Annotated in this window: 48 protein-coding genes, 1 tRNA gene and 1 pseudogene (1 of these 50 running past the window's edge); 37 read left to right on the forward strand and 13 right to left on the reverse strand. The window is 72.2% G+C overall.

Going from position 1 to position 57,671, the window contains the following annotated elements:
- Positions 1–129, reverse strand: a 129-nt coding sequence (locus ACFI33_RS05520; RefSeq protein WP_036316572.1) for a transposase, incomplete at its 3' end; no start/stop codon positions are given.
- Between the two features lie 47 nt (positions 130–176).
- Positions 177–308: pseudogene (locus ACFI33_RS05525) on the reverse strand (ArsR family transcriptional regulator); the annotation flags it as partial.
- A gap of 78 nt (positions 309–386) precedes the next feature.
- Here ACFI33_RS05525 and ACFI33_RS05530 point away from each other — a divergent pair.
- From ACFI33_RS05530 to ACFI33_RS05540, 3 genes are all read left to right on the forward strand, one after another.
- Positions 387–761, forward strand: a complete 375-nt coding sequence (locus ACFI33_RS05530; protein ID WP_044659923.1) for an ArsR/SmtB family transcription factor — start codon at positions 387–389, stop codon at positions 759–761.
- Positions 761–1,672: a cation diffusion facilitator family transporter gene (locus tag ACFI33_RS05535; protein WP_134416934.1), complete on the forward strand. Its 912-nt coding sequence runs from the start codon at positions 761–763 to the stop codon at positions 1,670–1,672. The genes ACFI33_RS05530 and ACFI33_RS05535 overlap by 1 nt, the downstream gene beginning before the upstream one ends.
- A gap of 64 nt (positions 1,673–1,736) precedes the next feature.
- Complete coding sequence (locus ACFI33_RS05540) at positions 1,737–1,877, forward strand: hypothetical protein (protein WP_165381393.1); 141 nt, start codon at positions 1,737–1,739, stop codon at positions 1,875–1,877.
- A 271-nt stretch (positions 1,878–2,148) separates the two neighbouring features.
- On the opposite strand, the gene merA is transcribed toward ACFI33_RS05540, so the two are convergent.
- Positions 2,149–3,612 carry a mercury(II) reductase gene (gene merA / locus ACFI33_RS05545; protein ID WP_049146770.1) on the reverse strand — a complete coding sequence of 488 codons (1,464 nt, stop codon included), beginning with the start codon at positions 3,610–3,612 and terminating at the stop codon, positions 2,149–2,151.
- 56 nt (positions 3,613–3,668) lie between these two features.
- Between merA and ACFI33_RS05550 the strand changes: the two genes are divergently transcribed.
- A complete protein-coding gene (locus tag ACFI33_RS05550) occupies positions 3,669–4,058 on the forward strand; it encodes a heavy metal-responsive transcriptional regulator (protein WP_036382791.1) in 390 nt (129 codons plus the stop codon).
- 453 nt (positions 4,059–4,511) lie between these two features.
- On the opposite strand, the gene ACFI33_RS05555 is transcribed toward ACFI33_RS05550, so the two are convergent.
- From ACFI33_RS05555 to ACFI33_RS05565, 3 genes are all read right to left on the reverse strand, one after another.
- Positions 4,512–5,528, reverse strand: coding sequence for a CNNM domain-containing protein (locus ACFI33_RS05555; RefSeq protein WP_036337237.1), 1,017 nt, complete (start codon positions 5,526–5,528; stop codon positions 4,512–4,514).
- Positions 5,528–6,949 (reverse strand): hemolysin family protein, encoded by a 1,422-nt coding sequence (locus tag ACFI33_RS05560; protein WP_462623814.1) that lies wholly within the window; start codon positions 6,947–6,949, stop codon positions 5,528–5,530. The genes ACFI33_RS05555 and ACFI33_RS05560 overlap by 1 nt, the downstream gene beginning before the upstream one ends.
- An 861-nt stretch (positions 6,950–7,810) precedes the next feature.
- Entirely contained in the window at positions 7,811–8,818 is a 1,008-nt protein-coding gene (locus ACFI33_RS05565; RefSeq protein ID WP_203552523.1) for an IS481 family transposase, read from the reverse strand.
- A 126-nt stretch (positions 8,819–8,944) separates the two neighbouring features.
- On the opposite strand from ACFI33_RS05565, the gene ACFI33_RS05570 reads away from it, so the two are divergent.
- From ACFI33_RS05570 to pyk, 14 genes are all read left to right on the forward strand, one after another.
- Complete coding sequence (locus ACFI33_RS05570; protein ID WP_010078767.1) at positions 8,945–9,208, forward strand: phosphoribosyl-ATP diphosphatase; 264 nt, start codon at positions 8,945–8,947, stop codon at positions 9,206–9,208.
- A gap of 53 nt (positions 9,209–9,261) precedes the next feature.
- A complete protein-coding gene (hisG, locus tag ACFI33_RS05575) occupies positions 9,262–10,110 on the forward strand; it encodes an ATP phosphoribosyltransferase (protein ID WP_020627974.1) in 849 nt (282 codons plus the stop codon).
- Positions 10,111–10,156: 46 nt separating this feature from the next.
- Positions 10,157–10,927, forward strand: a complete 771-nt coding sequence (gene hisF, locus ACFI33_RS05580) for an imidazole glycerol phosphate synthase subunit HisF (protein ID WP_010078765.1) — start codon at positions 10,157–10,159, stop codon at positions 10,925–10,927.
- A gap of 44 nt (positions 10,928–10,971) precedes the next feature.
- Entirely contained in the window at positions 10,972–11,352 is a 381-nt protein-coding gene (gene hisI / locus ACFI33_RS05585) for a phosphoribosyl-AMP cyclohydrolase (protein ID WP_095346679.1), read from the forward strand.
- Positions 11,349–12,899, forward strand: a complete 1,551-nt coding sequence (locus ACFI33_RS05590) for an anthranilate synthase component I (RefSeq protein WP_036338651.1) — start codon at positions 11,349–11,351, stop codon at positions 12,897–12,899. The genes hisI and ACFI33_RS05590 overlap by 4 nt, the downstream gene beginning before the upstream one ends.
- Positions 12,899–13,504 carry a Trp biosynthesis-associated membrane protein gene (locus ACFI33_RS05595; protein ID WP_036338648.1) on the forward strand — a complete coding sequence of 202 codons (606 nt, stop codon included), beginning with the start codon at positions 12,899–12,901 and terminating at the stop codon, positions 13,502–13,504. Before ACFI33_RS05590 ends, ACFI33_RS05595 begins: the two co-directional genes overlap by 1 nt.
- A 125-nt stretch (positions 13,505–13,629) precedes the next feature.
- Positions 13,630–13,953 (forward strand): HGxxPAAW family protein, encoded by a 324-nt coding sequence (locus ACFI33_RS05600; protein ID WP_036338645.1) that lies wholly within the window; start codon positions 13,630–13,632, stop codon positions 13,951–13,953.
- Between the two features lie 5 nt (positions 13,954–13,958).
- Positions 13,959–14,765, forward strand: a complete 807-nt coding sequence (gene trpC / locus ACFI33_RS05605) for an indole-3-glycerol phosphate synthase TrpC (RefSeq protein WP_036338642.1) — start codon at positions 13,959–13,961, stop codon at positions 14,763–14,765.
- Positions 14,766–14,794: 29 nt separating this feature from the next.
- Positions 14,795–16,120 (forward strand): tryptophan synthase subunit beta, encoded by a 1,326-nt coding sequence (gene trpB, locus ACFI33_RS05610; RefSeq protein ID WP_036338639.1) that lies wholly within the window; start codon positions 14,795–14,797, stop codon positions 16,118–16,120.
- The gene (gene trpA / locus ACFI33_RS05615) at positions 16,117–16,923 is read left to right on the forward strand and encodes a tryptophan synthase subunit alpha (RefSeq protein ID WP_036338636.1); all 807 of its coding nucleotides are present in this window, start codon (positions 16,117–16,119) and stop codon (positions 16,921–16,923) included. The genes trpB and trpA overlap by 4 nt, the downstream gene beginning before the upstream one ends.
- A gap of 2 nt (positions 16,924–16,925) precedes the next feature.
- Positions 16,926–17,909 (forward strand): prolipoprotein diacylglyceryl transferase, encoded by a 984-nt coding sequence (gene lgt / locus ACFI33_RS05620; RefSeq protein ID WP_010078757.1) that lies wholly within the window; start codon positions 16,926–16,928, stop codon positions 17,907–17,909.
- Positions 17,910–18,111: 202 nt separating this feature from the next.
- Positions 18,112–22,764: a glutamate synthase large subunit gene (gltB, locus tag ACFI33_RS05625; protein WP_036338633.1), complete on the forward strand. Its 4,653-nt coding sequence runs from the start codon at positions 18,112–18,114 to the stop codon at positions 22,762–22,764.
- Positions 22,757–24,217: a glutamate synthase subunit beta gene (locus ACFI33_RS05630; protein ID WP_010078754.1), complete on the forward strand. Its 1,461-nt coding sequence runs from the start codon at positions 22,757–22,759 to the stop codon at positions 24,215–24,217. Before gltB ends, ACFI33_RS05630 begins: the two co-directional genes overlap by 8 nt.
- A gap of 76 nt (positions 24,218–24,293) precedes the next feature.
- A complete protein-coding gene (pyk, locus tag ACFI33_RS05635) occupies positions 24,294–25,781 on the forward strand; it encodes a pyruvate kinase (RefSeq protein WP_036338629.1) in 1,488 nt (495 codons plus the stop codon).
- 18 nt (positions 25,782–25,799) lie between these two features.
- Here the strand turns inward: pyk and ACFI33_RS05640 are convergent, their stop codons facing one another.
- Complete coding sequence (locus tag ACFI33_RS05640) at positions 25,800–26,396, reverse strand: ANTAR domain-containing response regulator (RefSeq protein WP_036338626.1); 597 nt, start codon at positions 26,394–26,396, stop codon at positions 25,800–25,802.
- Positions 26,397–26,572: 176 nt separating this feature from the next.
- Here ACFI33_RS05640 and ACFI33_RS05645 point away from each other — a divergent pair.
- From ACFI33_RS05645 to ACFI33_RS05675, 7 genes are all read left to right on the forward strand, one after another.
- Positions 26,573–26,654, forward strand: a tRNA-Leu gene (locus ACFI33_RS05645).
- Between the two features lie 70 nt (positions 26,655–26,724).
- On the forward strand, positions 26,725–29,598 hold the full coding sequence (locus ACFI33_RS05650) for a DUF4040 family protein (RefSeq protein ID WP_036338623.1): 2,874 nt from the start codon (positions 26,725–26,727) through the stop codon (positions 29,596–29,598).
- A complete protein-coding gene (locus ACFI33_RS05655; protein ID WP_010078750.1) occupies positions 29,595–30,026 on the forward strand; it encodes a cation:proton antiporter subunit C in 432 nt (143 codons plus the stop codon). The genes ACFI33_RS05650 and ACFI33_RS05655 overlap by 4 nt, the downstream gene beginning before the upstream one ends.
- Entirely contained in the window at positions 30,023–31,693 is a 1,671-nt protein-coding gene (locus ACFI33_RS05660; protein WP_010078749.1) for a monovalent cation/H+ antiporter subunit D family protein, read from the forward strand. The genes ACFI33_RS05655 and ACFI33_RS05660 overlap by 4 nt, the downstream gene beginning before the upstream one ends.
- A gap of 38 nt (positions 31,694–31,731) precedes the next feature.
- A complete protein-coding gene (locus ACFI33_RS05665; protein WP_010078748.1) occupies positions 31,732–32,166 on the forward strand; it encodes a Na+/H+ antiporter subunit E in 435 nt (144 codons plus the stop codon).
- Positions 32,163–32,447 carry a monovalent cation/H+ antiporter complex subunit F gene (locus tag ACFI33_RS05670; protein WP_010078747.1) on the forward strand — a complete coding sequence of 95 codons (285 nt, stop codon included), beginning with the start codon at positions 32,163–32,165 and terminating at the stop codon, positions 32,445–32,447. Before ACFI33_RS05665 ends, ACFI33_RS05670 begins: the two co-directional genes overlap by 4 nt.
- A gap of 13 nt (positions 32,448–32,460) precedes the next feature.
- A complete protein-coding gene (locus ACFI33_RS05675; protein WP_010078746.1) occupies positions 32,461–32,838 on the forward strand; it encodes a cation:proton antiporter in 378 nt (125 codons plus the stop codon).
- 31 nt (positions 32,839–32,869) lie between these two features.
- Here the strand turns inward: ACFI33_RS05675 and ACFI33_RS05680 are convergent, their stop codons facing one another.
- Positions 32,870–33,388: a PaaI family thioesterase gene (locus ACFI33_RS05680; protein WP_010078745.1), complete on the reverse strand. Its 519-nt coding sequence runs from the start codon at positions 33,386–33,388 to the stop codon at positions 32,870–32,872.
- 67 nt (positions 33,389–33,455) lie between these two features.
- On the opposite strand from ACFI33_RS05680, the gene polA reads away from it, so the two are divergent.
- From polA to rpsA, 3 genes are all read left to right on the forward strand, one after another.
- The gene (gene polA / locus ACFI33_RS05685) at positions 33,456–36,269 is read left to right on the forward strand and encodes a DNA polymerase I (RefSeq protein WP_095346668.1); all 2,814 of its coding nucleotides are present in this window, start codon (positions 33,456–33,458) and stop codon (positions 36,267–36,269) included.
- Positions 36,253–37,626, forward strand: coding sequence for a GNAT family N-acetyltransferase (locus tag ACFI33_RS05690; protein ID WP_036338617.1), 1,374 nt, complete (start codon positions 36,253–36,255; stop codon positions 37,624–37,626). The genes polA and ACFI33_RS05690 overlap by 17 nt, the downstream gene beginning before the upstream one ends.
- A gap of 142 nt (positions 37,627–37,768) precedes the next feature.
- Positions 37,769–39,226 carry a 30S ribosomal protein S1 gene (gene rpsA / locus ACFI33_RS05695; protein ID WP_036315338.1) on the forward strand — a complete coding sequence of 486 codons (1,458 nt, stop codon included), beginning with the start codon at positions 37,769–37,771 and terminating at the stop codon, positions 39,224–39,226.
- A 135-nt stretch (positions 39,227–39,361) separates the two neighbouring features.
- On the opposite strand, the gene ACFI33_RS05700 is transcribed toward rpsA, so the two are convergent.
- Positions 39,362–40,579: a class I SAM-dependent methyltransferase gene (locus ACFI33_RS05700; RefSeq protein ID WP_235188161.1), complete on the reverse strand. Its 1,218-nt coding sequence runs from the start codon at positions 40,577–40,579 to the stop codon at positions 39,362–39,364.
- Positions 40,572–41,273: an IMPACT family protein gene (locus ACFI33_RS05705; RefSeq protein WP_036338614.1), complete on the reverse strand. Its 702-nt coding sequence runs from the start codon at positions 41,271–41,273 to the stop codon at positions 40,572–40,574. The genes ACFI33_RS05700 and ACFI33_RS05705 overlap by 8 nt, the downstream gene beginning before the upstream one ends.
- 154 nt (positions 41,274–41,427) lie before the next feature.
- Here ACFI33_RS05705 and coaE (ACFI33_RS05710) point away from each other — a divergent pair, with 154 nt between their 5' ends.
- The 7 genes from coaE (ACFI33_RS05710) (at position 41,428) to ACFI33_RS05740 (ending at position 50,705) form a co-directional block, all read left to right on the forward strand.
- Positions 41,428–43,797, forward strand: a complete 2,370-nt coding sequence (coaE, locus tag ACFI33_RS05710; RefSeq protein WP_036338611.1) for a dephospho-CoA kinase — start codon at positions 41,428–41,430, stop codon at positions 43,795–43,797.
- A complete protein-coding gene (coaE, locus tag ACFI33_RS05715) occupies positions 43,794–44,441 on the forward strand; it encodes a dephospho-CoA kinase (RefSeq protein ID WP_036315330.1) in 648 nt (215 codons plus the stop codon). The genes coaE (ACFI33_RS05710) and coaE (ACFI33_RS05715) overlap by 4 nt, the downstream gene beginning before the upstream one ends.
- Before the next feature lie 37 nt (positions 44,442–44,478).
- Positions 44,479–46,608 (forward strand): excinuclease ABC subunit UvrB, encoded by a 2,130-nt coding sequence (gene uvrB / locus ACFI33_RS05720; RefSeq protein ID WP_036338608.1) that lies wholly within the window; start codon positions 44,479–44,481, stop codon positions 46,606–46,608.
- Positions 46,609–46,685: 77 nt separating this feature from the next.
- Entirely contained in the window at positions 46,686–47,324 is a 639-nt protein-coding gene (locus ACFI33_RS05725) for a SatD family protein (protein WP_036338605.1), read from the forward strand.
- Positions 47,321–48,085, forward strand: coding sequence for a hypothetical protein (locus ACFI33_RS05730; protein ID WP_036338602.1), 765 nt, complete (start codon positions 47,321–47,323; stop codon positions 48,083–48,085). Before ACFI33_RS05725 ends, ACFI33_RS05730 begins: the two co-directional genes overlap by 4 nt.
- Positions 48,086–48,161: 76 nt before the next feature.
- A complete protein-coding gene (locus ACFI33_RS05735; RefSeq protein ID WP_036338599.1) occupies positions 48,162–49,205 on the forward strand; it encodes a TerC family protein in 1,044 nt (347 codons plus the stop codon).
- A gap of 240 nt (positions 49,206–49,445) precedes the next feature.
- On the forward strand, positions 49,446–50,705 hold the full coding sequence (locus ACFI33_RS05740; protein WP_049147868.1) for a TerC family protein: 1,260 nt from the start codon (positions 49,446–49,448) through the stop codon (positions 50,703–50,705).
- A 52-nt stretch (positions 50,706–50,757) separates the two neighbouring features.
- Here ACFI33_RS05740 and ACFI33_RS05745 read toward each other — a convergent pair whose 3' ends face one another.
- Positions 50,758–52,224 (reverse strand): alpha/beta fold hydrolase, encoded by a 1,467-nt coding sequence (locus ACFI33_RS05745; RefSeq protein WP_063189259.1) that lies wholly within the window; start codon positions 52,222–52,224, stop codon positions 50,758–50,760.
- 32 nt (positions 52,225–52,256) lie between these two features.
- Positions 52,257–54,890: a DEAD/DEAH box helicase gene (locus ACFI33_RS05750; RefSeq protein WP_036338590.1), complete on the reverse strand. Its 2,634-nt coding sequence runs from the start codon at positions 54,888–54,890 to the stop codon at positions 52,257–52,259.
- A gap of 42 nt (positions 54,891–54,932) precedes the next feature.
- On the opposite strand from ACFI33_RS05750, the gene ACFI33_RS05755 reads away from it, so the two are divergent.
- Positions 54,933–55,856 carry a methyltransferase domain-containing protein gene (locus ACFI33_RS05755; protein ID WP_462623817.1) on the forward strand — a complete coding sequence of 308 codons (924 nt, stop codon included), beginning with the start codon at positions 54,933–54,935 and terminating at the stop codon, positions 55,854–55,856.
- A gap of 24 nt (positions 55,857–55,880) precedes the next feature.
- Here the strand turns inward: ACFI33_RS05755 and ACFI33_RS05760 are convergent, their stop codons facing one another.
- The gene (locus tag ACFI33_RS05760) at positions 55,881–56,561 is read right to left on the reverse strand and encodes an MBL fold metallo-hydrolase (RefSeq protein WP_036338584.1); all 681 of its coding nucleotides are present in this window, start codon (positions 56,559–56,561) and stop codon (positions 55,881–55,883) included.
- 114 nt (positions 56,562–56,675) lie between these two features.
- On the opposite strand from ACFI33_RS05760, the gene uvrA reads away from it, so the two are divergent.
- On the forward strand, positions 56,676–57,671 hold the start of the coding sequence (gene uvrA / locus ACFI33_RS05765; RefSeq protein WP_144820062.1) for an excinuclease ABC subunit UvrA. 1,989 nt of this gene lie beyond the right edge of the window; 996 of the gene's 2,985 nt are visible here — the first part of the coding sequence; it begins with the start codon at positions 56,676–56,678; its stop codon lies off the right edge, out of view.

Here is a 57,671-nt window from a genome sequence, read left to right on the forward strand (position 1 = left end):
TCGGTAGATGATGGCCTCCACCATGGTGCGGGCGTCGGCGAACGGCCTGCCGGCGCGGCCGGTCCGGGTCGGGAGCATCGGGGCGATCAACTCCCATTGGGCGTCGGAGAGCATCTGGAACCGGGACATGCCCCCAGGGTCTCAGCTGACTCGTGCATCTATTCTCAGACACGCCCTAGGTCGCGGGCGAGTACCGCCGGGTAGCTCGGGCCCTCGAGGAGTGTCATGAGGATGCGGGAGCGGGTCGGGTCGGCCATCGCCCGGCCCAGCCGGTTCATCACGTCCAGCCGCGAAGCAATAGTCAGCATGCGCTGACCATACAGAACCTGCTGACCTCTCGTGTGTGGCTCCCGCTGCTGATATCTGCATAGGTGTATGGTCGTGGCATGAGTGTGACGCCGTTGGATTCGTGTCAGGTCACCGCCGTCCATCCGGAGAAGGTGGCGCTGACCCGGGAGAGGATCCCCGACGAGCGCGAGGCCGGCAGGTTGGCCGGGCTGTTCAAGCTCCTGGGGGACCCGCGCCGTGCCCGGGCGCTGTATGCGTTGCTGGAGGCCGGCGAGCTGTGCGTGTGTGACCTGGCGGCGTCGGTCGATGTCGCGGAGGCGTCGGTGTCCCAGGTGCTGCGGGTGCTGCGTACCGCTGGGGTGGTCGAGAACCGCCGGGAGGGGCGGATGGTGTACTACCGCCTCGCTGACGGGCATGTGCGGATGCTGCTGGACGTCTCCCGTGAGCACGCCCGCCACGAGGGGCAGGGCTGATGGGGGCGGGACACAGCCATGCCCCGGCGACCGGGCGTGCCGGTGGCCGCTACCGTCGGCGGCTGGCGGGGGCGTTCGCCCTGACGGCGGGCTTCTTCCTGATCGAGCTGGTCGCGGGGCTGGTGTCGGGGTCGTTGGCGCTGCTGTCGGATGCCGGGCACATGGCTGCCGATGTGGTGGTGCTGGGTGCGGCGCTGCTGGCGACGCGCATCGCGAGCCGGCCGGACTCCACGGGGCGACGCACCTATGGCTCCTACCGGGCCGAGGTGTTCGCCTCGGCGTTGGCGGTGCTGGCGATGCTCGCGGTCGGGGTGTACGTGGTGGTCGAGGCCATCAGCCGGCTGGGCGACGCGCCGGAGGTGGCCTCCGGCGCCATGCTCGCGGTCGGCTTCGCCGGCCTGGTGATCAACATCATCTCCATGCTGCTGCTGCGCAGCGGGGCCAAGGACAGCCTGAACGTCAAGGGCGCCTACTACGAGGTGATCGCCGACGCCGCCGGGTCGGTGGGTGTCATGGTCGCCGGCGTGCTGATCATTCTCACCGGCCAGCCGATCTGGGACGTCGTGGTCGCGGCGCTCATCGCGGTCTTCGTCATCATCCGGGCGGTGGTTCTGGGCAGGCAGGTGATCGCGGTGCTGGGCCAGCACGCCCCGGAAGGGGTGGACCCGGAGGACGTCGCCGGTGACCTGGACGCGGTCGAGGGGGTGGAGGAGGTCCACGACCTGCACCTGTGGACCCTGACGTCGGGGATGAACGTGGCCACGGCCCACCTGGTCGCTGACCAGGGCGCGGACCACGGCGCCGTGCTTGCCGGCGCGCGCCGGGTGCTGCGCGACCGTTACGGTATCGCCCATGCCACCTTGCAGGTGGAGGGCGCCGGCAGCGACGGCTGTCACGACCTGAGCTGGTAGCACTCGGCACGGAAGCCCGCTCGCGAGAGCCGCACATGCTTGAGCAACGTCTTAGGAGCGCGCGATGGCCGCGAAGCACGGCAAGGGCCCCGGGCCGGACGAGGGCCAGCGGCCGGCCCGGCGCGGGGTGGTGCTCACCCTGCTGGGGATCGGTCTGGTCGCCGCGGCTTACGTGGTGACGATCGTGGTCATGGTGGTGCGGTGACGCGGCCCAAACGGACCGCGGCCTCATGGCGGCGCCGCAAGGCGGTCATCGCGTCGTCCAGTGCTGTCCTCGTCGGGTCGAGCACGTAGAGGTCGTGAAGACGTCCAGATATAGGCCTGGGACGGGAGTTCTTGCATCGACTGAACTCCCCGGTGGTTGCAGGTCCGATACGCAGGGGTGCCAGTAAGTAGGGCTGATCGGCGCCCATTTTCTTGTCTCGCGCCCCGGGGCGAGGCGGTCCCCTATCGGTGTCCCTGTGTGCGGGGCAGGTTCACGCCGCGCAGCAGGAGAGCTTGGCGATGTCGGTGGTGAAGGCCTGCGCGGTGAGCTTGAGGCCTTCGGCCATGGTCAGGTAGGGGCTCCAGAGGTTGGCGACCTGGCTGGTGGTCATGCCGGCCTCGAGCATGTAGACCCCGGCGGCGGCGAGGTCGCCGGCGTCCTGGGCCAGGGCGGTAATGCCGATGATGCGGCCGGTGTCGGCGTCGGTGACCATCTTGATGAACCCGCGGGTGTCGCGGTTGACGATCGCGCGTGGGACGTGCGCGAGTGACAGGACACGGCTGTCGTAGCGGATCCCGGCAGCGGAGGCCTGCCGTTCGGTCATCCCGACGGCGGCCAGGGCGGGGCTGGTGAACACGACCCGGGGCAGGTGGCGGTAGTCGACCTCGAGGCCGGCGCCGGTGAGGGCGTTGTCGGCGACGAGGGCGCCGTGGGCCGCGGCGACGTACACGAACTGACGGTGGGCGGTGACGTCACCGGCAGCCCAGACGCGCGGGTTGGTGCTGCGCAGATGGCTGTCGACAACCACCTCGCCGTGGTCGCCGGTGCGCACGTCGACGGTGTCGAGACCGAGCGTGGCGGTGACCGGGCGGCGCCCGGTGGCGACGAGTACCTCGGCCGCCCGGAGTTCCTGTGAGCCGTCAGTGGTGGTGGCAGTGACCGTGACCTCGCCGGTGGCCGGGTCGCGGCGGACCGCGCTGGGCACCGCGCCGCGGATGATCTGGATGCCTTCGTCCGTGAAGATCTCATCCAGGGCGGTGGACGCCTCGGGTTCTTCCTGGGACGCCAGCCGTGAGCGGACCAGCATGGTGACCCGGACGCCGAGCCGAGCGAAGAGCTGGGCCTGCTCCATCGCGACGTAGCCGCCGCCGATGACCAGCAGCGACTCCGGGACGTGGTCCAGTTCCATCGCGGTGGTCGAGGTCAGGTAACCGGCCTCCTGCAGGCCGGGGACCGGCGGCGCCCAGGGCCTGGAGCCGGTGGCGATGAGGTAGTGCGCGGCCCGGACCGTCTCCACCGTGCCGTCAGGGCCGGTGACGCGCAGTGCCGGCTCGCTGGGTGTGCCGACGAACGTGGCGTCCCCGGGGTGGAGATCCCATCCGTACTCGGTGGCCAGGTCCAGGTACTTCTCGCCACGCAGTGACCCGACGAGCCGATCCTTGCCGGCGATCAAGGCGGGCATGTCGACCGGCCGGACTTCGGGGAGCGGCAGGCCGGGGAACCGGGAGGCGTCGAGTGTGACGTGGCGGGCCTCGGCGGTCGCGAGCAAGGCCTTGGAGGGCACGCACCCGGTGTTCACGCAGGTACCGCCGACGGTGCCACGCTCGATCATCACCACCCGTCTGCCGAGGTTGGTGGCGCGGATCGCGGCCGCGAACGCCGCCCCACCGAACCCGATCATTGCCAGGTCATACGACCTGCTGTTAGCCGTTGCCGTCATGAACTCCTCCTTCATCGCCCTCAGGATCGACCTTCCAGTGCACTGGAAGGTCAAGGGGGAGAATGAGTGGCATGCGGATCGGTGAGGTGGCTCGGGCGTCGGGCACGACGAGCAAGACCCTGCGGTACTACGAGGAGGTCGGGCTGCTACCCGCCGCGGACCGCACCCCGGCGGGCTACCGGGACTACGGCGCCGAGGTGCTCGACCGGCTGGACTTCATCCGCCGGGGGCAAGCGGCCGGGCTGACCCTGGCCCAGATCGGTCAGGTGCTGGACATCCGCGACCGGGGGCAGGCCCCCTGCCGGCACGTCACCGACCTGCTCGACACCCGCCTTGATGTGATCGACCGGCAACTCGCCGAGCTCGCGCAGCTACGCACCACGATCGCCGACCTGCGCGAGGACGCCGCCGCCGGCGACCCGGCCACGTGCTCCCCCGAGGATGTCTGCCGCTACCTGTGACACCGAAGTTCACGGGCCCGTGGCAGCGCATGGCGGCCCACTCTGTTGCGTTGGGGTGTTAGACCTTTCGCAACGGTTCTGTTGCGCGGGGTGCACCCTATCGCGACGCCTATTCCTCCGGCCTGCCGTCGGCCGCTGTCCCGGTGAAGGATCGGCTTGCGGAACGTGAGCCTCACTCGCAGCGCCCTCTTGCCCGCGTGCTTGGAGGCCGCCACTGAGCTCCGACAGAACCCCGCCATATAGCGGCGCAAGCCACACATGACACCGGGCGGCACACCGAGCAGCCGCCACAAACGACCGATTTAGCCGTTACACGCCCGTGAGTCGGAGCATGACTGAGCCCATTGAGGCCGGAATGGGGGGCGAGGCCACTGTGCCGATTCTGATTCTTTGTCCACACCACCGCGGGGGCCGTTTCAGCGGCCCCCGCGGTGGTGTTGCCGAGGTGTGGACTCAAGCCGCGCGGGGCAACACTCCGCGCAAGACGTCGGTGAGGGTGACGACCCCAGTGAACCGGTTGTCCTGGGTTACTGCGGCCAGCTGGCGGCTGTTGCGGCGCATGGAGGCAAGTGCTTCGTGCAACGGTGTGGTGGAGGGCAGCGTCAGAGCCTGCTGGATAAGCGGCTGGATTGGCGCAGAAGGCTCCATCGTGAGGGTGTCCCGCACGTGGACGACGCCCGGAACGCTCTCAGGGGTATGGTCCGGCTGGACCAGGATACGCAAGTGCCCTGAGCACGCAGCGGCATTCTGGACCGCCTCGACGTCGGCGTCGGGGGCGACCTTGACCGGGTGCTGACCCTGGGGGAGGAGGTCCCCGAGAGTGAGGGTCTGAAGGTCCAGGGCACCGGCCAAGGCTTCATGGTTCTGCCGGTCCAGGGTGCCGGCGGCGGCGGAGTGCTCAACCAGCTGACGAATGGCCGCTGCGTCGTAGCCGCCCACGGCGGCTTGGTCCACGGGGGTGACGCCGCTGAGGGTCACCAGGCGGTTGGCCAGCCGGTTGGCCAGCAGCAGCAGGGGGCGAACGGTCCAGACGAAGGCGCGTGCGGGCACGGCCACGGCTTTGGCTGCGGTCTCGGGGTGGGCAATGGCCCAGGACTTGGGGGCCATCTCCCCGATGACCAGGTGAAGGAAGGTCACGGCCAGCAAGGACAGGACGAAGGAGGCGGTTCCGGCTGCCGCTGCGGGGATGCCCCAGTCCTCCAGGACGGGGCCGAGCCATGCGTCGACGGCCGGCTTGGTGATCGCCCCCAGGGCGAAGGTGCACAAGGTGATGCCCAACTGGGCTGCGGCGAGCATGAGGGTCAGCTCGTCGACTCCCTTGAGAGCGGCCCGCGCGGCGCGGCTGCGTCCTGCCTCGGCCTCTAGCCGGTGCCGGCGGGCGCCCAGCAGGGAGAACTCCATGATGACGAAGATCGCGCTGAGCACGATCAGCGCTGTGGTCACGAGCATGACGATCAGTGGACCGTGCATCATCGCTCCTCGTCCGTGGTGGCGTCGGGCTGGGCCTCGTGGGCGGCATGGCTGCCGGCGGTGTCAGAGCGGGCCACCTCGATGAGGTGGATCCGCAGTCGAGCCGGGACCCTGCGTTGGATGGAGAGGACCTCGACCTGCAGGTGGCGGTCGTAGACCTCCTCAGCCCCGAAGTCTCGTGGGTCCTCGGGCAGGTCGATCGTGATGACCTCGCCTTCCCGGGGCAGACGGCCCAGAGCGTCGATGGTCAGACCGGCGGCGGACTCGGCCTCGGTCACGGGCAGGGGGTGCCCGACGAGGCGCTCGAGCTCGTCCAGGTGGGCCTCTGCGCTCAGGACCCAGGAGTGCAGGCCTGTGGCGGTGATCTCCTCCTGGGGGTGCAGGTCGTGCTCGTCCGTGAGCTCGCCCACGAGCTCCTCCGCGAGGTCTTCCACTGTGAGCACGCCGACGAAGCCGCCGAACTCGTCCACGATGCACGCCATCTGCTGCCCTGAGCCGTCGAGCTCCCGGGCTGCGTCGGGCAGGGACATCATCGTGGGCAGCACCAGTGCAGGGCGCATCAGGGCGGACACGGGGGTGTCCGGGGCCATCCGGGTCTCACCGAGCAGGTCGGTGAGGTGGACTACCCCGAGCGGTTCGTGTTCGTTCGAGATCACCGGGTAGCGGGTGTGGCCGGTGGCCATCAGGTCGCGCACCTGAGCCAGGGAGGTCTGGGGCTGAACCTCGTCCACACGCGAGCGGGGCACCATCGCGTGCTGCACGTCCTGGTCTGGGAAGTCCAGCACCCGGTCGATCAGGACGGAGACCTCCGCGGGCAAGGATCCGGAAGCTCTGGAGTCCAGGGCAATGCGGTCCAGGTCCTCGGCGGAGGCGGTGCTGTCGACGTCGTGCACTGGCTCGATGCGCAGGAGCTTGAGCAGCACCTCGGCCGCCTTGTCGAAGACCCAGATGAGCCAGCCGAACAGGCCGAGGTAGATCTGTGTGGGCCGGGCCAGAGCGCGGGCCAGGGGCTCGGGGTTGGCGATGGCCAAATTCTTGGGGTACAGCTCGCCGATGATCATCTGCACCAGGGTGGCCACCACCAGTACGCCCAGCGTGGAGATGGCGATGACCACTTCAGAAGGCAGTGCGGTGCCGCCGAGCAACTCGGTCAGGGCCGCACCCACCATCGGCTCTGCCACGTAGCCCACCATGAGGCCTGTGACCGTGATCCCCAGCTGCGCGCCGGAGAGCATGAAGGAGGTGCGGCGAGTGACCTGCAGTGCGCGGGCGGCGGCGCGGTCGCCGGCCTTGGCGGCGGTCTGCAGGCGGACGCGGTCTACAGACATGTACGCGAATTCCTGGGCCACGAAGAAGCCGTTGGCGGCGATGATCGCCAGGATGATGAGGGATCCGAGGATCAGTGTCAGGACTGGATCCATGCCTGAGTCACCTCCCCACGAGGTGCAGGCGACCCCGCCAGCTGCGGGGTGGGGTGGGGGTGACGCTCGGACTGTCACCAGGGCAGGCGGCTGGGCCGTCGCTCATGTATTCAGGGGCTCCATAAGGGGTCGAATGAATAATGGCGGTACGCTACCACCGGTAATCGGTCTCAGGGCAAGATGGGGGTGTGGCCTCGCAGCCGGCATCCCGCCTCTGCCCGCCACGATGTCCCATCGGGTGTACCCGTGCGAGGCAATCGAAGGCGATTGCTGAGATGGGTATCTCAACGGCCGAGATGGCGCACAGGTTCGATGTCAGCCAGAAGATACCTTACCTGGCTTTTAATTAATCCTCGGGCGCATAGACTTAAAGTTGCATGAGAAATGTCCGCCAAATCTACTCGGCGTTTATCAAATGTTATTGACTCACATCGCCTGAATAGTTTGCCCGCTTGGTCAGGCCCATCGACCACTGGGGTATGCCGACGACCCGCGGTGGTGTGGATCTCCATCCGAGCGTTTCCATCCGTTGTTGATTCGGACGCTTTTCGAGGAAGCCGCGCGATCGGTCGTCAACCACTTGACCAGACCTTGGTTCATCCCATCATCCTCACTTGGGAAAATCGCAGAAATTGAAGAGAGGGTAATTTATTCTGCGTAAAAAGCGACATGGATTGTTGATGCAGCGGGGGGCTTTTCAGAACTCCGACAGTGATGTGGGCGTCTCGGCCTGCAAGACGGTTCCCCTGGAATCTGACTCTCGTGGAAGAAGGATGCATCCAGGTGCAGCGCGTGGCGAAGACCCCGCCGTCCCGTCCGTCACAATGACCGACTGCGGTCCGGGCTGGACTGGTCGGGTCGCTAGGTGTAGGAGGTCATGACGTTGTTGACTCGGGCCGGGGCCAACGAGGCCGGCGGGGCGTTCCCGCAGGAGGTATGAGGCCGATGGTAGTTGTAGTGGTTCACCCACACGGCCAGCGCCTCACGCCGAGCTGTCTCTGAGGTATACGGGCGGGCGTAGAGGACCTCATCGACCATCAGCCGGTTGTACCGTTCGACCTTCCCGTTATGGCGCGGGGTGTAGGGGCGGATCCGGTGGTGCCGGCCCCCGAGCGAGACCACCTTGGCGGTGAAGTCCGCAGCCCGATAGTTGTTCCCGTTGTCCGTGATCACCCGGTCCACGGTGATGCCGTGGGCGGCGAAGAACGCCCGCGCCCGGCAGTAGAAGCTCACGGTCGTGGCCGCCCGCTCGTCCTCCAACGCCTCGGTGTAGGCCAGGCGGGTGTACCCGTCGATCGCCGAGTGCAGGTAGGTGTAGCCGACCCGTCGGCCAGGCCCGCGTTTGGCTGCTCGCGCGTTCTCGGAGTCCCGTCCGTGAGCACGCCAGCCTCCCCCCTCGGGGATGCGTCCGATTTTCTTCACGTCCAGGTGCACCATGTGCCCCGGGCCGCGGGCGGTGATCTTCTGTGGTCGTTGGCGCAGGTCCTCACCCGTGGGCGCGAGGTCTCGCAACCGGGAGATGCCCAGCCGGTGCATCCACCTCCCCACGGTGCGCAAGCACAGCTGGTGGCCTTCGGAGACGAGGTGGTGATGGATGCGCCGGGCGGACCACTTCTCGGCCCGGCGCAGGGCCTCCAGCTCGGCCACGATCGCGGGGTCGAGCCGGGCAGGTGAGCGATGGGGCCGGCTCGACCGGTCTTGCAGTCCTGCCTCGCCTTCGGCGCGGTAGCGGGCGACCCAGGTGGCCACCGTGGGCCGACTGACGCGGAACTCGGCGGCCACGTGTGCCTGCGGGATCCCGTCGTGCAGGTGGCGGTGGACCATCCTGAGACGGCCGGTGGGGGTCAGGGGTGCGTTAGCGTGAGTCATGAGTGGGTCTTTTCGGGCAGGTGGGTGGTGTAGGAACTTCCATCCTGCGGCAGGGGCCCGCTCGTCTCATCTCAGCCCGTACCCCGTGGCAAGAACCTCATGACCCACAACAGCTAGGGTGGTCCCGTGAAGACCTTCGACGAGCTGTACGCGGAACTGACGCGCAAGGTGCAGGAGCGCCCCGAGGGCTCCGGCACCGTGGCCCAGATCGACGCCGGCGTCCATGCGATCGGCAAGAAGGTCGTCGAGGAGGCGGCCGAGGTCTGGATGGCCGCCGAGTACGAGTCGGATGAGGCCGCCGCCGAGGAGATCTCGCAGCTGCTGTACCACGTGCAGACCATGATGATCGCCCGCGGCATCAGCCTCGAGGACGTCTACCGCCACCTCTGAGGCCGCCGGCCCCGTTCCCCGCCCGCCCCACCGCACCCCGAGGAGACCGACGCGTGCTGCGCATCGCCGTGCCCAACAAGGGCGCCCTGTCCGAGTCCGCCCGTGAGATCCTGACCGAGGCCGGCTACCGGCAACGCCGGGACTCCCGCGAGCTCGTCCTCGTGGACCCCGAGAACAACGTCGAGTTCTTCTACCTGCGTCCCCGGGACATCGCCGTGTACGTCGGCCAGGGCACCCTCGACGTCGGCCTGACCGGCCGCGACCTGTTCTGCGACGCGCAGGTGGGGGACACCGCCGAGGAGATCATGGCGCTCGGCTTCGGCCGCTCCGTGTTCCGTCTCGCCGCCCCCGTCGGCTCCTTCACCTCCGCCGAGCAGCTCGCCGGCAAGCGCATCGCCACGAGCTACGACGGCCTGCTCTCCGACTACCTGGCCCGCACCGGCCTGGACGCCACGGTGGTGCACCTCGACGGCGCCGTGGAGTCCTCCGTCAAGCTCGGCGTGGCGGACGCGATCGCCGACGTCGTGGAGACCGGCAGCACCCTGCGCGCCGCCAGCATGGAGGTCTTCGGCGAGCCCATCCTCGACTCGGAGGCCGTGCTGATCGGCCGCGCGGGGGAGCGCCCCGAGGGCCTCGACGTGTTGCTGCGCCGCCTCAAGGGCGTGCTCGTGGCCCGCCGGTGGGTCATGATCGACTACGACATCCGTCGTGACCTGCTGGAGGCGGCCACCGCGGTCACCCCGGGGCTGGAGTCACCGACGGTCTCCCCGCTGCGGGACGAGACGATGGTCGCCGTGCGCTCCATGGTCCGCAAGCCGGACGCCAACCGCGTCATGGACGAGCTGTACGCCCTGGGCGCCCGCGGCATCCTGATCTCCGCGATCCACGCGATCCGCCTCTGACGGCCCGCGCCGTCCCGCCCGAGCCCCCCGAGACGAAGGAGCCGACGTGAGCCTCGCCGTGCGTGTCATCCCCTGCCTGGACGTGGACGCCGGGCGTGTGGTCAAGGGCGTGAACTTCGAGAACCTGCGCGACGCGGGCGACCCGGTCGAGCTCGCCCGCCGCTACAACGCCGCCGGCGCCGACGAGATCACGTTCCTCGACGTCACCGCCTCCACCTCGGACCGCGCCACGACCTACGACGTCGTGACCCGCACGGCCGAGGAGGTCTTCATCCCGCTGACCGTGGGCGGCGGCGTACGCACCGTCGAGGACGTGGACCGGCTGCTGCGCACGGGGGCGGACAAGGTCTCCGTCAACACCGCCGCCGTGGCCCGGCCCGAGCTGATCACGGAGATCACCCGCCGCTTCGGGTCCCAGGTCCTCGTGCTCTCCCTCGACGCCCGGCGCACGGAGGACCCGGGCTGCGCCTCCGGCTATGAGGTCACCACCCACGGCGGACGCCGCGGCACCGGCATCGACGCCGTCGCCTGGTGCCGTGAGGCCTCCGAGCGCGGCGTGGGGGAGATCCTGCTCAACTCGATCGACGCGGACGGCACCCGCGAGGGCTTCGACCTGGAGATGATCCGGGACGTGCGCGCCGTGACGCGCGTGCCGCTGATCGCCTCCGGCGGCGCCGGCGAGCCCGAGCACTTCCCGCCCGCCGTCGCGGCCGGTGCGGACGCGGTGCTCGCCGCCTCCCTGTTCCACTTCGGCCCGGACGACATGCTCGCCCGCGTCAAGGACGCCCTGCGGCAGGCGGGGCACACCGTCCGCTGACCCCGGCGGCCACGCCCCGCTCCGGCTCCCTAGACTGGACCTCCATGAGCATCTCCCCGCCCGACGACCTCGTGGCCACCGTGACCTTCGACGACCGGGGCCTGGTGCCCGCCATCGCCCAGCAGGAGGGCACCGGCGAGGTGCTCATGATGGCGTGGATGAACGCGGAGTCCCTGCGCGCGACGCTCGAGACCGGCTGGGCCACCTACTGGTCCCGCTCGCGCGGCGAGCTGTGGCGCAAGGGGGAGACCTCGGGCCACCTGCAGCGGGTGCGCGCGGTCCACGCGGACTGCGACGGCGACACCCTGCTGCTCACCGTGGACCAGACCGGCCCCGCCTGCCACACGGGCACCCGCACCTGCTTCACCGGCCGCGAGCTCGTCATGCCGCCGGCCGCCGTCGACCCCGAGGAGGCCGCCCGATGACCGCCGCCACCACTCCCTCCCGTGCGGAGTTCCTGCGTCTGGCGGACACCGCCCGCGTGATCCCCGTGGTCCGCACGGTGCTGGCGGACGGCCTCACGCCGCTGGCGATCCATCGGCGCCTGGCTGGCTCCCGCCCCGGCACCTTCCTGATGGAGTCCGCCACCCCGGGGGCGGCCTGGTCCCGGTACAGCTTCATCGGGGCCGGCTCCGCCGTCACCCTGACCTCGCGGGACGGCGAGGCGCATTGGCAGGGCACCCCGCCCGAGGGGCTGCCCACGCAGGGCCGAGCCCTGGACGTGCTCGCGGCGTGCCTGCGCCTGCTGCGCACGGACGTGCGCGCCGAGGTCGGAGGCGTTCTGCCGCACCTCGTCTCCGGCATGGCCGGCTTCCTGGGGTGGAACACGGTCCGCGCGTGGGAGCGCCTGCCGCACCCGCCCGAGGACCACCTCGGCCTGCCCGACCTCGCGATGAACCTCGTCACCGACCTGGCCGTGCACGATGCCCTCGACGGCACCGTGACGCTGATCGCCAACGCGGTGAACGGCAACGGCCTGGCCACCGGTGCGGACCGCGCCTACGACGACGCGCTCGCCCGCCTGGACGCGATGGCCGAGCGCCTGGCCGCCCCGGCCGCGGACCCGGTCAGCGACGTCCCGCGCCGCTGGCTCGAGGCGGACGCGGACGAGGTCGCCGCCCAGGCCGAGGACCGGTGGGGTGCCGAAGGCTTCCGCGAGGCTGTCGCGAAGGCCCAGCGGGCGATCCGCGACGGCGACGTGTTCCAGGCCGTCGTCTCCCGCCGTCTCTCGGTCACCACGGACGCCACCGGTCTGGACGTGTACCGCGTCCTGCGCACGGTGAACCCGAGCCCCTACATGTACCTCTTCTCCTTCGAGACCCCGGACGGGGAGCCGTACGAGATCGTGGGCTCCTCGCCCGAGGCGCTCGTGACCGTGCGGGACCGCCGCGTGGTCACCCATCCGATCGCCGGCTCACGGCGGCGCGGGGCCACCGAGAAGGACGACCGCCTCCTCGGCAAGGACCTGCTGGAGGACGAGAAGGAGCGGGCCGAACACCTCATGCTCGTGGACCTCTCCCGCAACGACCTCTCGCGCGTGTGCCGCCCCGGCACCGTCGAGGTCACCCAGTTCATGGAGCTCGAGGCGTTCAGCCACATCCTCCACCTGGTCTCGCATGTGGAGGGCCGCATGCGCGACGACGTCGACGCGCTCGACGTCCTCCGCGCCGCCTTCCCCGCTGGCACGCTGTCCGGTGCCCCGAAGCCCCGCGCCCTGCAGCTGCTGGACGAGTGGGAGCCGACCGAGCGCGGGCCCTACGGCGGCGTCGTCGGCTACTTCGACCTGGCGGGCAACATGGACATGGCGATCAACATCCGCTCGGCCACGCTGCACCGCGGCCAGGCACATGTGCAGGCCGGCGCCGGCATCGTCGCCGACTCCGATCCCGACGCCGAGACTGCCGAGACCGTCACCAAGGCGACGGCGCCGCTGCGGTCCGTGCTGACCGCGGGCGAGCTGGGGCAGGCGTGATGCGCCGCCGCACCGTGGTCCTCGCCGCGCTGGCCGCCGGCGCGCTCGTGCTGCTCACGGCGGGCCGCACCTGGGTGACCGCCACGGGCCTGTCCGGCGGGATCGCCTCCGAGGCGACGACGTCGGGCGGCGCCGCCGCGCCCGTCGCCACCGCCATGGCCCTGGTCGTGATGGCCGGTGCCCTCGCCCTGACCACCGCCCGGCGCCTCGGCGCCGTGATCGTCGGCGTGCTCATGGCGCTGGCCGGGGTCGTGATCGCCTCGACCTCGGTCACCGCCGCCCTGGATCCGGCGACGACGGCGGCCGCCGCGGTCGCCGACGCGACCGGGACCACCGCGCTCGCGCAGGACTACGCAGTGACGGCGTGGCCGTGGGTCGCGGCGGCCGGCGGCGTGCTCGCGGCGCTGTGCGGCGTCGTGGCGGCACTGGCGGGCCGTGGCTGGCGTTCGTCCCGGCGCTACGAGAAGGCGCCTGCGGCCTCCGAGCCCGGCCCGGCCGCCGCCGGGGAGCAGCCCGCGCAGTCCGCCCGCGAGGCGGCCCAGCGCCGGCGCGTGGACCAGATGGACGCGTGGGACGAGCTGTCCCGCGGCAACGACCCCACGTGAGCGCCCGTCTCTCGGACCGCCCCGCACCGCCCGGGTCGTCCCGGGTCACGCGGGCCCGGTCCCGTGCCCGCATGGCACAATGAGGGACAGTCGTCATGTACACCACGCACCAGTGAGGGACAGCCATGAGCCACACCGCGAACACCGCGCACACCGAGCCCACCACCCGTCGCGCCGCCCGCCGCGGCGCCGTCGAGGACGTCGTCGTCACCGAGGACGGCCTGGTGCTCAACGACCCGACCCACCTCGAGCTGCCCGGCCACGGCAACTCGCCCGGCGCGTGGGCCATGGTGGCGCTCGTGCTCGTCGGCTTCGTCGCCGGCTGCGTCGGCCTGCTCGCCGACTGGAGCGTCGTCGTCTGGATCGGCGTGGCCCTGATGGCCGTGGGCGTCGTCGTGGGCATCGTCGCCGGCAAGGCCGGCGCGGGTCGCGGCCAGCACGGTCACTGATCCGCGTGTCCGTCCTCCAGGAGATCATCGACGGCGTCCGTGAGGACCTCGAGCCTCGCCGCCGTGCCCTGCCCGAGGCGCGCCTGTCCGAGCTGGTGGCCGCCGCCCCCGCGCCGCGTGACGCCCACGCGGCCCTGCACGGCGGACGCACCGACCCCGCGGGGATCCGGGTGATCTCCGAGGTGAAGCGGGCGAGCCCCTCCAAGGGGGCGCTCGCCGAGATCCCCGAGCCGGCCACCCTGGCCCGCGCGTACGAGCGCGGCGGCGCCAGTGCCGTCTCCGTGCTCACCGAGGCCCGCCGCTTCGGCGGCAGCCTGGCCGACCTGGACGCCGTGCGTGCCGCCGTCGATCTGCCGGTCCTGCGCAAGGACTTCACCGTCACCGAGTACCAGATCCACGAGGCCCGCGCCCACGGGGCCGACCTGGTCCTGCTGATCGTGGCCGCCCTCGACGACGCCGAGCTGGCCGGCTTCCTGCAGCTCACCGAGTCCCTGGGCATGCACGCCCTCGTGGAGGCCCACACGCCCGAGGAGATCGAGCGCGGCGTCGCCGCCGGCGCCCGCATCCTCGGCGTCAATGTGCGCAACCTCAAGACCCTCGACGTCGACCCGGCCCGCTACGCCGCGCTGGCCGACGGGCTGCCCGAGGACGTCGTCCGGGTCGCCGAGTCGGGCGTCGAGTCCGAGGAGCAGATCAAGGCCTACGCCGCCGCGGGCGCCGACGTCGTGCTCGTGGGCGAGGCCCTCGTGCGCCACGGCGCCCCCGAGGAGGCGCTGCGCGCGTTCCGCGCCGCGTCCCTCACCGTCCGCTGACCGAACCAGACCCGAGGAGCGTGGTCGCCATGAGCGCCGACCGTCCGAGCACCGAGCCCGCGATCGAGTTCGAGGGGCCGTATCAGGGTCAGGCCGGGCCCTACTTCGGCGACTACGGGGGGCAGTGGATGCCCGAGTCCCTCATGGCCGCGCTGCAGGAGCTCACCCGCACCTACGAGGAGGCGCGGCAGGACCCCGCCTTCGAGGCCGAGCTGCGGACCCTGTTCCGGGACTACGTGAACCGGCCCTCCCTGTTGAGCGAGGTGCCGCGGTTCGCCTCGGACACCCCCGGCGTGCGCATCTTCCTCAAGCGCGAGGACCTCAACCACACCGGCTCGCACAAGATCAACAACGTGATCGGCCAGGCGCTGCTCGCCCGTCGCATGGGCAAGACGCGTCTGATCGCGGAGACCGGCGCCGGCCAGCACGGCGTGGCCACGGCGACGGCGGCCGCGCTGTTCGGCATGGAGTGCACCGTGTACATGGGGGAGGAGGACACCCGCCGCCAGGCCCTGAACGTGGCGCGCATGCAGATGCTCGGCGCCGAGGTGGTGCCCGTGGCGATCGGCGCCCGCACCCTGAAGGACGCGATCAACGAGGCCCTGCGGGACTGGGTCGCCTCCGTGGACACCACGCATTACCTGATGGGCACGGTCACGGGCCCGCACCCGTTCCCCGCCATGGTGCGCTACTTCCACTCCGTGATCGGCGAGGAGGCCCGCGAGCAGATCCTGGCGCAGGCCGGCCGCCTGCCGGACGCCGTCGCGGCGTGCGTGGGCGGCGGGTCCAACGCGATGGGCCTGTTCCACGGCTTCCTCGACGACCCTGAGGTGGAGCTCTACGGCTTCGAGGCCGGGGGCGAGGGCCTCGAGACCGGTCGCCACGCCGCGTCCATCACGCTCGGACGCACCGGCGTGCTGCACGGCGCCCGCACGTACCTGATGCAGGACGAGGACGGGCAGACGATCGACTCCCACTCGATCTCCGCCGGCCTGGACTACCCGGCCGTCGGCCCGGAGCACGCCTTCCTGCACGACACGGGCCGCGCCGTCTACGAGCCGGTCTCGGACACCGAGTGCATGGACGCCTTCCTCCGGCTCACGCGCACCGAGGGCATCACGCCCGCCATCGAGTCGGCCCACGCCCTGGCCGGTGCGCTGCGCCTGGCCCGCCGCTGGGCGGACGAGGGCCTCGTGGGGCCGGACGCCCCGGAGGGGGAGGAGCGGATCATCATCGTGAACCTCTCCGGCCGCGGGGACAAGGACGTCGCCACCGCGGCGGCCTGGTTCGGCCTCGGCACGGCCACGGAGGAGAAGGACCCGCTCGAGGAGATGACCCCCGGAGAGGAGCAGTGACCGGCATGACCGTGCACTCCAAGACCGCCGCGGCCCTGGATGCCGCGAAGGCGGCCGGCCGCACCGGCCTCGTCGCCTTCCTGCCGGCCGGCTACCCGTCCGTGGACGAGTGCGTCGAGGCCGTCGTCGCCGCCGCGGAGAACGGCGCCGATGTCATCGAGCTGGGCCTGCCCTACACGGACCCCGTGATGGACGGCCCCGTGATCCAGGCCGCGACCCAGGCCGCCCTGCAGGCGGGTTTCCACGTGGCCGACGTGTTCGACATCATCCGACGGGTGACCCAGCGCACTGACGCCGCGGTGCTGGTGATGACGTACTGGAACCTCGTGGACCGCATGGGCGTCGACGAGTTCGCGCGCCGCCTCGCCGAGGCCGGGGGCGCCGGTCTCGTCACCCCTGACCTCGTGCCCGAGGAGGCCGGCGCCTGGATGGAGGCCTCGGACCGTCACGGCCTGGACCGCGTGTTCCTCACCGCGCCCTCGTCCACGGACGAGCGGGTGCGCCTCACCGTCGACTCCTCCCGCGGCTTCGTGTACGCCGTGTCGGTCATGGGCGTCACCGGCGCCCGCGACGCGGTGTCCACCGTGGCCGAGACCGTGGTCCGCCGGGCTCAGGATGCCGGGGCGGAGCACGTGTGCGTTGGCCTCGGCGTCTCCCGGGCCGCGCACGTCCGCGAGATCGGCGCCTACGCCGACGGCGCGATCGTCGGCACGGCCCTGGTGCGCGCGCTGACGGACGGCGGGCCGCAGGCCGTGGGCACGCTGACCCGCGAGCTCGCCGCCGGCACGGTCCGAGAGGGCTGAGGGTGACCGCCGCCCTGGCCCCGCTCGCCGCCTTCCCCGCCCCCGGGTGGGACGGGTTCCAGCTGGGCCCGGTGAAGATCCACGCGTACGCGCTGTGCATCATCCTGGGCATCGTCCTGGCGCTGTGGCTCGCCGAGCGTCGGTGGCGCGCCCGCGGCGGCCCCGAGGACCGTGTGCTCGACATCGCCCTGTGGGCCATCCCGTTCGGCTTCGTGGGCGGTCGGCTCTACCACGTGTTCTCCTCACCGGACCGGTACTTCGGGCCCGGCTTCGACGGCACGGGCGACCCGATCCAGATCCTGTACGTGTGGAACGGTGGACTGGGCATCTGGGGCGCGATCGCCCTCGGCGCCGTGGGCGCGTGGATCGCGTGCCGCCGCTACGGGCTGCGGCTGACGGCCTTCGGCGACGTCGTCGCGCCGGGCATCCTGCTGGCCCAGGCCATCGGCCGGTGGGGCAACTGGTTCAACCAGGAGCTCTTCGGCGGCCCGACGACCCTGCCCTGGGGGCTCGAGGTCGACCCGGCCAGCCCGAACTTCCCGGCCGGCTACGCCCCGGACACGCTGTTCCACCCCACGTTCCTCTACGAGTGCCTGTGGAACCTGGCCGGGGTCGCGCTGCTGCTCCTCGTGGACCGCGCGCTGCACCTGCGCCACGGCCTCATGCTGTGGTCCTACGTCGCCTGGTACACCGCGGGCCGCACGTGGATCGAGATGCTGCGCATCGACGACGCCGAGATGGTCACGCTCTTCGGCGTCACCCAGCGGCTCAACGTGTGGACGTCCCTGCTGGTGTTCGTCATCGCCCTCGCGTTCATCGTCGGGATCCTGCTGCGCCATCGCGGCGCGGCCGCCGGCCCCCACGCCCACCAGAGCGTGTGGCGCGCCGGGCACGCCCCCGAGGGCGACGACGGCGCCGCCGTCGCCGCGGGCCGCTCCGGGTCCCACGCCGTGGGCGCGGCGGAGGACGACGCCGTCCGGCGCTGACCCGCTCCCCGGCGCGCCCGCGAGGGGCGCCCGGGGCCCCGGTGTCCCACATGGTGGACATTCGGCGTGTCACAGAACGTCCGGTTCCGCACAGTGGGACGTCGCGCCCGGTAGCGTCTCTTCCACCTCGGGGCCGTCGGCCCCGAGCGTCGGGGCCAGCGCCGTCCCCGTCCGAACCCTGCTCTCCGGAAAGGACGGCACCATGCCCGTGGCATCCTCGCCCGCCTCGGCCCCCCGCGCGGGGGGACCGGTGGATCCCTTCGTCCGCTATGCGGACGTCCCCGCCGCCCAGGGCCTCTACGACCCGTCCCGGGAGACCGAGAACTGCGGCCTCGCCGTCATCGCCACCCTGCGGGGCACCCCGGGCCACGACATCGTCCAGCACGCGCTGACCGCCCTGCGCGCGCTCGAGCACCGCGGGGCGGTGGGCGCCGACGAGGGCACCGGCGACGGCGCCGGCCTGCTGACCCAGATCCCCGACGAGCTGTTCCGTGCCGTCGTCGACGCCGAGCTGCCCCCCGTGGGCGAGTACGTCGCCGGCACCGCCTTCCTGCCGCCCGTCGACGGCGAGCGCGCCGAGGCGAAGGAGGCCGTCGAGCGGCTGGCCGAGGAGGAGGGGCTGCAGGTCCTGGCGTGGCGCGAGGTGCCCACCGACCCCTCGGCCCTGGGCGTCGGCTCCCGGGCGGCCATGCCCGCGTTCGAGCAGCTGTTCCTGTCCCTGGCGGACGGTCAGGACGGCACCGAGCCGGGGCAGTCGCTGGACGTGCGGGCGTGGCGGGTGCGCCGCCGCGCCCAGTCCCGCGCCGGCGTCTATTTCCCCTCGCTCTCGTCCCAGACGATCGTCTACAAGGGCATGCTGACGACGGCCCAGCTGGAGCCGTTCTACCCGGACCTCTCCGACGAGCGGTTCACCACCCGGCTGGGCGTGGTCCACTCGCGGTTCTCCACCAACACGTTCCCCTCGTGGCCGCTGGCCCAGCCGTTCCGCACCATCGCGCACAACGGCGAGATCAACACGGTCAAGGGCAACCGCAACTGGATGCGCGCCCGTCAGGGCCAGCTCAAGCACCCGATGCTCGGCGAGGTCCCCGAGGACCTGTTCCCGCTGATCAGCCCCATCGGCTCGGACTCGGCCTCCTTCGACGAGGTCGCGGAGCTGCTCATGCTCTCCGGGCGCCCGCTCACCCAGGCGATCATGATGATTATCCCGGAGGCGTGGGAGAACCACGCGACCATGGACCCGGCCCGCCGCGCCTTCTACCAGTACCACTCCATGCTCATGGAGCCCTGGGACGGACCGGCCGCCGTCGCCTTCTCCGACGGCACCCAGGTGGGCGCCGTGCTGGACCGCAACGGCCTGCGCCCCGCCCGCTGGTGGGTCACCGACGACGGCCTCGTCGTCCTGGCCTCCGAGGTCGGCGTCGTGCCGATCGAGCCCTCGGCGGTGGTGCGCAAGGGGCGCGTGGCCCCGGGGCGCATGTTCCTCGTGGACACCGAGCAGGGCCGGATCATCGGCGACGACGAGATCAAGGCCGAGGTCGCCTCCGCCCAGCCGTGGGAGGACTGGGTGCGCCAGAACCTCCTGGACCTGGAGTCGCTCCCCGAGCGCGAGCACGTCCGCCACACCTCCGAGTCGATCCTGCAGCGTCAGCGCATCTTCGGGTACACCTCGGAGGAGCTGCGCATCCTCGTCGGGCCGATGGCCCAGACGGGCGCCGAGCCGCTCGGTGCGATGGGCACGGACACGCCCATCGCCGTCCTCGCCAAGCGGCCCCGGCTGCTCTTCGACTACTTCGTGCAGTCCTTCGCCCAGGTGACGAACCCGCCGCTCGACGCGATCCGCGAGGAGCAGGTGACCTCGATGCGCACCGCGATCGGCCCGCAGGGCAACGTGCTCTCCCTCGAGCAGGTGCGCACCCGCCAGGTCGACGTCCCGTTCCCCGTGATCGACAACGACCAGCTGGCCCGCATCCAGCACCTGCGCGACGCCGACGGCACCCGCCTGACCCTCAAGGTGAACGGCGTGTACCGGGTGGCCGGAGGCGTCGAGGAGCTCCGCGCCCAGCTGAAGGCGATCTGCGAGCAGGTCTCGGCCGCCGTCAACCGCGGCGTGGAGTACGTGGTGCTGTCCGACCGCGGCGCCACCGCCCAGTGGGCGCCGATCCCGTCCCTGCTGCTGACCTCCGCCGTGCACCACCACCTGCTGGCCTCGGCCAACCGCACCAAGAGCTCGCTGATCGTCGAGGCGGGCGACGTGCGCGAGGTCCACCATGTGGCCGTCCTGCTCGGCTACGGGGCCTCCGCGGTCAACCCGTACCTGGCCATGGAGTCCGCCGAGGAGCTCGTGCGCACGGGGGAGGTCTCGGGCGTCACCGCCGAGCAGGCCGTGGCGAACCTGATCAAGGCGCTCGGCAAGGGCGTCCAGAAGATCATGTCCAAAATGGGCATCTCCACGGTCGCCTCCTACACCGGCGCCCAGACGTTCGAGGCGCTCGGCCTGTCCCGGCGCTTCGTGGACCGCTACTTCGTGGGCACCACGAGCCCGCTCGACGGCGTGGGCATCGACGTCGTCGCCGCCGAGATCCAGGCGCGCCACGAGTTCGCGTATCCGCCGGACGGCAACGACATCAACCCGTACCGCGAGCTCGAGGTGGGCGGCGAGTACCAGTGGCGGCGCGAGGGCGCGCCGCACCTGTTCAACCCCGAGACCGTGTTCCGCCTCCAGCACTCCACGCGGGAGCGGCGCTACGACGTCTTCAAGGACTACACGCGTCGCGTGGACGACCAGGCGGAGGAGCTCATGACCCTGCGCGGGCTCATGCGCCTGCGTACGGGCGAGCGGCCGCCGGTGCCCGTCTCCGAGGTGGAGCCCGTCGAGTCGATCGTGCGCCGCTTCTCCACCGGCGCGATGTCCTACGGCTCCATCTCGCAGGAGGCGCACGAGACCCTCGCGATCGCCATGAACCGCCTCGGCGCCCGCTCGAACTCGGGCGAGGGCGGCGAGGACCCCGAGCGCCTGCTGGACCCGGAGCGCCGCTCGAAGATCAAGCAGATCGCCTCGGGCCGGTTCGGCGTCACCAGCCTGTACCTGGCCACCGCGACCGACCTGCAGATCAAGATGGCCCAGGGCGCCAAACCCGGCGAGGGCGGCCAGCTGATGGGGACCAAGGTGTACCCGTGGGTCGCCCGCACGCGGCACTCGACCCCGGGCGTCTCCCTGGTGTCGCCGCCGCCGCACCACGACATCTACTCGATCGAGGACCTGGCGCAGCTGATCCACGACCTCAAGCGGGCCAACCCGACCGCGCGGGTCCACGTCAAGCTCGTCTCCGAGTCCGGCGTGGGCACGGTGGCCGCGGGCGTCGCCAAGGCGCGCGCCGACGTCGTGCTCATCTCCGGCCACGACGGCGGAACGGGCGCCTCCCCGCTGAACTCCCTCAAGCACGCGGGCACCCCGTGGGAGATCGGCCTGGCCGAGGCGCAGCAGACGCTCATGCTCAACGGCCTGCGCGAGCGCGTCACCGTCCAGGTGGACGGGCAGCTCAAGACCGGCCGGGACGTCGTGATCGCCGCACTGCTCGGGGCCGAGGAGTTCGGCTTCGCGACCGCCCCGCTCGTGGTCTCCGGCTGCATCATGATGCGCGTGTGCCACCTGGACACGTGCCCCGTGGGCGTGGCCACCCAGAACCCCGAGCTGCGCGCGCGCTTCACGGGCAAGCCCGAGTTCGTCGTCAACTTCTTCGAGTTCATCGCGCAGGAGGTCCGCGAGCTGCTCTCGCAGCTGGGCTTCCGCACGCTCGACGAGGCGATCGGCCACCGCGAGCTGCTCGACGTGGACGCGGCCCTGCACCACTGGAAGTCCGAGGGCCTGGACCTCTCGGGCATCCTCGCGGACCCCTCCGTCGGCCGGCGTCCGGGCCACGAGGACGCGCCCATGCGCCGCACCACCGAGCAGGACCACGACCTCGCCTCCCACATCGACCACCGGTTCATCGCCCGGCTGGGGGACACGCTCACGACGGGCACGCCCGTCGTGATGGACGAGGCCGTCGTGAACACGGACCGGTCCGTGGGCACGCTGCTGGGCTACCACGTCACGAGCACGCGGCTCGCCGACGAGCTGGACGACGACACGATCACCGTGCGCCTGACGGGCGAGGCCGGCCAGTCCCTCGGCGCCTTCCTGCCCGCCGGCGTCACCCTGCGGCTCTCGGGCGACGCCAACGACTACGTCGGCAAGGGCCTGTCGGGGGGACGCGTGATCGTCCGCCCCGACGCCGAGGCCCCGTTCGTGGCCGAGGAGAACACCGTGGCCGGCAACGTGATCGGCTACGGCGCCACCTCGGGCCAGCTGTTCCTGCGCGGCCGCGTGGGGGAGCGGTTCCTCGTGCGCAACTCCGGCGCCACCGCGGTGGCCGAGGGCATCGGCGACCACGGCCTGGAGTACATGACCGGCGGTGAGGCGCTGATCCTCGGCGAGACCGGCCGCAACCTCGCCGCCGGCATGTCCGGCGGGCGGGCCTGGGTGCTGGACCTGGACCGGGAGGACCTGAACCCACTCGCCGTCCGCGAGGACGCCCTGATCCTCGAGGCGCCGTCCGCGCAGGACCGGCTGCGGATCGCCGAGCTGCTGGAGCTGCACCGCGCGGAGACGGGCTCCGCCGTCGCCGCCGCGCTGCTCGCCGACCTGCGGGCCGGCGGGGACGCCGCCGACGCCGCGTGGGACCGCTTCACGACCGTCCTGCCCCGGCAGTACGACCTCGTGCTGCGCACCCGTCAGGCCGCGACGGCCGAGGGACTCGACCCGGACGGGGAGGCCGTCTGGGACCGACTGCTGGAGGTGACCCGTGGCTGATCCGCGCGGATTCCTGAAGAACCGGGAGCGCGTCGAGCGCCCCACGCGTCCAGTGCCGGTGCGCATCATGGACTTCAAGGACGTGTACGTCCGCCAGGACGAGGCGATCGTGCGCACCCAGGCCGGCCGGTGCATGGACTGCGGCATCCCGTTCTGCCACTCCGGGTGCCCGCTGGGCAACCTCATCCCGGAGTGGAACGACCTGGTCCGGCGGGGACGCTGGGACGAGGCCGCCGCGCGACTGCACTCGACCAACAACTTCCCCGAGGTCACCGGGCGGATCTGCCCCGCCCCGTGCGAGGACTCCTGCACCCTGGGCATCAACCAGCCCGCGGTCACCATCAAGCAGACCGAGGTGGCGATCGCGGAGCAGATCTTCGACAACGACTGGCTCGAGCCGGTCGTGCCGGCCCGCCTGAACGGCCACACCGTGGCCGTCGTCGGCTCGGGCCCGGCGGGACTGGCCGCGGCGCAGCAGCTCACCCGCGCCGGCTTCACCGTGGTGGTCTACGAGCGCGACGAGCGCCTCGGCGGCCTGCTGCGGCTGGGCATCCCGGACTTCAAGCTGGAGAAGGACGTCCTGGACCGGCGCCTGGCGCAGATGGAGGCCGAGGGCACCCGGTTCCGCACCGGCGTGGAGATCGGCGTCGACCTGCCCTGGGACCAGCTCAAGGCCCGCTTCGACGCCGTGATCGTGGCGACCGGCGCCCCCGTGGCCCGCGAGCTGCCCGTCCCCGGCCGCGGCCTCGACGGGATCCACCTCGCCATGGACTACCTCGTGCAGTCCAACCGCGCGGTCGCCGGCGACGAGGTCCCGGACCAGATCTCCGCCGAGGGGCGCCACGTGGTGATCCTCGGCGGCGGCGACACTGGCGCGGACTGCATCGGCACCGCGCACCGCCAGGGGGCGGCGTCCGTGACGACGCTGGCGATCGGCCAGCAGCTGCCGGTCGAGCGCCCCGTCCACCAGCCGTGGCCCACGATCCCCAAGGTCCACCAGCAGACCACGGCCGACGCCGAGGGCGGCGCCCGCGCGCACCTTGCCTCCACGGTCGAGTTCCTCGGCGACGAGCACGGCCGCGTGCGCGCCCTGCGCGTGGCGGAGACCGAGTACCGCGAGGACGGCACGCGCGGGCCCAAGGCGGGCACCGAGCGCGAGGTCCAGGCGGACCTGGTGCTGCTGGCGCTGGGCTTCACCGGCATCGAGGAGGGGCTGCTCACGCAGCAGCTCGGCGTGCACGTGACACGCGGGCTCGTGGCCCGGAAGGACGGGTACGAGACCGACGAGCCGGGCGTGTTCGCGTGCGGCGACGCCGGGCGCGGCGCCTCCCTGGTGGTCTGGGCCATCGCCGAGGGGCGTGCGTGCGCGCAGGAGGTCGACGAGTCGCTCGAGCGCTGGTCCCGACTGCCGCACCCCGTGGACCCGGACGACCGCGGCCTCGTCCTCGGCTGAGTCCTCCGTCTCATCTTCCGACGCCACGCGGGCCCGCCCTCCACCGAGGGCGGGCCCGCCCCCTATCGTGGGTCGCATGCGACACGCCAAGATCATCGCCACCTTCGGGCCCGCCACCGACTCCGACGAGACCACCCGCTCGATCATCCGGGCGGGGGCGGACGTGGTCCGCCTCAACATGAGCCACGGGGACCACGAGGTGCACGCGGCCTCCTTCGAGCGGGTGCGCCGGCTCAGCGTGGAGGAGCGGCGCCCGGTCGCGATCTTCGCGGACCTCCAGGGCCCCAAGATCCGCCTCGGCCGCTTCACCGACGGCCCGCATCTGCTCGAGAGGGGCGATCGGATCACCATCACCACCCGGGACGTGCCCGGGACCCGCGAGCTGGTCGGCACCACCCACAAGGGGCTGCCCGGGGACGTCGCCCCCGGTGACGTGCTCCTGGTGGACGACGGCAAGGTGCGCCTGCGCGCCGTCGAGGTCACGGACACGGACGTGCTGGCCGAGGTCGAGGTGCCGGGCATGGTCTCGGACAACAAGGGGATCAACCTGCCCGGCGTGGCGGTGAACGTGCCCGCCCTGTCCGAGAAGGACGAGCGCGACCTGCGCTGGGCGCTGCGCACCGGCGTGGACATGGTGGCGCTGTCCTTCGTGCGGGACGCCGCGGACGTGGACCGGGTGCACGAGATCATGGACGAGGAGGAGCGCCGGGTCCCGGTCATCGCCAAGATCGAGAAGCCCCAGGCGGTGGAGAACCTCGAGGCCATCGTGGACGCGTTCGACGCCATCATGGTGGCCCGCGGCGACCTCGGTGTGGAGCTGCCGCTCGAGGACGTGCCCGTGGTGCAGAAGCGTGCGGTGGACCTCGCCCGCCGGTGGGCGAAGCCGGTCATCGTGGCCACCCAGGTGCTCGAGTCGATGATCGACAGCCCGCGCCCGACGCGCGCCGAGGCCTCGGACTGCGCCAACGCCGTGCTCGACGGCGCGGACGCCGTCATGCTCTCGGGCGAGACCTCAGTGGGCGCGTATCCAGTCGAGACGGTCCAGACGATGGCCCGGATCATCGAGTCCACCGAGACCCACGGCCTCGAACTCATCCACCCGCTCGGCTCGCGTCCCCGCACGCGCGGCGGCGCGATCACCCGGGCCGCCGTCGAGGTCGCGAACCAGCTCGAGATCCCGTTCCTCGCCACGTTCACCGAGTCCGGCGACTCGGCCCGTCGGCTCAGCCGCCTGCGGCCGCGTCAGCCGATCTACGCGTTCACCCACCACGAGCACACGCACAACATCCTGTGCCTGACGTGGGGCGTCTACCCGAAGATGGTCCCGTTCCAGGACTCCACGGACAAGATGACCCTCCAGGTCGAGCAGTCGCTCACGTCGGAGGGCATCGCCGAGCACGGCGACCTCGTGGTGATCGCCGCCGGGTCCCCTCCCGGGGCCGTGGGCTCCACGAACACGCTGCGTGTGCACCGCGTGGGCGACGACGCCGCGGGCGGCTCGTCCGCCGCCTCGCCGCAGACGCGCGAGCCGGTCGGCTTCTGGCCGGCCCGCTCCCCGCTCTGACGAGCGCGCGGGCGCCGCTCAGCCGACCTGGTCGATGACGGCCTGCGCGACCTCCCGCATGGCTAGGCGCCGGTCCATGGAGGTCTTCTGGATCCAGCGGAAGGACTCGGCCTCGGTCAGGCGCATCCGCTCCTGGAGCAGCGCCTTGGCCCGGTCCACGATCTTGCGGGTCTCCAGGCGGTCGCCCAGGTCCCGCACCTCGGCCTCGAGGCTGCGCAGCTCGTCGAAGCGGGCCACGGCCAGTTCGATGGCGGGGACCAGGTCGGCCTCGGTGAAGGGCTTGACCACGTAGGCCATGGCCCCGGCGGTCCGGGCGCGCTCCACCAGCTCGCGCTGGCTGAAGGCGGTCAGCATGACCACGGGGGCGAGCCGTTCCCCGGCGATCTCGCCCGCAGCCGCGATGCCGTCCATCACGGGCATCTTCACGTCCATCACCACGATGTCCGGGCGGTGCTCGCGCACGGCCTCGACGGCGGCGCGGCCGTCGCCGGCCTCGGCGACCACCCGGTAGCCCGCCCCGGTGAGCACCTCCACCAGGTCGAGGCGGATGAGGGTCTCGTCCTCGGCGACGACGGCCCGCAGGCCGGTCTCCTCGGGAGGCGTCAGCGTGGACACGGCAGCTCCTTCGCGCGGGCCGGGACGGCGTCGGTGCGGCGCCGCTGGTGGTCCACCAGGCTACCGTGCGCGATGAGTGCGGCGCGGGCGCGGCGGCGGTGACCCCCCGCCGGAAGGCCGGGGACGCCGGGTCGGGGCGCTGATAGGGTGATCGAGTCCCGCCTCCGGGCGGCACTGCCCGAATGGTGGAATCGGTAGACACGCCGCACTCAAAATGCGGTGCCGAGAGGCGTGTGGGTTCGAGTCCCACTTCGGGCACCGTCGGCGCGCGGCCACCCGCCGTGGGCGCCGTGTCCGTGACCGATCGACCCGAGATGAGTGGTGTCCTGTGCTCCTGACCAGCCTCCTGCTGACCCTCCTCTCGGTGGTGGCGGCCGTCCCGGCCTCCCGGGCGCTGGGCAGGGACGCGGGCTGGGTCCTGGCCGCACCCCTGCTGGCCGCGGCCGGCGTGCTGATCGCGGCGTGGACGGGCGACGTCCGGACGGAGCACCATCCGTGGATCCCCGCGGTCGGGGTGGACCTCGACCTCCGGCTGAACGGCCTGGCCCTGGTGTTCGCCATGATCGTCCTCGTCATCGGCGCCGCGATCCTCGCCTACTCCAGCCGGTACCTCAGTCGGGACCGCACGGAGAGCCGACCCGGCTCCTTCTACCTGCTGATGACCGCGTTCGCGGCGTCGATGCTGCTGCTGGTGCTCGCCGACAACATCGTGGTCCTCTTCGTCGCGTGGGAGTTCACCTCCTTCACCTCCTTCTTCCTCATCGGGCGCTCGGGGGACCATGCCCGCGACCCCGCGATCCGGACCCTGCTCGTGACCGTGGGCGGCGGCCTCGCGCTGCTGGCCGCCGTCGCCCTCATGGCCGTGCGGACCGGCACTGCCTCGCTGTCCGGGGTGTTGGCCTCGGACGTGTGGTCCGAGGCGGGCTTCACCACCACGGTCGCCGTCCTGCTGGCGGTGGCCGCGTTCACCAAGTCCGCCCAGTTCCCGTTCCAGGCGTGGCTGCCGGACTCCATGGTGGCCATCTCCCCGGTCTCCGCCTACCTGCACGCCGCGGCGATGGTCAAGGCCGGCATCTTCCTGCTGCTGGTGTTCAGCCCGGTCCTGGCCGGGAACCCGGTGTGGTCCGCGCTGTTGATCGGCTCGGGCCTCATCACGGCCCTGCTGGGCGCCGTCTCCGCGATCCGTCGCCACGACCTCAAGGGTCTGCTGGCCTACTCCACGATGAGCCAGTTGGGCCTGCTGGTGACCGCCATCGGCATCGGCACCCCCGTCGCGCTTACCGCGGCGATCGTGCACACCGTGGCGCACGCGCTGTTCAAGTCGGCGCTGTTCATGCTGATCGGCGTGGTCGACCACGAGGCCGGCACCCGCGACCTGCGAGAGCTCGCGGCCCGCCACGTGCGCATGCCGGTCACCGGCACGGCGATCGCCGTCGCCGCCCTGTCGATGGCGGGCATCCCGCCGCTGTTCGGCTTCATCTCCAAGGAGGGCCTGGTCGAGGCCGCTCTCGGGACCCCCGGTCCCGCATGGCTCCCCGTCCTCGTCACCGCCGGCATCGCCCTGACCTCCGTGTTCACCGTGGCCTACTCCGGCCGTCTCGTGCTCGGCGCCCTGGGCCTCTGGGGTCCAAGCCCGGACGGGGCCGCCCATTCGTGGCCGACCGGCCGGGAGGACGAGGTCCACGAGGCTTCTGCCACCTTCTGGGGCGTGCCCGTGCTGGCCGCGGCCGCGGGCGTGGCCCTGGGCCTGCTGCCCGGTGTGCTGGACACCCCCGTCTCCTACGCGGCCGAGGCCGCCTCCGGCGCGGAGGTGCACGCGCACCTGGCGCTGTGGCACGGCGTGAACACGGCCCTGCTCGTCTCCGCCGCCATCATCGTGCTCGGTCTGCTGCTGGTGGCCTTGCGCCGCCCGGTGGAGCGCGTGGCCTCCCACGCCGCCCTGCCGTTCTCCGCCCTGGATGCGGTGGACGAGGTTCGGCACCGGCTGATCGGCGTCGGCGCGGTCGTCTCGCGCGCCTCCGGCACCCTGGCTCCCCGCCCCCACCTCCTCATCCCCGCCCTGGTCCTGGGGCTCCTCGCCGTGGCCGGTGTCGCCACGATCGAGGATTTGCCTGCCGTCGTCGGCCAGCCCTCGCGCTGGCACGACTGGGTGCTGGTCGTCCTGGTGGGTGCCGGCGTGATCGCCACCATCCGCGCCAAGACGCGCATCGCCGCCATGGTGGTGGTCGGCGTCGTAGGGTTCGGCATGACCCTGTGGTTCCTCACCCTCGGCGCCGTGGACGTGGCCCTGACCCAGCTGATGGTCGAGGTGCTCACGGTGTGCGTCATGGTGCTGCTGCTGCGCCGCCTGCCCGCCCGCTTCAGCGACGAGCCGACCCCGCGCAGGATGCAGGCGGTCCTCGCCGCCTCCGTCGCCGGCGTCGCCGCGACCCTGGGCGTGCTCGCGTTCACCGGCCGCTCCAGCATGTCGGAGATCGCCCACTTCTACCTGACCCAGAGCTATGCCCAGGCTGGGGGGACCAACGTGGTGAACGTGATCCTCGTGGACTTCCGCGCCGTGGACACGTGGGGCGAGATGACCGTGCTCGGGGCGACGGCGCTGACCATCGCGGCCCTGTTGCTCAACCGTCGGCCGACGCCTCCACAGCCCTCCGCCGTGGACATGCGCTCCCCACTCGCCCACGTGCGCGAGAACCTCGTCCACATCCGGGTGTTCGGCCGTGTCTTCGGCGTGCTGATCATCCTGCTGTCCGCGTTCCTGCTGCTGCGCGGGCACTACGAGCCCGGCGGCGGCTTCATCGCCGCACTGGTCGCCGGTGCCGGCTACGCCCTGCTCTACCTGGCCGCCGACTCGGACACGGCCCCGGAGTTGCGGTGGCCGTACCTGGCCTTCATCGGCTCGGGCATCGCCGTCGGCACCGCGACGGGGATCGTCGGTTACCTCACCGGCAAGGGCTTCCTCGGAGCCGCGGGAGTGAAGGTCCTGGACTACGGGCTCTCCACCACGCTCGCGTTCGACATGGGCGTGTACCTGGCCGTGATCGGCCTGATCGTGGCCGCGTTCTCCCTGCTCGGCCCCGAGCGGCCGGGTGAGGACCCGCTCCGCGCCTCGAGCCGTGACCCCGGCGTCGCGCCGGCGGCCCCGTCCTCCGATCCCTCGGCCCCGACCACCACGACTGCACGAGAGGAGGTCACCCGATGACCGTCGCCCTTACCGTGGGACTTCTGACCTTCGGCGCGTTCTACCTGTTCTCCAAGCGCGAGCTGCTGCGCGTGATCCTCGGCATGGTCCTGCTGGGCCACGCCGCCAACCTGGCCATCATCGCCGCGGGCGGCACCGACCGCCGCGGGCTGCCCTTCGCGGGGACCTCAGACGTCGAGGTGCAGGCCGATGCCCTGCCGCAGGCCTTCGTCCTGACCGCTATCGTGATCGCCTTCGCGATCACCGTGCTGCTGCTCGCGCTGGCCGTCACCGGGCGCGCGGACGACGCGGTGGCCTCGCCGGGGGAGACCCGCGACTCCCTGGAGCAGGCCGCCGCCGACGCACGCTTCCCGCGCGAGGAGCGGCACGCCGCGGCCGGCCGGATCGCGCAGCACTACGCCGGCCAGGGCCCGGAGGTGCGTCGATGAGCGCCGTCCCGCTGGGCCAGCTGCTGCCCCTCTTCGCCGCCGTCCCGCTGCTGTCCGCCGGTCTGCTCGTGCTGGCGGGGGAGCGTCCCCGCCTCCACCGGGCAGTCCTGTTCGCGGTGCTCGGACTCGTCACCACCGGCGGGCTGGCCCTGGGCGTCCACGCCCTCGACGGGTCCGTGCTCGCCACCTCGCTGGGCGGCTGGCCCGGGGGCATCGGGATCGGCTTCGCAGCGGACATGCTGTCCGCCCTGATGCTCGTGCTCACGAGCGCCCTCACGATCGTGGGCGCGGCGTTCGCCTACGGCTCCCGCGTCGCTAACTCCCAGTTCTTCGCCCCGCTGCTCCTGATCCTCATCGGCGGAGTCAACGGCGCCCTGCTGACGGCGGACCTGTTCAACCTGTTCGTGTTCATCGAGGTCATGTTGGTGCCCAGCTACGGCCTCTACGTCCTCTCCGCCAACCGCCGTGAGCCCCTGCGCCGAGTGGACGGGGCGCGGCTGTACGTCACCCTCAACCTGCTAACCTCCACGATCCTCCTGGTCGGCGTCGGCTTCGTCTACGGGCTGACCGGCTCGGTGAACCTCGCGATGCTCGCCGGGTCCGCCGCGGCGGACCCACGCATCGCGATCGCCGCGGGCATGGTGCTGTTCGCACTGTCCATCAAGGCCTCGGTGGCCCCGCTGCACGGCTGGCTGGCCTGGGCGTACTCCTCGACCTCCCCGGCGGTGACGGCCCTCTTCGCCGCCCTGCACACCAAGGTCGCCGTGTACGGGCTCTACCGGATCTACTCCGTCATGTACGACGGCGATGCGCGTCTGCTGCCGCTCATCCTGGTCCTGTCCCTCGCCACCCTCGTGGTGGGTGCGCTCGCCTCGGTCGGTGAGCACGGTGTGCGCGCCGTGTTGTCGTGGCAGATGGTGAGCGGCATCGGCGGCATCCTCGTCGGACTCGGGCTCTCCACGCGCCTGGGTCTCGCGGCGGGCCTGTTCTACCTCGTGCACCACATGGTGGCGATGGGCTGCCTCCTGATGGCCGCCGGCGCGATCGAGGTGCGCTACGGCACCGGCCGTCTCGCGGACCTGCAGGGCCTGGCCCGGCGCGAGCCGCTGATCGCCGTCGCCTTCTTCGTGGGCCTGCTCTCCCTGGTCGGCATCCCGCCCTTCTCCGGGTTCGTGGGCAAGCTCATGCTCGTCAGCGCCGGCCTGGACGCCGGCCGCGGTGTCACCGCTGCGCTGGTGCTGGGCGCCTCCCTGGTGAGCCTGTGGGCTCTGCTGCGGGTGTGGGACGCCTGGTTCTGGGGCGCTCCGACGGCCCCACACGGGCACCGCGAGCGCCTGGCCACCGCGGCCATGCCCATCGTGGGCCGGGCGGGCTCCGTGCCGTCGCCCTCCGGCCGCGGCTCGAGCACCGACCACGAGCGCACCGAGTCGTGGGCCTCGCAGGAGACCCTCGATCCGCCCACGGGCGTGCTGCCGGTGACCGTGGATCCGGACGAGGACGTCACGCGCTCCCGCATCCCAGGCCGGCTGGCCGCCCCCGCCGTCGTCCTAGCTATGGCCACCCTCGCCCTCGGGCTCGGCGGTCAGGCCCTGTGGACCGTCACCGACCTCGCGGCTCAGGGCCTGATGGACCCCAGCAGGTACATCGAGGCGGTGCTCAACCCATGAGCACCGCACTCCCGCAGCCTCCGGAAGGAGACGCCCCCATGCACACCGTCGCCCCCGCCGACGGGACCGTCGACCTGGCGCCCGGCACGGCCTCCGCCGTGTCCTGGCCTTGGCGGTGGCTCGTGTTCTGGTGCTGGTACGCGTGGGCCCTGGTGACCTCTTCGAAGGCGGTCATCAAGGACCTCGTCACCCCCGGCGTCCAGGCGCGCTCGGGCATCGCCCGCGTGCGCAGCAACTGCCGCACGGACGCCGAGGTCACCCTGCTCTCGGCGCTGATCACCCTGACGCCCGGCACGTTGACGCTGGGCACCCGGCGTGCCGGCGCCGTCGGTGACGAGGACGGTGACCCGGACGCGCGGCGCCTGCTCTACGTGCACGGCCTGTACGCTGACGACGCCGACGCCCTCCGCGCGGAGATCCACGACATGGAGGCGCGCATGCTCCACGCGATGCGGAAGACGGGGGTGGCATGATGCCCTTCGCCTACGACTGGTCCCTGGTGGGGATCGACCTGGCCATCGCGCTGCTGACCGTGTCGGCGCTCGTGTCCGCGTACCGGATCGTGGTGGGCCCGCTCGACGCGGACCGCGCGGTCTCGGGCGACCTGCTCACGTTCAGCGTGCTCGGGATGCTCGTGCTGTTCGGCGTCCGGGCGGACAACCCGTGGACGTTCGACTTGGTCCTGATCGCCGCGGTCGTGGCCTTCCTGTCCGGCATGTCCCTGGCCCGCGCGCTCACGCGCGGCAAGCGTTGAGGAGGTCGCACCCGTGGACGTCGTCCTGACCGCCGCCGGCTCCGTGCTCGTGGTGATCGGAGCCCTTGCGTTCGTCACCGCGGGACTCGGTCTGATCCGGTTCCCCGACCCTTACACCCGCGTCTCCGCCGTGGGCACCGCCGGCGGCGTCGGGATGATCCTGATCGTGGTGGGCGCCCTGCTACTGGCCCCGGGGGTGGCCGCGTTCGTGAAGGTGGCCCTGATCGTGGTGCTGCAGCTGGGCTCGGCCTCGGTGGCCACCATGGCCCTGGGCCGCTCGGCCTACCTCACTGGGGTGCCCATGAATCCGGGGCACTACGACGAGCTCGCCGAGGATACCCCCGGCCGCGAGGGTGGCCGAGCGGCCCCGCGCCTTCCGGACATGGACTGAGGCACGGGCCGGCCCGCCCGGGCGGCGTGCCTCAGCGCGCGTCGAGGAGCATGTTCGTCATGCGCACGGTCGAGAGCCGCCGGCCCTGCTCGTCCGTCATCACCACCTCATGGGTGACGAGGGTGCCGCCCAGGTGGACGGCGGTCGCGGTGCCGGTCACGAGGCCCGAGCGGACGGCCCGGTGGTGCGTGGCGCTGATCTCGACCCCGACGACGTTGCGGTCCGGCCCGGCGTGGATCTTCGCGGCCATCGAGCCCAGGGACTCGGCGAGGACGAGGTGGGCGCCGCCGTGCAGCAGCCCGACGGGCTGCTCGTTGCCTGCCACGGGCAGGGTGGCGACGGCGCGCTCGGCCGTGAGCTCGAGGAAGCGCAGGCCCATCTTCTGGGCCAGGGGGCTGATCGCCGCGCCGCCGAGCGCGGCGACGAGCTCGGGCGTCAGACCGGCCTCGGCGCAGGCCGCCGCCAGCTCGGCGGGGCTCAGCTCGGGGGTGACGCCGGGGCGGTACACGCGGTCGGAGGCGGCGGGGGTGGTCGCGGTGTGCTCACTCATGAGCACTAGGCTGGCACACGCGACCGGTGCGCCCCGCGCCGCGCGCCGAGAGGAGACGTGAGCACCCATGGCGGCAGATCCGACCCCAGAGGCCCCACAGCGGCTGCTGGTCCTGGACGGGCACTCGATGGCGTTCCGCGCGTTCTACGCGCTGCCCGCCGAGAACTTCGCCACGGACACGGGCCAGCACACGAACGCCGTGTATGGCTTCACCGCCATGCTCCTGACCATGATCCGGCAGCAGCGGCCCACGCACGTGGCCGTGGCGTTCGACCTCTCCGGGCCCACGTTCCGCTCCGAGGAGTACGGGGAGTACAAGGCCGGCCGCTCCGAGACGCCCGCGGAGTTCGCGGGCCAGATCGAGCTGACCGTGAAGGTCATGGAGGCCCTGGGCATCCCCACGCTCACGCTGGAGGGCTACGAGGCCGACGACATCGTGGCCACACTGTCCGCGCGCGCCGAGGAGGCGGGGTGGGAGGCCGTCGTCGTCTCCGGTGACCGGGACGCGTTCCAGCTCATCTCCGAGCGCACCACCGTGCTCTACCCCAAGAAGGGCGTCTCCGACATCCCGCCGATGGATGCGGACGCCGTCATGGCCAAGTACGGGGTCGCCCCCGCCCAGTACCCCGAGCTCGCGGCCCTCGTCGGCGAGGCCGCGGACAACCTGCCCGGAGTGCCCGGCGTCGGCCCCGGGTTCGCCGCGAAGTGGCTGAAGCAGTACGGGGACCTCGACGGCGTGCTCGCGCACGCGCACGAGATCACGGGCAAGAAGGGGGAGGCGCTGCGCGAGCATCTCGAGGACGTGCGCCGCAACCGCCGCCTCAACGCCCTCGTGCGCGACCTCGACCTGCCGATCGGGCTCGAGGCGATGCGGCTCGAGATGCCGGAGCGCGAGCCCGTGGAGGAGCTGTTCGACGCGTTGCAGTTCAACCGCATCCGGGAGCGCGTGTTCGAGGTGTTCGGTGAGCGGGTGGGCGAGGACGCGCCGCCCCCCGAGGTCGAGGCCGCCCCGGAGTTCACCGAGGCGACGACGGCCGAGGACGTGCGTGCCTTCCTCGCCGCCGAGGCCGGCAACCTGCTCGGCGTCCACGTGGACGTCGAGGGCCCGGCCCTGCTGCCCCGCCGCAAGGTGCCCGTGCCCGGCACGTTCGGCACGCCCGTCGGCGTCGCGCTGGTGGGCGAGCACGCGGGCCTGCACGTGAGCCTCGACGGCGACGCCCCGGACCCGGCGCTGGTCGGCGCCGTGCGCGAGGCCCTCGGCGAGGGCGGACTCGCCAAGGCCGTGCACGACCTCAAGCGCACGCTCAAGGCGCTGGCCGCGCCCACCGAGGGGGACGGGCTCGGCCGGGACGCGGCCCTGGATGGCGTGGTGGACGACGTGCTGCTTTCGGCCTACCTGATCCAGCCGGACCGGCGGGACACCTCGCTCGAGGCGCTGGCGGAGGCGCATCTGCACACCCCCCTCACCGCCCCGCGCGAGCCCGCGCAGCAGCGGGCGCAGGGAACGTTCGACCTCGACGGCGGGCAGGCCGCCGCCGAACGCGCGGACCGCGCCGCGGACGCCGTGCGGGCCGCCTGGGTGGTGCGCCGTCTCTCCACCCAGTTCACGCCCCAGGTGCTCGACCGCGGGGCCCAGCGGCTGCTGCAAGAGCTCGAGATCCCGCTCTCGCGGCTGCTCGCCCGGATGGAGCTGACCGGCATCGCCGTCGACGTCGACGCCCTGACCGGCCTGCGCGAGGACTTCACCGACGCCGCCGACGCCGCCAAGGAGTCCGCGTGGGCGTCCGTCGCGGAGGAGACCGGCGGGATGCAGGTCAACCTCGGCTCGCCCAAGCAGCTGCAGGAGGTGCTGTTCGAGCGGCTCAACATGCCGCGCACGCGCAAGACGAAGACCGGCTACTCCACGGACGTGGACTCGCTGCAGGACCTGCTCGAGCAGACCCGGCACCCGTTCCTCGAGAACCTGATGGCCCACCGTGACGCCACGAAGCTCCGGCAGACCGTGGAGGGGCTGCTCGAGACCGTCGCCCCGGACGGCCGCATCCACACCACCTACTCGCAGACCGCCGCCGCCACGGGCCGGCTGTCCTCGCTGCACCCGAACCTCCAGAACATCCCGGTGCGCACCGAGGCGGGCCGCCGCATCCGTGAGGTGTTCGTGGCGGACGAGGTGGCCGGCGAGCAGGCCGTGCTGCTCTCGGCCGACTACTCCCAGATCGAGATGCGCATCATGGCGCACCTGTCCGAGGACGAGGGGCTGATCCAGGCCTTCCGCGAGGGCGAGGACCTGCACTCGTTCGTCGGCTCGCAGGTGTTCGGCGTGGACCCGGACGACGTCACCGCCGAGCAGCGTGCCAAGGTGAAGGCGATGAGCTACGGCCTGGCCTACGGGCTGTCCTCCTTCGGGCTGTCCAAGCAGCTGAAGATCTCGGTGGATGAGGCGCGCGGCCTCATGAAGGGCTACTTCGACCGCTTCGGCGGCGTGCGCGACTACCTGCGCGACGTCGTCGCGCAGGCCCGGCAGGACGGGTACACCTCGACGATCGAGGGGCGCCGCCGCTACCTGCCGGACCTCAGCTCGGACAACCGTCAGCTGCGGGACATGGCCGAGCGCGCCGCGCTCAACGCCCCCATCCAGGGCTCGGCCGCGGACATCATCAAGCGCGCGATGCTCGATGTGCAGGCCGGCCTCGAGGAGCACGGGCTGGCCTCGCGGCTGCTGCTGCAGGTCCATGACGAGCTCATCCTCGAGGTCCCGGCCGCCGAGCTCGAGCAGGCCACGGCGCTCCTGAAGGAGCGGATGGGCCGGGCGGCCGAGCTCTCCGTGCCGCTCGACGTGCACGTCGGCCGGGGAAGGAGCTGGCATGACGCCGCACACTGACACACCGGAGGGTCCGTCGCTGCGGCGGCTGGCCGACGCCGCCGAGGCCCGGCTCGGCGAGCACGGCCTCGCGCTGCGCGACCTCGGGGTCCTCGGCCCCGAGGACCCCGCCGCATCGCACTTCGCGGCCGCGGTCGAACGGGGCTTCTACGAGACGGTGCCCACGGGCGCCGCGCTCCGCCAGCAGCTCGAGGCCCACGCGGCCGACGGACGGCGCCGGCTCGGCGTCTACGCGCCGGGGGAGGACCCGGCGGCCCGCCGCCCCGCCGCCACCTTCGAGGACTTCGTGCAGCCGTTGACCACGTGGCCCGGCCGCGCCGTCGACGCGTGGCTGATCACCGACGTGACCGTCTCGCCGGACGCCCGCCGGCGCGGCGTGCTGCGGGCCATGATGCTCAGGTCCCTCGCGGACGCCCGCGACGCCGGCCTGTGCGCGGCCGCCCTGACCGCGACCGAGGCCGCCATCTACGGCCGCTTCGGCTTCGGGGCCGCCACCCGGTGGCACGCCGTGCGGATCGACGTCTCGGGCGCCCCCGCGCTCACGGGTGCCCCGGCCGGCGGGCGGGTCACGGTCGAGGAGCCGCGGGAGATGCCCGGCCTCGTCGACGAGCTGTACGGGCGGGTGCTGCCGGCCACCCCGGGCTCGGTCCAGCGGACCTCGTTCAGCGTGCCTCGCTGGGAGGACCGCGAGGCGAGTCGGAACGAGGGGCGCGGCTCGGGGCTGTACGCGGCGGTCCACCGCGACGACGACGGGCGGGTCCAGGGCGTCGCGCTGTATCGGTTCGAGGGCTGGGAGAAGGAGCCGCCCACGATCACCGTCACCGCGTTCCTCGCGGCGACCGCCGACGCGCGGCGCGGGCTCGTCCACCACCTGGCCCGACTGGACCTGGTCGAGCGGATCGAGTGGGGCCGCGCGCCCGAGCCCGGTTGGCTCGAGGCGCTCTTCGTCGACGAGCGGCGGGTGAGTCGGCACCGCGGCTCCGACGACCTGTACCTGCGGGTCCTGAACCTGCCCGCCGCCATGGCGGCCCGTGGCTGGGCGGGCGACGGGGAGGTCGTCGTCGCCGTCGAGGACGCGCTCGGCGCGATCGACGGGACGTGGCGGCTCACCGTCCGCCAGGGGCGCGGCGCCGCCGAGCGGTTGGGCCCCGCGGCCGACGCCGTGGGCCTGGGCGCGGGACTCCGGCTCGACGCGGCCCGGTTCTCCGCGCTCTGGCTCGGCGGGCACTCCCGCGGGGCCGGCGCCGCGGTGCTGGCGGAGGCCGGTGTCGTGGCGGAGCTGCGGGCCGGCGCGGCGGAGGCGTTCGACGGGCTTGTGCGACCCAGCCGACCCCTGCACACCCTCGTCGGCTTCTGATACGCTGGACGAGCACATTCGTGCGCATTTGATACATGTCCATCACGACCCACGCCGGGTGGGGCCCCTCTGGTGCCCGGATGCCGCCCACCGGCGGCATCGATCCCGACGTGACCCCCGATCCCAACGGAGTCCCTCCTACATGACCACCACTTCCAACGCCCCGCAGGTCGCCATCAACGACATCGGCTCTGCCGAGGACCTGCTCGCCGCCATCGACGCGACCATCAAGTACTTCAACGATGGCGACCTCGTCGAGGGCACCGTCGTCAAGGTGGACCGCGACGAGGTCCTGCTCGACATCGGCTACAAGACCGAGGGCGTCATCCCGTCCCGCGAGCTGTCCATCAAGCACGACGTGGACCCGGACGAGGTCGTGGCCGTGGGCGACACCGTCGAGGCCCTGGTCCTCACCAAGGAGGACAAGGAGGGTCGCCTGATCCTCTCGAAGAAGCGCGCCCAGTACGAGCGCGCCTGGGGCGACATCGAGAAGATCAAGGAGGAGGACGGCGTCGTCGAGGGCACCGTCATCGAGGTGGTCAAGGGCGGCCTCATCCTCGACATCGGCCTGCGCGGCTTCCTCCCGGCCTCCCTCGTGGAGATGCGCCGCGTGCGCGACCTGGCCCCCTACATCGGCCAGAAGCTCGAGGCGAAGATCATCGAGCTGGACAAGAACCGCAACAACGTGGTCCTGTCCCGCCGCGCCTGGCTCGAGCAGACCCAGTCCGAGGTCCGCTCCAACTTCCTCCACAAGCTGGAGAAGGGCCAGGTCCGCAACGGCACCGTGTCCTCCATCGTCAACTTCGGCGCCTTCGTGGACCTGGGCGGCGTGGACGGCCTCGTGCACGTCTCCGAGCTGTCCTGGAAGCACATCGACCACCCGTCCGAGGTCGTCGAGGTGGGCCAGGAGGTCACCGTCGAGGTCCTCGAGGTGGACATGGACCGCGAGCGTGTCTCCCTGTCGCTGAAGGCGACCCAGGAGGACCCGTGGCAGCTCTTCGCCCGCACCCACGCCCTCGGCCAGGTCGTGCCGGGCAAGGTCACCAAGCTCGTGCCGTTCGGTGCGTTCGTCCGCGTGGAGGACGGCATCGAGGGCCTCGTGCACATCTCGGAGCTGGCCTCGCGCCACATCGACACCGCCGAGCAGGTCGTGTCGGTCAACGACGAGCTGTTCGTCAAGGTCATCGACATCGACCTCGAGCGTCGCCGCATCTCCCTGTCCCTCAAGCAGGCCAACGAGGGCGTGGACCCCGAGGGCACCGAGTTCGACCCGGCGCTCTACGGCATGGCCGCGGAGTACGACGAGGAGGGCAACTACAAGTACCCCGAGGGCTTCGACGTCGAGACCAACGAGTGGATGGAGGGCTTCGAGACCGAGCGCGCCGCCTGGGAGCAGCAGTACGCCGACGCTCAGGCCCGCTGGGAGGCCCACAAGGAGCAGGTGCGCCGATCCCTCCAGGAGGAGGCCACCGCCGGCGCCGACGCCGGTGCGGGCCTGGGCGGCTCGTCCTACTCCTCCGAGGCCCCGTCCTCGGACGGAGGCACCCTGGCCTCCGACGAGGCCCTCGCCGCCCTGCGCGAGAAGCTCACCGGCAACTGATCGCCGCGGTGCGTGACCGTCCCTGACGGCCCGCGCCGAGCACCCGACGCCCCGTCCCTCCCTCCGGAGGGGCGGGGCGTCGTCGCGTCCCGGGGGGCTGGCCGTGGGGGAGCGGACGGGACCCGACGGCCGCGCTCAGCGGCGCTCGGAGACCGTCACGGTGAACGTGCGGTCGCGCGCCGTCTGCCGCGTCGGCCCGACGAGGTCCTCCAGCACCGGCCGGTACCGCAGGTGAGAGTTCCAGACGCACCACAGCCGGCCGCCCGGCTGCAGCACCCGCGCCGCGGCCGCCACCAGCCGGTGGGCCACGGAGGGGTCCACGGCGTTGCCGTCGTGGAACGGGGGATTCAGGAGAACGCACTCCTCCGTCCCGTCCGGCCACGTGGCCAGGGCGTCGTCGCGCACGGCCCGGACGCGGTCCGCCACGCGGTTCGCGCGGGCCGTGGCCAGCGTCGAGGCCACCGCCACGGCGGACTGGTCGGTGGCCAGCACGGTGACGTGCGGCCACAGCCGCGCCGCCCCGACCGAGAGCAGCCCGTTGCCGCAGCCCAGGTCCACGACGCGCCCGGGCGGGCGCGGGTCGTCGGCGAGCGAGGCGAGCAGCAGACGGGAGCCCGGGTCGGCGGCGGCTCCGCCGAAGGCGCCGGCGTGGGCTACCAGGTGCAGGCTCCCCACGCCGGGGACGTCGCGGTCGGCCTCCTCCGGTGGCCGGGGGGTCACGCCGGGACGCGGGCCCCGGGCCGTGAGCACGCGCGCCTTGCGGCGGCCCCGTCCGGCGACGACGTCCTCGAAGGCCGCGCCGAGCACCGCGTTCATGCGCGGGCTCATGTGCTTGTCGCGGCCGCCGGCCAGCAGGACCACGCCGGGGTCGGCCGCGGCCGCCACGATCCGGGACAGCCGGTCGAGCTCGTCGAGCGAGCGGGGCAGCGGCAGCAGGACCGTCCGGGCGCCCCGGGCCGCGTCCTCGGGCGTGGCCGACCGCTCGAGCTCGCCCGCCTCCCCGCCGAGGCGACCAGTGGCGCGCCACGCGGCGAGGTTCGCGTCCAGCGAGCGCTCGGCGGAGGCGTCGTCCTGGTGGACCCGCACGTCGTGGCCGGCCGTGAGCAGGGGCAGGGTCAGGGCGCCGTGTCGGTCCTCCAGGACGGCCACCGGGCCGGGGACGTGCCCGCTCGCGATCCACCCGGCCAGGGTGTCGAGCAGGAGCAGGTCCGCCGCGTCGTGGGCCTGGCGGTCGGGCTCGGGCGGCAGCGGCCACCGATCCAGCGCCGCGAAGTCCACGCCCGCGGTGAGGTCGTCCGGCAGCCCGCCGTGGGCGACATCGGGGGTGACCCCCCGGGGCAGCGGCTCACTCATGGTCCACCCAGTCCTCTCCGATCCGTTCCGCACGCCCCGCGCCAGCCGTGACGTCCGCGAGCCGCTCCGCGAACGCCGCGCGGGCCTCCTCGGTGTCCGGCACGCCGACCGTCAGGCGTACCGCCGCGGCGCCGTAGCTCGCCTCCAGCACCGACACGCCCGCCGCGCGCAGCTCGTTCTCCCACCGGCCGGCGTCGGTGTGGGGCGCCTCCACCGCGAGCAGGGCCAGCCGGGAGCGGGTGCGCAGCGGGGCGGCGTCGAGCGCCCCGGACACCGAGTCCGAGTAGGCGCGCACCAGGCCCCCGGCGCCCAGCTTGATCCCCCCGAACCAGCGCACGACGACGGCGCACACGTCCGTCAGGTCGGTCCGCCCCGGCGCGGTCTCGCGCTGGACGAGGGCCTCGAGCATGGGGACGCCGGCCGTGCCGGCGGGCTCGCCGTCGTCGCTGGAACGCATCCGGTCCCGGGCGGGGCCGAGGACGAACGCGCTGCACACGTGCCGCGCGTCGTGGTGCCGGCGCCGCAGGACGGCGACCATCTCGCGGGCCTGCGCCTCGTCATCGACGCGCCCGAGGTAGGTGAGGAAGCGGCTGCGGCGGGTCTCCACCTCCCGTTCCAGCCAGCCGTCGGGGTCGCGGGCGGACGCCGGCAGGACCGTGCAGCGCGCGGTCGGGGCGGGGGCGGGATCGGGCATGACCCCACCCTAGGGGCTGGCCGAGGACGGGCACGCCGTCGAGCCCGGACGTGAGCTTCGGTACAGTGGGCGACCGTGCCACCCGGCACCGGCCCACCGGTGAGCGTGCACGCGTGCCGCCGCGGGCCTCCCACGACCCTGTCCCGGGAGACTCATGACTTCCCCGCTCACTCGCCTGCACGACACGTTGGGGCTCCGCACGAGTCCGGCGATCTTCTTCGGCTCGGCCGCCGCGGTCGTGCTCTTCACCGCCGCGATGGGCCTGTTCCCTGGCCCGGTCCAGGCGGCCTTCGGCGTGGTCTCGAGCTGGCTGCGCTACGACGTCGGCTGGATCTACACCCTCAGCCTGACCCTGCTGGTGGCGTTCCTGTTCATCCTCGCCGTGACCCGGTACGGCCGGGTCAAGCTCGGCGACGACGACGCGGTGCCGGAGTACTCCGGCCTGACCTGGTTCGGCATGATGTTCGCCGCCGGCGTCGGCGCGGTGCTGATGTTCTGGGGCATCGCGGAGCCGATGAACCACTACGCCAACCCGCCCATGGCGGGGACGGAGCCGTTCTCCGACCGCGCGGCCTCGGAGGCCATGGCGATCGCGAACTTCCACTTCGGCATCCACATGTGGGCGATCCTGCTCGTCCCGGGCCTGTGCTTCGGCTACTTCACGTACAAGCGCAAGCTGCCCCCGCGCGTGTCCTCCGCCTTCCAGCCCCTCCTCGGCGATCGCATCCACGGCCCCATCGGCAAGACGATCGACATCATCGCCGTGGTCTCCACCGTGTTCGGCCTCGGCGTGTCCGTGGGCCTGGGCGCCCTGCAGATCAACGCGGGCATGAACTACGTGCTGGGCACCCCCGTGGCCGGCTGGGTCCAGGCGCTCATCCTGGCCGTCGTCACCGCCGTGGGCACGGCCTCCGTGCTGGTCGGCATGGACAAGGGCGTCAAGCGGCTGTCCTACGCCAACATCCTGCTGGCGATCGCCCTGCTCGTGTACGTCCTGATGTGGGCCGTCTCCAGCATGGACGTCATCCGCGGCACCGTGCAGGCGATCGGCGAGTACGCCTCCATGCTGCCCGTGCTCTCCACCTACAACGACACGTACAACTCGGGCCAGTGGTCCGGTGACTGGACCGTCTTCTACTGGGCCTGGACCGTCACGTGGGCGCCCTTCGTGGGGATGTTCTTCGCCCGCATCTCGCGCGGCCGCACCATCCGCTCCTTCATCGTGGCCGGCCTGGGCCTGCCCACGGCGTTCGTCATCATCTGGATGGGCATCTACGGCTACTCCGCGTTCCAGTCGGACCGCGCCACCGCGCCGGCGCCGGGCCAGGGCGGCGACCTCACGCAGACGATCGTCACCGACGGCAACGTCCAGGCCGCCCTGTTCCAGCACCTGCAGGGCATGCCGCTCTACACGGTGGCCGCGGTCGTGGCGCTCGTGGTCATCACGCTGTTCTTCATCACCTCGATCGACTCGGGTGCGCTCGTGATGGACGCGATGGCCAACGGCCACGAGGATGCGGCGCCCCGCCGCCAGTCCGTGTTCTGGGCCGTGTCCATCGGCGCGGTCTGCGCGGCCATCATCCTCACCGCGGGCGAGAACGGCCTGGCGGCGCTGCAGGAGGTCATCATCGTGATCGGCCTGCCCATCCTGCTCATCACCGTCACGCAGGCCGCACTGCTGCTGCAGGCCCTGCGCGAGGACGCGGGTGCCGCGCGGCCCATGCGGACCCGCCAGTGGAAGCAGGTGCTGCCGGTCGAGGAGTACCGCCGCCGCGCCACCGAGGACGGCGTGGACGTCTCGGACTTCGTGATCCGCCCCGAGTTCGAGGTCGGCACCGAGCCGGAGAACGACACGCACACCCCGAAGACGTGGCACCAGCAGCGCATCGACGCGGCCAAGGCCCTCGTCACCGTCGGCCTGACCGGCGGCATCGCCGCGGGCCGCACCGAGGTCGGCGCGGAGCTCGAGCGGCTGGGCGCCGTCGTCGTGGAGTTCGACGACCTGATGGGGGAGATCCTCGTGCCCGGCAACCCCGTGCTCGAGGAGCTCCGCTCGGTCTTCGGCGACGACATCGTCCGCGCGGACGGCACCCTGGACGCGCGCACCCTCAACCGGCTCACCACCGAGAGCTCGACCGCCCGGACGCGCATGTACGAGATCGTCTCCCCGGCGGTGCGCGACGAGGCGAACCGCCGGGCCCGCGAGATCGGCGAGGACTCCGTGCTGGTGGTCGACCTGGCCCTGCTGGCCGAGACCGGCTCCGAGCACGACTTCGACCAGGTGCTGGCCGTCTCCGCTCCCGCCGAGGTGCGCGTCGCCCGGCTCATGGAGTCCCACGACATGACCCGCGAGCGGGCCTGGGCCTTCATCGACGAGGAGGCGGCGGACGAGGAGCGGGCCGAGATCGCGGACACCGTGATCGAGAACGACGGCTCGCTCGAGGACCTGCAGGAGGCCGTCCGGGCATACTGGGAGGCCAAGATCCAGCCTCAGCTCGAGGCCGCCCGAGGAGAGCGCGTATGACCGAGACCGACCCGGTGGCCGAACGGCCGCGCGTCCATGTGGGCCTGACCGGCGGGATCGCCGCCGGCAAGTCCGCGGTGGCCCGTGTCCTGCAGGAGCGTGGCGCGCTCCTGGTGGACTCGGACGCCCTCGCCCGGCTGGTCCTCGAGAAGGGCACCGACGGGCTGGCCGCCGTCCAGGACGAGTTCGGGGACCGCGTCATCACCGCGGACGGTGAGCTCGACCGCGTCGAGATGGCCCGCATCGTCTTCGGGGACGAGGGCGCCCGACAGCGCCTGAACCGCATCGTGCACCCCCGGATCCGGGCTGCGGCCCGGCGCATCGTCGCCGAGGCCGGGCCGGACGCCGTCGTGGTCCAGGACGTGCCGCTGCTGGTGGAGACCGGGCAGGCGGACGCGTTCGACCTCGTGATCGTGGTGGAGGCCCCGCTCGAGGAGCGCCTGCGCCGGATGGTGGAGGACCGCGGCATGAGCCGCGCGGACGCCGAGGCGCGGATCGCGGCCCAGGCCACGGACGAGCAGCGGCGCGCCGTCGCGGACGTGGTCATCGTCAACGACGCCGACCTCGAGCGGCTCGCGTCCGTGGCGAACCAGGTGTGGGACCGGTTCCTCGCCCCCGGCGCGGCTGAGCCCTCGGCGGACTGACCGCCGGGGTGTCCGGGGCGCGACGTAGGGTTCTGCCATGAGCCTGGCCCAGAAGATCAACCGCATCGTCGCCCCGTTCGAGGTCATCTCCCCCTACCAGCCCTCCGGTGACCAGCCGAAGGCCATCGCCGAGCTCGCCGAGCGCGTGGAGGCGGGGGAGAAGGACGTCGTCCTGATGGGCGCCACCGGCACGGGCAAGTCGGCGACGACGGCGTGGCTCGTCGAGCGCCTCCAGCGGCCCACGCTGGTGATGGTGCAGAACAAGACGCTCGCCGCGCAGCTGGCCAACGAGTTCCGCGAGCTGCTGCCCCACAACGCGGTCGAGTACTTCGTCTCCTACTACGACTATTACCAGCCCGAGGCGTACGTCCCCCAGACGGACACCTTCATCGAGAAGGACTCCTCCATCAACGAGGAGGTCGAGCGGCTGCGCCACTCGGCCACGAACGCGCTGCTGACCCGGCGGGACGTGATCGTGGTGGCCACGGTCTCCTGCATCTACGGCCTCGGCACGCCCGAGGAGTACATCGACCAGATGGTCACCCTGCGCCGCGGTGCGGAGATGGACCGGGACGCGCTCCTGCGGCGGTTCGTGCAGATGCAGTACGTGCGCAACGACGTCGACTTCCACCGCGGCACCTTCCGGGTGCGGGGGGACACCGTGGAGATCATCCCCATGTACGAGGAGCTCGCGGTGCGCATCGAGTTCTTCGGGGACGAGATCGAGTCCATCCAGACCCTGCACCCGCTCACCGGCCAGGTGGTGCGCGAGGAGGAGGAGATGTACATCTTCCCGGCTTCGCACTACGTGGCCGGCGACGAGCGCATGGGCCGGGCGATCACCAGCATCGAGGACGAGCTGCGGGAGCGGCTGCAGGAGCTGGAGTCCCAGGACAAGCTGCTCGAGGCGCAGCGGCTGCGCATGCGCACCACGTACGACCTCGAGATGATGCAGCAGATGGGCTACTGCAACGGCATCGAGAACTACTCGCGCCACATCGACGGCCGTCCCGCCGGCTCCGCCCCGCACTGCCTGCTGGACTACTTCCCGGACGACTTCCTGCTCGTGGTGGACGAGTCCCACGTGACCATCCCGCAGATCGGCGCGATGTACGAGGGGGACATGTCCCGCAAGCGCACCCTCGTGGAACACGGCTTCCGCCTGCCCTCGGCCATGGACAACCGCCCGCTGAAGTGGGACGAGTTCCTCGAGCGGATCGGGCAGACCGTGTACCTCTCCGCGACGCCGGGCGCCTACGAGCTCGGCCAGGCGGACGGCTACGTCGAGCAGATCATCCGGCCCACCGGCCTCGTGGACCCGCAGGTGGTGGTCAAGCCGACCGAGGGCCAGATCGACGACCTGCTCGAGCAGATCCGCGTGCGCACGGCCAAGGACGAGCGCGTCCTGGTGACCACGCTGACCAAGCGCATGGCCGAGGACCTCACGGACTATCTGCTCGAGGCGGGGGTGAAGGTCGAGTACCTCCACTCGGATGTGGACACGCTGCGCCGCGTGGAGCTGCTGCGGGAGCTGCGCAAGGGCACCTTCGACGTGCTGGTGGGCATCAACCTGCTGCGCGAGGGCCTGGACCTGCCCGAGGTCTCGCTCGTGGCGATCCTGGACGCGGACAAGGAGGGCTTCCTGCGCTCCACCACCTCCCTCATCCAGACCATCGGCCGCGCCGCCCGCAACGTGTCCGGCGAGGTCCACATGTACGCGGACAACGTCACCGACTCCATGCGCCGGGCGATCGAGGAGACCGAGCGGCGCCGGGCCGTGCAGATCGCCTACAACGAGGAGCACGGGATCGACCCCCAGCCCCTGCGCAAGCGCATCGCGGACATCACGGACCAGCTGGCCCGGGAGGACGCGGACACCGCCGACTTCCTCAAGGGCATGGGGGGCGTGAAGTCCGGGTTCGACTTCGGCATGGGCCACCGCGGCCTCAGCTCGCTGGACCGGGCCCCGGCCACGGGGGAGGGTGCCGAGGCCCCGGCGGTGGACCCGGCGTCGCTGCCCGCCAAGGACCTGGCCGATCTGATCGAGCAGATGTCGCAGCAGATGCACCAGGCGGCGGCGGACCTGCAGTTCGAGCTCGCGGCCCGCCTGCGCGATGAGGTCGGCGAGCTCAAGAAGGAGCTGCGGCAGATGAAGCGGGAGCAGTGACCGCCCGGCGCGTTCCGCGCCCCGGGGTGTTATGAAAACACTGATGAATATCTTCATATCAGTGATAGTGTGACGCCATGAGCGCAGCACCCCCGGTCGCGGCCGTGATCGCGGACATCGTCGGCTCCCGCGCCCTCCCGGACCGGGACCGCGCGCAGGAGCAGATCCTGGCCGCCTTCGCGGCCGCGGAACAGGACGTCCCGCCGCTGCGTCCCGCCTGGGCCAGCGTCGGCGACGAGTTCCAGGCGCTGCACCGCACCTGGCCGGACGCGCTCCGGCTGACCGTCCGCGTCACGCTCGCCCTGCCCCCGGGCCTGGACCTGCGCTTCGGGATCGGCCTGGGGCAGCGGCGGGCCCTGGACGCCGGCGGAGACGGCATCGAGGACGGACCGGCCTGGTATCGGGCCCGCGAGGCCGTCGAGCGCGCGCATGAGCGGGCTGTCGGAGCCGCGACCGCCTTCCGCGCCGCGGACCCGTCCCTCACCGCCGCCGTGGACGGGCTCGTCCTGCTGCGCGACCATGTCCTCGGCCGACTCAAGGCCCGCGAACGCCGGATCGCCGCCGCCCTGCTGGGCGGGGCGACCCAGGCGGAGGCGGCACGGGCGGAGCGGATCACGCAGTCCGCGGTGTCGCAGGCCGTCGCGCGGTCCGGGATCGACCGGGTGCTCGAGCTGGACGCCGAGCTCGCCGCCGCGGCGACGGAGGTCGCGCCGTGACCGCCCTCGCACTGCTCGCCCTGGGGCTGCACGACCTGCTCGACGCCGTCCTGCCCGGCGCCTGGCCCGCCCCCCGGCGGCGGTGGCTGGCCCGGGCCGGTGCGGCCGTGGCCGCCGTCCTCGCCGCGGTGCTGGTGGCCGTCCTGGCGCCGACCGGCATGTCCGTCGCGGTGGGCGGCGGCCTGGTGGCCCTCGGCCTGCTGATGGGCTGGACGTGGCTGCATCCGGACCGGCCGCTCGGGGTGGTCGCGGTGGTGGCCACGGTCGGCCTGGTGGCCGTGCTCGAGTCGACCCTGGCGCCCGCGGGCCTGCGCTCCGCGCCACCGGCCCTCACGCTGCCGGCGGTGGCGGTGGCGCTGACCGAGACCGGCAACCGGGTCACCCGCGCGGTCCTCGCCCTGGCGGGCCGGTCCGCCGACGGGGGCGACGAGGAGGCGGAGGACCCCGCGGCGGAGCCCACGACCGTGCCGTCCGCCGCGCCCACGGACCCCGCGGCCGACGGCCTGCGCGGCGGCCGTTACATCGGGCCCATGGAGCGGCTGCTCATGGTCGTCCTGGGGCTCGCGCAGGCCTACCCGGTGATCGCGGCCCTGATGGCGGCCAAGGGCATCGTGCGCTTCCCGGAGATCTCGGCGGACCGCGGCGCCGGCTCGCGCGCGGAGGAGTTCCTCATCGGCTCCCTCGCCAGCTGGGGCCTGGCCGCCGCCGGTGCCGTCGTCGTCTGGCTCGCCCTGGGCCTGACCGCCCCCGGCGCAGCCTGAGAGCGGGCCCACCCGCGTCCGCGCGCGGGACCGCGCCCGTCTAGACTTGCGCGGCCCCCACGAGAGGAACCCCTCCATGGACGTGCTCAGTCCCGCCTTCGAGACCACGACCCTTGTGGTCCTCGGCGTCATCCTCCTGCTTGACCTGCTGTACGTCGCGCGCCGCCCCCACGAGCCCTCCATGAAGGAGGCCGGCCTGTGGATCGGGTTCTACGTGGCGCTGGCGCTGGTCTTCGCGGGGCTGCTCTTCGCCCTGGGCGATGCGCAGCACGGCACCGAGTTCCTCGCCGGCTGGGTCACCGAGTACAGCCTCAGCGTGGACAACCTGTTCGTGTTCCTCATCATCATGGCCAAGTTCCAGGTGCCCCGCCGCTACCAGCAGGAGGTGCTGATGGTGGGCATCATCATCGCGCTGATCGCCCGCGCGGTGTTCATCGCGGTCGGCGCCGTCGCCATCGAGCACCTGACGTGGGTGTTCTACATCTTCGGCGCCTTCCTGCTCTGGACCGCCTGGCAGCAGCTCAAGGACGACGGCGGGGACGAGGAGTCCGAGCCGGGCGTCGTGGCCCGCCTGACCCGCCGCCTCAACGTGGCGCCGGACTACGACGGCAACCGACTGCGCACCACCGTGGACGGCCGGCGCATGTTCACCCCCATGGTGGTCGTGTTCATCACGATCGGCCTGACGGACGTGATGTTCGCGGTGGACTCCATCCCGGCGATCTTCGGCCTCACCCAGAACTGGTTCATCGTCCTGACCGCCAACATCTTCGCCCTCATGGGCCTGCGCCAGCTCTATTTCCTGCTGGGTGGGCTGATGGACCGTCTCGTGTTCCTCAAGCACGGGCTCGCGTTCATCCTCGCCTTCATCGGCGTCAAGCTCGTCTTCCACGCCCTGCACGAGAACGAGCTGCCCTTCATCAACGGCGGCCACCCGGTGACGGCCGTCCCGGAGATCTCCACGTTCGTCTCCCTCGGCGTCATCGTCGGCACCCTGGTGCTGGCCACCGTGGCGTCGCTGATCTGGGGCCGCGCGGACCGGGCGTCCGACTCCCCGTTCACCGGTGAGATCCAGCGCATGGAGGACTACGCCGACCGGGCCCGCCGCGACGACCGCTGACCCGCGGCCCGCACCAGCGGGCCCGACGACGCCCCGCTCCGCCCGCCGCGGGTCGGGGCGTCGTCGTGCGACCGGGTAGACTGACCGGCGACGTAGGGGAGTATCCCGAACACTGTGGACGTCAGCACGCCGCGGCCGCCGAGAGCGCGCCGCCGGCCGGACACAGGGGCCCGGGCCGCGGTCGCGGCGGGCGGAGAGACTTGCGGCACCGTCCCGACCCCTGACGCCGAGAGGTGACCCGTGGAAATCAACGGCCTGACCTGGGGCCTGACGATCGCGCTGATCGTCGGGCTCCTCGCGTTCGACTACTTCGCCCATGTCCGCAAGGCGCACACGCCGTCGATCCGGGAGGCCGCGATCTGGTCCGGCGTCTACGTCGGCCTCGCGCTCGTCTTCGGCCTCGTGTTCTTCGCCTTCGGCGACACCCAGCACGCGGTCGAGTACTACACCGGCTACCTGCTGGAGAAGGCGCTCAGCGTCGACAACCTGTTCGTCTTCCTGGTCATCATGGCCAGCTTTCGGGTGCCGCGCGAGTACCAGCAGAAGGTGCTGCTGTTCGGCATCACGTTCGCGCTGATCTCGCGCACCCTGTTCATCCTGCTGGGCGCCGCCGTCATCGCCGCGTGGTCGGACGTGTTCTACCTCTTCGGCCTGTTCCTGCTGATCATCGCCGGCGGCCAGCTCAAGGGCGAGATGTCCGGCGACGCCGAGGGCGCCCAGGACGAGGCGGACAACGTGATGGTCCGCCTCGTCAAGCGGTTCCTGCCCGCCTCCGAGCAGTTCGACGGCGACCGCCTCTTCACGACGGTGGACGGCAAGCGCCTCATGACGCCGATGCTCCTCGTGATGATCGCGATCGGCGCCACGGACATCCTCTTCGCCTTCGACTCCATCCCCGCGATCTTCGGCGTGACCCAGGAGGCGTACATCGTCTTCACCGCCACGGCGTTCTCGCTCATGGGCCTGCGCCAGCTGTACTTCCTGATCGACGGCCTGCTCGACCGCCTCGTCTACCTGGCCTACGGGCTCTCCGCGCTGCTGGCGTTCATCGGCGTGAAGCTGATCCTGCACGCCCTGCACGAGAACAACCTGCCGTTCATCAACGGCGGCGAGAACGTGCCCGTCGTCGAGATCCCCACGACGCTGTCCCTCGTGGTCGTCGTCGTGATCCTGGCGATCACCGTGGCGATCTCCCTGGCCTCGCCGAAGGGCCAGGCCCTGCGGGCGCTGCAGAACGCCGAGAAGTACTCGTACCGGTACTCGAAGCTGCCCGAGGACGCCGACCCGGCCGAGCGCGAGCGCGCCGCCGCCCTGATGGATCGCTGGACGGCCCGGGCCGAGGCCGTGGACCAGCGCTGGCGCGACCAGCTGCTCGAGCACAAGGACGCGTGGTCGGCCATCATCCGCACGGCCCACGAGACCCGGCTCGCCGATCCCCGTGACGACGACGCGCGCGGGGTCTCCGAGCAGATCGTGCGGCAGGACGGGCCCACCGTCTGAGCCGATCACGGCGCCGGGGAGCCCTCCGCCGGCGCCCGGGCCCCCGGGCCGGTCAGTCGACCGGGTCGGGGGCCGTCGTCGTCCCGGCGCCGTCCGGCGCGGTCATCGCCAGGAGCCGCTCGAGGATCGCCGGTCCGTCGTCGGCGATGCCGTCGTGGTGGAAGGCGTCGGTCTCCCACACCTGCAGGCCGCGGACGCGCCGCGCGGTCTCGAGCGAGAGGTCCCGGTCCACGTACACGTCGTCGGCGTAGACGGCGGCGGCCACGGGGACGGTGTTCTGCGCCAGGGCAGCCACGTCGTAGAGCGGGCCCCACTGCGTGCGCTCGGCGAGCAGCCGCGCCGTGCCGGCCAGGGGCCGCAGCCGGGGGTCGACCTCGACGGACCAGGGCATGACGTGTTCGCCCGTGGGCAGCGGGACCGTGGTCGCCTCCGGGTCGAAGTCCGGGTGCTCGGCGAGCATCCGGGACGCCGACCAGCCGGTGTCCGCCCGGCCGCCGGCCAGGTCCGCCGGCTGCGCGTAGATCGCCTCGTGCAGCACGGTGTAGAGCGGGTTGACGAGGCGGTCGTCCTGGTCGGCGACGGCGGCCAGGAACGTCTCGGACAGGCGCGGCGCGGGTCCGGTGCGGTCCACGGCCTCGGCGAGGACCCAGTGCAGGCGGTCCACGCGGGTGTTGCCGCCCAGCAGCATGCCCAGACCCTGGGCCCGTCCCACGGTGAGCGGCCCGCCGCCGGGCAGGGGGATCGGGGCGCCCGCGGCCTCGGCGGCGCGGATCAGCCCCACGGCCTCCGACCACGCGTCGCGGTCGGCCGGGTGCCGGTCGAAGAACTCCTCGGTGCGGGCGCGCATCCGGGCGTAGGTGGCCCGGTAGACCCGGTCGGCGTGGCCGGTGAGCGGGGCGAGGCCGCCGGTCACCAGGCTGCGCTGCAGGCCCTCCGGGTGGAAGGAGAGATAGCTCAGCGTGCAGAACCCGCCGAAGCTCTGGCCCAGTGTGGTCCACGGCCCGGCGCCGAGGGCGAGGCGCAGCATCTCGGCGTCCCGCACGATCGAGGGCGCCCGCAGGTGCACCAGGTGCTCGGCGCGCGCCTCGTCCGTGGCGAAGGCGCCCGGGGCGGTCAGGGTCGCCACAGTGGCCGGGGTCGAACGCCCCGTGCCGCGCTGGTCCAGCAGCAGCACGCGGTGGCTCTCGGCCAGCGCGCCGAGCCAGCCGCTCAGGCGCGCCGGGCGGGGCCCGGCACTGCCGGGGCCACCCTGGAGGTACAGGGCCCAGGGGCGCTCGCCCTCGGGGTCGTCCTTCGCCCGGATCTCGCGGGCGAAGACGGTCAGCGTGCCGCGCCCGTGCGGCCCGACGCCGGTGCCCGCCGCGTCCTGCGCCTCGGCCTCGGCGAGGCCCAGCGCGTGGTCGATCGGCACCGAGAACCAGTGGTCCACCGTGACGGTGCCGTCGTAGAGCTCGGTGCGCTCGCCTACGCGGTGGCGGGCCGGCTCGAGGGGAGCGAAGCCGCGCGGGTCGCCCGCCACGGGCCGTCCTGCCGCCCGGGCGTCCCCGGCGCTCACAGGCCCCACCCGGACTCGGGCGCGCCCACGGAGACCACCCGGATCACGGGATGGCCCGCCTCGTCGGAGGCGTCCAGGTCGACCACGGCGTTGATCCCGTGGTCCAGGTCCCCGTCCGGGTCCTTCAGGACCTGCCGCACCGCCCACCAGCGCGGGCCGGCCAGCTCCAGCGGGGCGGCGACGTCGGGGGCTGCGGTCACGCGGAACAGCTCGGGGCCGCGCGCGGCGGGGCCGTCGTCGATGTCCTCGTGGTCGTCGAAGTAGGCGTCGAGGGCGTCGGCCCAGTCGTCGGCGGACAGCTCGCCGGACAGGCGCGCGAGCGCCTCGTCCCGCTCGTCGCCGAACAGGCGCACCCGCTGGAACATCGCGTTGCGGACCATCACCCGGAACACGGGCTCGTTGTCCGTCAGGCGAGGCGGCGCCGGCGGCTCGAGCGCCTCCATGTCCCGGCGCAGCTCGTCGATGTCCCCGGCCACCAGGTCCTCCCACTCCTCCAGGAGGGACGAGTCGGTCTGCTTCACCATCTCGTCGAGCCAGTCCAGCAGCACCTGGAGATCCTCGGTGCGGGCCGCCTCGGGCACCGTGTGGCGCAGTGCCTTGACCGCGTCCGTGAGGTAGCGCAGCAGCACGCCCTCGGACCGGGCGATCCCGTAGAACCGCACGTAGTCGCCGAAGCCCATGGCCCGCTCGAACATGTCGCGCACCACGGACTTGGGGGTCAGCTCGAACTCCGCGAGCCACGGGGCGTCCTGCCGGTAGAGCTCGAACTGCTGCTCGAGGAGCTCGGCCAGCGGCCGCGGGTGGGTGATCTCGTCGAGGGCCCGCATGCGGTCGTTGTAGTCCATGCCCTCGGCCTTCATGGCGGCCACGGCCTCGCCCTTGGCGTGCTTGACCTGGGCGGAGAGCACCTGGCGCGGCGGGTCGAGGGTCGCCTCGATCACGGAGACGACGTCGAGCGCGTGGTCGGGATCGGCCGGGTCCAGCAGGTCGAGCGCGGCGAGGGCGAAGGGGGAGAGCGGCTGGTTGAGCGCGAAGTCCGGCTGCAGGTCCACCGTGAGGTCCACGGTGCGGCCCTCGGCGTCCGGCTCGGGCAGACGCTCGACGACGCCCGTGGCCAGCAGCTCCCGGAAGATCCCGAGCGCGCGGCGCATGAGCACCGCCTGGCGGGCCGGGGTCTCGTGGGTGCCGCGCAGCAGGCGCCGGACCGCGATCACCGGGTCGCCGGGCCGGTCGAGGATGTTCAGCAGCATGGAGTGCGTGATCCGCATGCGGGAGACCAGCGGCTCCGGCTCGGCCGAGACGAGGCGCTCGAACGTCGCCGGCCCCCACGAGACGAAGCCGGCCGGCGGGGTCTTGCGCTTGCCGGACTTCACGGACTGCTTCATGCGCTTGGCCCGCTCGGCCTCGTCCTTGACGTTCGCGAACTTCGCGGCGGCCTTGCGCTCGGCCGCCTTGTTCTCGATCACGTGCTCGGGGGCCTGGACCACCACGGTGCCGGAGGTGTCGAAGCCGGCCCGGCCCGCCCGGCCGGCGATCTGGTGGAACTCGCGGGCCTGCAGCAGGCGGGTCTTCTCGCCGTCGAACTTGGACAGCGCGGTGAGCAGCACGGTGCGGATCGGCACGTTGATCCCGACGCCGAGCGTGTCGGTGCCGCAGATGACCTTGAGGAGGCCGTCCTGGGCCAGCTTCTCCACGAGGCGGCGGTATTTGGGCAGCATGCCCGCGTGGTGCACGCCGATGCCCGCCCGGACGAGGCGGTTCAGGGTGTGCCCGAAGCCCGCGGAGAAGCGGAAGCCGGCGATCCGCGCGGCGATCGCCTCCTTCTCCTCCTTGGACGTCACCGAGATCGAGGACAGCCCCTGGGCCGTCTCCACGGCGTCCAGCTGCGAGAAGTGCACGATGTACACCGGTGCCTGGTGGGTGCTCACGAGCTCCTCGACCTTCTCCTGCAGCGGCACCTCGGACCACTCGAACGTCAGCGGGATGGGGCGCTCCGCATGGGCGACGACGGCGACCTCGCGCCCGGTGCGCTCGGTGAGGTCCGCCTCGAGGCGGGTCGTGTCGCCGAGGGTGGCCGACATGAGCAGGAACCGGGCCTGCGGCAGCTCGAGGAGGGGGACCTGCCAGGCCCAGCCACGGGAGGGGTCCGCGTAGTAGTGGAACTCGTCCATCACCACGGTGCCGATCTCCATGCCCGAGCCCTCGCGCAGCGCGCGGTTGGCCAGGATCTCGGCGGTGCAGCAGATGATCGGCGCGTCACCGTTGACGGTGGAGTCACCCGTGACCATGCCCACATTCTCCGCCCCGAACACGTCCACCAGCGCGAAGAACTTCTCCGAGACGAGCGCCTTGATCGGCGCCGTGTAGTAGGAGACGGCGTCGTGGGCGAGCGCGTCGGCGTGTGCGGCCAGCGCCACCAGGGACTTGCCGGAGCCGGTGGGCGTCGCCAGGATCACGTGCTTGCCCTGGACGAGCTCGAGGACGGCCTCCTCCTGGGCGGGGTAGAGCGAGATGCCGCGGTCCTCGGTCCAGGCCGCGAAGGCCCCGAAGACGTCGTCGGCGTCCGGGGTCGGCGGGAGCGCGTCGATGCGGTCGGTCAGCGAGGGCGGGTTCGTGGCGGCAGAAGTCATCGCCCCCAGGGTATCGGCCGCTCCGCGCGATACGGTGCCGCCATGAGTCAGATCGCGCCTGAGAGCCCGCATCCGGACACCGACGCCGTCGTGGGGGACGTGACCGGCCGACAGGGCGGGGGGTTCACCTGGGATCCCGCGCAGTACGAGGGCTTCGCCGAGCATCGCGCCCGCCCCTTCCACGACCTGGTGGGGCGCGTCCGCGCCGAGGCGCCGCGCGTCGTGGTGGACCTGGGCTGCGGCCCGGGGACCCTGACCCGGACGCTAGCCGAGCGCTGGCCGGACGCCGAGGTGATCGGTCTGGACGACTCGCCCGCGATGCTCGAGCGGGCCCGGGAGCAGGCCGCCCGCACGGGCACCCCCGCCAACCTGCGCTTCGAGGCAGTCGACGCCTCGCAGTGGCGCCCGTCGAGGGCGACGGACGTCGTGGTGTCCAACGCGATGCTCCAGTGGATCCCGACGCACCGTCGCCTGATCCGGCGCTGGCTCGGGGACCTCACGCCGGGGGCCTGGTTCGCGGCGCAGATCCCGCGGCCCTACGAGCAGCCCTCCCACGCGGCGATCGTGGCGCTGGCCGAGGACCCGGCCTTCTCCGAGCCGCTGCACGGCGTGGCCACCACCCGCACCGTGGCGCCGCCCGAGGAGTACACGCGGCTGTTCCTCGAGGCGGGGTGGTCCCCGGTCGTCTGGGAGACGGAGTACCAGCAGGTGCTGACGGGCGAGGACCCGGTGTTCCGGTGGACCTCCGGCGCGGCCCTGCGACCGAGCCTGCAGGCCCTGGCCCGCTGGGACGCCGAGGAGGGCTCCGCCGAGGGCGCCGGGCTGCTCGAGGCGTTCGTGGACCGGTACCGCGCCGCCATGCGCGAGGCATACCCGTCGGTGCCCGGCGTCACGGCCGACGACGGCGGCCCGGTCACGATCTTCCCGGCCCGGCGCCTGTTCATGGTGGGGCAGAAGCCGGCCTGACGCCGGGCCCGCCCGGGCGGGCCGTCACCAGCCGCGCTCGGCCCACTCCGGCAGGTGGGGGCGTTCGGCGCCCAGGGTCGTCGAGGCGCCGTGGCCGGGGTGGACCACCACGTCGTCGTCGAACGCGTCGAAGATCCGTTCGGTGACGTCCGTGAACAGCTGACGGAACCGGCCGTCGTCGCCCTCGGTGTTGCCCACCCCGCCCGGGAAGAGGGAGTCGCCGGTGAAGAGCACGGCCGGCTCGTCCGCCTCGGGGCGGCACACCAGCGCGATCGACCCGGGCGTGTGGCCGCGCAGGGCCAGCACCTCGAGCCGGAGCCCGTCCACCCCCACGATGTCCCCGTGGCGCAGGCGCACGTCGGGGGCGACCCCCGTGGCCTCGGCGATTGCGTCGGCGTCGTCCTCGCCGGCCGCCGTGCGGGCCCCGGTCAGGGAGGCCAGCGCCGGCAGCGCGCGCACGTGGTCCCAATGCCGGTGCGTGGTGACGATCATCTCGAGGCGCGGCTCGCACGGGGTGTCGTCCGCGGCCGAGGCGATGAGGTCGCGGATCGCCTCGGCCTCGGCGGCGGCGTCGATCAGCACCTGCGCCCCCGTGGTCTTGGAGGTGAGCAGGTACACGTTGTTGTCCATCTCCGACACGGAGCAGGCGCGCACCGTGACGGCGGGCAGATCGTGCAGGAGGCGGTTCCGGGCGGTCTCGGGCATGCGCAACAGTGTACGGACGGGGCGGCGACGCGCCAGGGCGGGCCCGGCCCGCGGTCGGTTCGCCCACAGGCGAGACCCCGGTGTCGTATCCGTGCCCGCCCCTATGCTGGCCGCGTGCCCAAGAACTCCTCCACCACCGTCTCCTCCGCCGTCGAGGCCCACCCCGGCGGCCTCGCCTCCGGCCCCGGCGGCGCGCGCTCGGGCGAGCGGGACCGCATCGTCGTCCAGGGCGCCCGCGAGCACAACCTGAAGGACGTGGACGTCAGCTTCCCGCGGGACGCCATGGTCGTGTTCACGGGCCTGTCCGGCTCGGGCAAGTCCTCCCTGGCCTTCGACACGATCTTCGCCGAGGGCCAGCGACGCTACGTCGAGTCGCTCTCCTCCTACGCCCGCATGTTCCTGGGCCGGGTGGACAAGCCGGACGTGGACTTCATCGAGGGCCTGTCCCCGGCCGTGTCCATCGACCAGAAGTCCACCAACCGCAACCCGCGCTCCACGGTGGGGACCATCACCGAGATCTACGACTACATGCGCCTGCTCTGGGCGCGCGTCGGGGTGCCGCACTGCCCGCAGTGCGGCGAGCCGGTGAGCCGGCAGACCCCGCAGCAGATCGTGGACCAGCTCGAGGAGCTGCCCGAGCGCACCCGCTTCCAGGTGCTCGCGCCCGTGGTCCGCGGCCGCAAGGGCGAGTTCGTGGACCTGTTCCAGGACCTGTCCACGCAGGGCTTCGCCCGCGCCGTCGTGGACGGGGAGACCGTCCAGCTCTCGGACCCGCCCGTGCTGAAGAAGCAGGTCAAGCACACCATCGCCGTCGTCGTGGACCGCCTGGCCATGAAGGAGGGCATCCGCCAGCGCCTCACCGACTCGGTGGAGACCGCCCTGAAGCTGGCGGACGGCCTCGTCGTCGCCGAGTTCGTGGACGTGGAGCCGGTCGCCGAGAAGGGCAGGAAGAACACCGCGGAGTTCGGCGGGCGGGACGCCGAGGGCAACCCCCGGTACCGCTCGTTCTCCGAGAAGCTCTCCTGCCCCAACGGGCACGAGCAGACCGTGGACGAGATCGAGCCGCGCTCGTTCTCCTTCAACAACCCGTTCGGCGCGTGCCCCGAGTGC

The sequence above is a fragment of the Micrococcus sp. PSi08 genome, assembly GCF_054960655.1.

What these genes read in the sequence shown, in the direction of transcription:
- pyk (WP_036338629.1), top strand. Translation starts at nt 24,294, where the DNA reads ATGCGACACGCCAAGATCATCGCCACCTTCGGGCCCGCCACCGACTCC.
- ACFI33_RS05535 (WP_134416934.1), top strand. Translation starts at nt 761, where the DNA reads ATGGGGGCGGGACACAGCCATGCCCCGGCGACCGGGCGTGCCGGTGGC.
- ACFI33_RS05760 (WP_036338584.1), bottom strand. Translation starts at nt 56,561, where the DNA reads ATGCCCGAGACCGCCCGGAACCGCCTCCTGCACGATCTGCCCGCCGTC.
- ACFI33_RS05750 (WP_036338590.1), bottom strand. Translation starts at nt 54,890, where the DNA reads ATGACTTCTGCCGCCACGAACCCGCCCTCGCTGACCGACCGCATCGAC.
- ACFI33_RS05595 (WP_036338648.1), top strand. Translation starts at nt 12,899, where the DNA reads ATGCGCCGCCGCACCGTGGTCCTCGCCGCGCTGGCCGCCGGCGCGCTC.
- trpB (WP_036338639.1), top strand. Translation starts at nt 14,795, where the DNA reads ATGAGCGCCGACCGTCCGAGCACCGAGCCCGCGATCGAGTTCGAGGGG.
- ACFI33_RS05680 (WP_010078745.1), bottom strand. Translation starts at nt 33,388, where the DNA reads ATGAGTGAGCACACCGCGACCACCCCCGCCGCCTCCGACCGCGTGTAC.
- ACFI33_RS05655 (WP_010078750.1), top strand. Translation starts at nt 29,595, where the DNA reads ATGACCGTCGCCCTTACCGTGGGACTTCTGACCTTCGGCGCGTTCTAC.
- coaE (WP_036338611.1), top strand. Translation starts at nt 41,428, where the DNA reads ATGACTTCCCCGCTCACTCGCCTGCACGACACGTTGGGGCTCCGCACG.
- ACFI33_RS05690 (WP_036338617.1), top strand. Translation starts at nt 36,253, where the DNA reads ATGACGCCGCACACTGACACACCGGAGGGTCCGTCGCTGCGGCGGCTG.
- ACFI33_RS05555 (WP_036337237.1), bottom strand. Translation starts at nt 5,528, where the DNA reads ATGCACGGTCCACTGATCGTCATGCTCGTGACCACAGCGCTGATCGTG.
- rpsA (WP_036315338.1), top strand. Translation starts at nt 37,769, where the DNA reads ATGACCACCACTTCCAACGCCCCGCAGGTCGCCATCAACGACATCGGC.
- hisI (WP_095346679.1), top strand. Translation starts at nt 10,972, where the DNA reads ATGAGCATCTCCCCGCCCGACGACCTCGTGGCCACCGTGACCTTCGAC.
- ACFI33_RS05705 (WP_036338614.1), bottom strand. Translation starts at nt 41,273, where the DNA reads ATGCCCGATCCCGCCCCCGCCCCGACCGCGCGCTGCACGGTCCTGCCG.
- ACFI33_RS05660 (WP_010078749.1), top strand. Translation starts at nt 30,023, where the DNA reads ATGAGCGCCGTCCCGCTGGGCCAGCTGCTGCCCCTCTTCGCCGCCGTC.
- ACFI33_RS05600 (WP_036338645.1), top strand. Translation starts at nt 13,630, where the DNA reads ATGAGCCACACCGCGAACACCGCGCACACCGAGCCCACCACCCGTCGC.
- gltB (WP_036338633.1), top strand. Translation starts at nt 18,112, where the DNA reads ATGCCCGTGGCATCCTCGCCCGCCTCGGCCCCCCGCGCGGGGGGACCG.
- ACFI33_RS05700 (WP_235188161.1), bottom strand. Translation starts at nt 40,579, where the DNA reads ATGAGTGAGCCGCTGCCCCGGGGGGTCACCCCCGATGTCGCCCACGGC.
- ACFI33_RS05735 (WP_036338599.1), top strand. Translation starts at nt 48,162, where the DNA reads ATGGACGTGCTCAGTCCCGCCTTCGAGACCACGACCCTTGTGGTCCTC.
- ACFI33_RS05755 (WP_462623817.1), top strand. Translation starts at nt 54,933, where the DNA reads ATGAGTCAGATCGCGCCTGAGAGCCCGCATCCGGACACCGACGCCGTC.
- uvrB (WP_036338608.1), top strand. Translation starts at nt 44,479, where the DNA reads ATGAGCCTGGCCCAGAAGATCAACCGCATCGTCGCCCCGTTCGAGGTC.
- ACFI33_RS05540 (WP_165381393.1), top strand. Translation starts at nt 1,737, where the DNA reads ATGGCCGCGAAGCACGGCAAGGGCCCCGGGCCGGACGAGGGCCAGCGG.
- ACFI33_RS05560 (WP_462623814.1), bottom strand. Translation starts at nt 6,949, where the DNA reads ATGGATCCAGTCCTGACACTGATCCTCGGATCCCTCATCATCCTGGCG.
- polA (WP_095346668.1), top strand. Translation starts at nt 33,456, where the DNA reads ATGGCGGCAGATCCGACCCCAGAGGCCCCACAGCGGCTGCTGGTCCTG.
- ACFI33_RS05550 (WP_036382791.1), top strand. Translation starts at nt 3,669, where the DNA reads ATGCGGATCGGTGAGGTGGCTCGGGCGTCGGGCACGACGAGCAAGACC.
- coaE (WP_036315330.1), top strand. Translation starts at nt 43,794, where the DNA reads ATGACCGAGACCGACCCGGTGGCCGAACGGCCGCGCGTCCATGTGGGC.
- merA (WP_049146770.1), bottom strand. Translation starts at nt 3,612, where the DNA reads ATGAAGGAGGAGTTCATGACGGCAACGGCTAACAGCAGGTCGTATGAC.
- ACFI33_RS05725 (WP_036338605.1), top strand. Translation starts at nt 46,686, where the DNA reads ATGAGCGCAGCACCCCCGGTCGCGGCCGTGATCGCGGACATCGTCGGC.
- ACFI33_RS05590 (WP_036338651.1), top strand. Translation starts at nt 11,349, where the DNA reads ATGACCGCCGCCACCACTCCCTCCCGTGCGGAGTTCCTGCGTCTGGCG.
- ACFI33_RS05670 (WP_010078747.1), top strand. Translation starts at nt 32,163, where the DNA reads ATGATGCCCTTCGCCTACGACTGGTCCCTGGTGGGGATCGACCTGGCC.
- ACFI33_RS05530 (WP_044659923.1), top strand. Translation starts at nt 387, where the DNA reads ATGAGTGTGACGCCGTTGGATTCGTGTCAGGTCACCGCCGTCCATCCG.
- ACFI33_RS05565 (WP_203552523.1), bottom strand. Translation starts at nt 8,818, where the DNA reads ATGACTCACGCTAACGCACCCCTGACCCCCACCGGCCGTCTCAGGATG.
- ACFI33_RS05665 (WP_010078748.1), top strand. Translation starts at nt 31,732, where the DNA reads ATGCACACCGTCGCCCCCGCCGACGGGACCGTCGACCTGGCGCCCGGC.